Source organism: Tardiphaga robiniae (assembly GCF_013359755.1).
GTDB lineage: Bacteria > Pseudomonadota > Alphaproteobacteria > Rhizobiales > Xanthobacteraceae > Tardiphaga > Tardiphaga robiniae.
Map to the genome: position 1 here is coordinate 283,373 of NZ_JABMCJ010000083.1, position 44,078 is coordinate 327,450.

Genomic DNA, 44,078 nt, shown 5'->3' on the forward strand with positions numbered 1-44,078 from the left:
GCGCTGGATCGCAGCCGCAGTGTCCGAGCCGACATTGCCGGTCGGCTTGAGCTGACCATAGCCGTATTCGGTGAGCGCACGCTGAACAGCGGCGACGCGGCGGGTATTGGTGATGAGATCGCCAAGCGGATCGGTGCGGGTTGCATTCGGGATCGCCGCAGGCGGGCGCGCCACAGCGCCCGTGGTCGCCGGTGACGCCGGTGGTGCCGGCGCCTTCAGGAGATTGCCGACCGGATCAGCCGCGCGCTGCTCGACGGGCTTGGCGGCGAGCGACGGCTTCGGCTCGTTGGCGCTGTTGACCGGCTTGGAATCCAGCATGCGGGAATCGAGTTTGGTGTCCGACGACGCAGCATCCAGTGGACGCGGCTTGGGCAGCGGATTGGCGACCTGCGCCGGTGCCGGAAACGCAACGACGGTGCTGGATCCGAACATCGGCGACGGATGATGCCCCTTCTGCAGGAAAATGGCATTGGCGATGATGGCGCTGACCGCGGCGAACGCGATCAGGCCGGCGACCATGTCCTTCGGGCTGTGCAGCAGCACGCGCAGGACGATACCGCGCTCCGCGGGCTCGTCGACGATGGCGACGGCGCGGCCGCGTTTGGACTTGGTCGCTTTGGAACTGGCTTTAGGCACTCTTCTTCACCTGATGGGCTTGGTCGGACGGCGCGGTGCGCGCCGCGGGATTCAAGATCGCGATATTGCTGACGTGTTCAGCCTGCGGCGTAAACTCCAGCGGCAGCGCGATTGTGATGGTGGTGCCTTCGTCGATCCGGCTCTGCACCTGCATCTCGCCACCATGCATGCCGACGAGGCTCTTCACAATGGACAGGCCGAGGCCGGTGCCCTCGTGGCGCCGCTGATAGGTCTTGCCGGCCTGGAAGAACGGATCGCCGATGCGTGCGAGATCGTCCGATGCAATGCCGACGCCGGTATCACTGACGCGCAGCATCAAGCGCGATCCTTCGACGCCCGCTGCCACGGTGACGCTGCCGCCGCGCTCGGTGAACTTGATGGCATTGGACACGAGGTTGAGCAGTATCTGGCGGAATGCGCGCGGATCGCCGTTGACCTCAGGCAGATCCTTCGGCGCATCGGTGATGAGATCGATGCCGTTCTCGCGCGCCTTCAGCGCCAGCAGATTGCAGCAATTGATCAGCGCGGGACGTGGGGCGAACGGCTCCGGCGAAATCTCGAAGTGGCCGGATTCCAGCTTCGACATATCGAGGATGCCATTGACGACTGACAGCAGGTGCTGGCCGGAATCGTTAATGAGCTGGGCATATTCCTTGCGCTTGGTCGCATCGAGCATCATCAGCTCTTCCTGCACCAGCATGTCGGAGAAGCCGATAATGGCATTCAGCGGCGTACGCAGCTCGTGGCTCATGGTGGCGAGGAAGCGCGTCTTCGACGCATCGGCGCGCTCGGCTTCGATGCGGGCCTGCGCCAATGCCTCTTCCTGCAGCTTGCGGTCGGTGACATCGCGCAGCACCGCGACGACTTCCGCATCGGCATTGGGCGACGAGATATCAGCGCCCTGCTCCAGCGGCCGGCAGCGCATCTCGACCCAGATGAATTCGGCGCCAGACGGACGCATGCGATCATTGCCGCGCACAACATCGCGGCGCAGGCGGAATTCGACGGAGCGGGCTTCGCCGCCGCGTGCGGCGTCGGACAGAGCCGTGAGATAGGCCGGGCGATCCGCAACATGGACGCGATCGAACAGGCCATGGCCGAGCAATCGCTGCACGGGCGCACCGATCAGTGCTTCAGCTGCCGGCGAAATGAACTGCACGGCGCCATTGTGACGATGACGCGAGATCACGTCGCTCATATTGCGCGCCAGCAGGCGATAGCGGTCTTCCTCGACATAGAGCAGCGAGACGCTGGTGCGCGCCAGCGACTCCGCGCCGAAGGCCAGACCTGCTGCATAGATGGTGGCGGAGGCAATACCAAAGCCCATGAAGACGCCGTGGCCGGCGACACCGGCTTCGGATACGGGCAACCAATCAAGGCTGGTCAGTACGATGAGAATGCTGACGCAAGACAGCGCCAGCGCCGATGCAAAGGCAACGATACGGCGCGACGCCGAGAGTGCCGCCTCGATCGGTACCACGACAAGCCAGATCGCAGCGAACGAATTGATGCCACCGGTGGAGATCGCCATCATCATCACGAGGCTGGCGAGTGCGATGGACGACAACACCTGTGCGCTTTCATAGCGACCGGTACGCGACAGAAAATATGAGCAGAGGATCGGCGCCATCAGCCAGGCGAAAGCTGCGACCTCGATCGCGTTCGGCGCGCCGCGCAGCGCGAGATAGACAGGAAAAGCCGCAAGGGCCGCAAGACTGCCGAGCAGACGCGGGGCCATGAATGCGCGATGACGCGCGCTCGTCAGCGCATCGTAGCGCACTGAAGGGTGCAGCATGGCATCAAGGCAGTCGCGGATGATGGTCGATACTGTCACTGGTCTCGCTTCGGCTTGATCGTCAATTCAGACGCGCCGAAACGCCTCCTTTTATCGTTGCGCCAACGTGTCAGAGCGACATTAAGCGAACACTAAAGTGACCGCCGCGTTCGCCATGCCTGACGTGTAAGTGCTGATTTAAGAGGAGTTTTCGCGTTTCCATTCGACAACGATGGTGAACGAGTAGTTTCCATCGCCACATCCATATGGTTTCGAAAGTGTGCATCCCCAACATCGTGTCGGAAAACGCACGAACAGCTCATCAATGGAAAATTTACGCCAAACCGAATGAAGCGAATTTTCGTCGATTTAACCGCATCGCAAATACTTGCAATTTATCGACTGCTGCTAACTTCGATCCCAATTGCGACAAATCGCAACGGTTCGAAGAGACTAACGGGGTTCGCGATGTTCTTCCTGCTTCGCATGGCATTCTGGCTCGGGCTCGTGCTCGTGCTGCTGCCGAGGGACAAGACGCCGGAATCGGACAAGCTGCCGCAGATCGGCGCGTCCGATGCGGTATCGGCTGCGAGTGCGGCGATGTCCGACATGGCTCAATTCTGCAAGCGCCAGCCGGCAACCTGCGAAGTCGGCGGCCATGCGGCCACCGTGATCGGCGAACGAGCCAAGGACGGCGCGAAGAAAATCTACCAGATCATCACCGAGAAGAAGCCCGATACCACCGGCTCAATCGGTGGCGAAGGCGAAGATCAGGGCGCGGTCGCCATGGCCCGGCCCGACACGCTCACCCAGGACGACCTCGCCGCCGAATGGCAGCCCCCCACCGCTGCTCCCTAAACGGCTGATTGCGGCGGATAATTACCGCAAACGGCGGTCGCTTTCGGCGCTGTTCGTCCCTATATAGGGCCTGACATTGCTTGCAGGCCCCGATGACCACGATTGACGATATCCGCGATAATTTCGAGCTACTCGAGGACTGGGACGACCGCTACCGGTACGTCATCGAACTCGGGCGCAGCCTCACGCCGATGCCGGATGAGGAACATTCCTCCGCCAACAAGGTCAACGGCTGCGCGAGCCAGGTCTGGCTGTCGCGCCAGGTCGCCCGCGACCACGGCACGCCGGTGCTCAGCTATCTCGGCGACAGCGACGCACATATCGTCCGCGGGCTGATCGCGATCCTGCTGACGCTGTATTCGGGCCGCAAGGCCGAGGATATTCTGGCCACCGACGCCATCAAGGTATTCGACGAGCTCGGCTTCAAGGAACACCTCACGCCGCAGCGCTCCAACGGCCTGCGCGCCATGGTCGAGCGCATCCGCCGGGACGCCACCGAGACCCTGGCAGATGCAACCAGGGCGTGACCCCATAGGCTCGAGCGGCTGCGGGTGCTGCACCAACGCCCGCCAGTATCCACTGATCGGAGCGCAGCTGAGGCCCGTTTACCGGGCTTCAGCCCCAAGCGCGCCCGACCGAGCTCTCGCCTGCAGCCGGGACACCGCCTCGGCCAAAGGAACGTCGGCCTGTGAGCCGTCGCGCTCGCGCAGGCTCACCCGGCCGTCCCTCATCTCGCGCCCGCCGACGATCGCCATCACCGGCACCGCCATGTCGTGCGCTGCCACGATGCGCCGTGAAAGCGTATCGGCGCCGTCATAGGCAATGGCCCTAATCCCTGCATCCTCGAACGCCGCCACGACGTCAGCGCCGTATCCGGCCTGGTCTTTCGAAATCGGCGCAACGGCGACCTGATCCGGCGACAACCAGAAAGGAAGCACGCCGCCGTGGTGCTCGAGCAGGATCGCGATCATGCGGCCAAGCGATCCGAAGATGGCATGGTGGATCATCAGGGGCCTCGCGCGGCTGCCGTCGGCCGCGATGTAGGACGCGTCGAGCCGCTGCGGGAGAACGCTGTCGAGCTGCACCGTGCCGCACTGCCAGGATCGTCCCAGCCGGTCGCGCAACGCGAATTCCAGCTTCGGTCCGTAGAACGCGCCTTCGCCAGGATTGATGTGAGGCGCGAGGCCGCATTGCCGCGCGGCATCGCCGAGCTTCGCCTCCGACCAATCCCACGTCGCGTCGTCGCCAGCGCGCACCGGTGGCCGCGTCGACAGCGCCACTTCGTAGTCGGGAAAGCCGAGGTCGCGATACACCTCGCCCAGCAAAGCGATGAAGCGCGCGACTTCGTCCTCCACGTCCTGCTCGCGGCAGAACACATGCGCGTCGTCCTGCTCGAAGGCGCGCGTTCGCATGATGCCGTGGAGCGCACCGGATGGCTCGTTGCGGTGACAAGCGCCAAACTCGGCATAGCGGATTGGAAGCTCTCGCCACGAGCGCAGACCCTTGTTGAAGATCTGCACGTGGCAAGGGCACGACATCGGCTTCAGCGCCATCGCCAATTCGCCGTCATCGACCCGGAACATGTGCTCGCGGAATTTGTCCCAGTGGCCGCTGCGGCTCCAGAAGTCCTTTGGCAGCAGCTGTGGCGTTTGGACCTCGACATAGCCGGCTCTGCGCATCTTGCGCCGGAGATAGTCCTCCAGCACGCGGTAGATCGCATAGCCGCGCGGATGCCAGAACACCATGCCCGGCGCATCGTCCTGCAGGTGCCAGAGTTTGAGTTGTACGCCGAGATTTCTGTGGTCGAGATCGTCCATGGCTGTGTTCCTTACGAGGGGAAAAAGCGCGGACGGGGATCATCAAAAACAGAAAAGGCCCCGTCCGTCGCCGGCGGGGCCTTTTCTGGGTGAAGTACGCTTGTCTCTAGCGCGCGCGACCAGAAGGCGATCCGCCGTGAGCGGTCGCCGTGGTGGTCAATGCAGCTGATCGAAGCTTGTTCATGCGCTGTATATGGCGGCAAAACGCGCAGGCGTCAACGAAAGCTGCTTGGCGTCGCGGCATCGATGATGCGCCTATGAGCGCCGCCACGACCTGGCCGTCGTCAAGCTCGCATCCATCCTCATCTGGCTGCGCGCTATCGACTCCGCAGCCTAGCTCTCGAACGTTGCATCATCTGCGAGCCAGGTTCGCACTTTCGATGGCTGTCCCCTGACCTCACTGGCGAAGCCGTAATGCCGCGCGAGGCGATCCAGCGCGAGTTGCAGCACGACCTTGGCGGAGCGCGCCGGCCAGTTGCGTTCGCGCTCGATGTCTTCGAGGCCGCGCAGAAAACAGCACACGTCCATCAGAACCCCTGAAAACTCGGGCCCGCAAGCATCCAGCGCCTGACTGACGCGCTGGCGCGCTGTCATCATGATATCCGTCATCTCGCCGGGACTGCTGCCGGCCCCGCGTGGTCGGCCGCCGGTCGGCGCGGCCCAGTTCGCCGTCATGCGCGGCGCCATGTTGCCGCGCGTGAAATCGGCGCGCAGCTTTTCGCCGGCGATGAACTGATGCGGGCTGATCATGCTGCGGCCATCGCGGCCCTTGCGCCGGGCCAGCCAGCCGAGCGGGCTTTCACTGTCATTGACGAGAACGCTGGCGACGCCGTCCTCGGTGAGGATCTGTCGCGTCTCCAGCGACAGATGCTGCGCGCGATGGTGATCGACGCGGTCGGGATGCCTGGTGGTGCTGCGGGACGTTTTCATCGTGAGCGACTCCATTTAGGATAATAAGCTCACATCCCGAATGGCCCGGCAAGCAGAATTTTAGACTTTATTCCTTCCTGGGCTTTTATTCAAAAGAACCAATGCCTTCGCACGATCGCTCAAAGCCGCGGCGTTGAGAAAGCAGGTTTCCGGCGGCGACTGCGATTGATCCGCGGCCGGCGCGCGCGAAGAGTTCATCGCAGTCCTCGACAACGACCTGCGGGCAAAGCCCTCCCCCATCGTCCGACAGATCACGTCCAGAATTCGCGGCACGGCATCGATGCGCGGGATGGCCTCAACGTCCGCTTGAAAGTCTCCCGTCATACCCGCCAAGTTCACGTATCGCCTGCCTGTGGCGTCACACACCAATTGCGCGTGGCGGGAGATGTATCCCGCATCCAGACGTAGAACTTTCTTCGTCTCCGATTTGTTCTATATTGGTTCCGGCGGATGGAACCTGACTTTATTGCTTAGCTTTACTTGTGCGGATTACTTGCGGGATCACTCGCCCAGATCGCTTGCTCAGGTCACCTGTTCAGGTCACTTGCGCCGGCGGCGCTGCTGACCCAGCCCCATTTTCTTGGCGAGCTGCGAACGCGCCACCGCATAGTTCGGCGCGACCATCGGATAGTCGGCCGGCAGGCCCCATTTCTCGCGATACTGTTCCGGCGTCATCGCGTACTGCGTGCGCAGATGGCGCTTCAACGACTTGAAGCGCTTGCCGTCCTCGAGACAGACCAGATATTCGGCGGTCATCGATTTCTTGACGGACACCGCCGGTTTGGCCGGCTCCGCCGCGACCTCCGGCCGGCCGTTCGACACCCGCACCAAGGCGGCGTGAACCTGACCGATCAGCGCCGGCAGCTCGGACGCCGGTGTTGGATTGTGACCGACATAGGCCGACACGATCGTCGCAGTGAGATCGATGAAGCTCTTGCCGGCGATGTCGTTCATGGTCCGTCGTCTTTCAAGGATTGGAGCCGCACTTTACTTGACAATCATGCGGGCATTACAGCCACGAGGGCAATAACAACGTATAGCGCGCCGGTTTCATTCTGCGTGCAAGATTAGTCGAGATCAGCTGAAAGTGACCGCCAACGGAAATGGCTGAACGGCATCAGCCCCTGTTGTCGAGATGCTCACGCAACTCGTCGATCGAGGCGAAGCGCATCATGCCTTCGGGCATCTGCGCCTCGATGGAGCCGTCGGAATACAGCGAATAGGCCATGCCATCGACGACCCCCGATTTCAGCACGGTGACGTCCGATGCCTGCGGCGGCTCTTCAGCCGGCGTCGGCGGAACGTAGCGATCCGGGATCAGCGCGGCGTCCGGCAGCTTGTCGCTTGGCGAGGACGAGGTACGGGCGGCGCGGCGGATCGCGTCGGAGCGCGACCGATCCGGCTGCGGCCAGGCATCCTCGAAACTCTTCGGCTGCTCGGCGGGCGCCTCCGGCGTTGGCATGGCCGCCTCGAATGCGGCTTCGGCCTCGGCCCTCTCCCGCTCCCGGCGCGATGACTGGAACAGCAGATTGCGACGCTTCGGCTCCTCAGGCACCGGTGCCTCGGCGGCAGCGGACGCAAGCCGCTCGCGGTCGCGCAGCACTTCGTCCTGCCACGGGGGAACACCTGGCTCCGGAACGATAGGTCGCGCGGCCGGCTGGTCACGGCTGAACAGCGGGGCCGGCGCGGGCGCGTCATCGGCCTCCTCTGCGTCCTCCCCCGGAACTGGCGGCAACTTCAGTTCCCGGCGCGGCAGCCGGGGCGACGGAACCGGTTCATCGATCTCGCCCTGCGGCCCAAACTTCTTCAGTTCGCCGACGGCGAGCGCCATGCTCACCATGATCAGGCCGGTGCAGGCGCCGACCGTTCCAGTCAGGATCAGGGTATTGCCGAAGCCGAATTCCTTGACCGGAATGCCGAAGCCGATCGCGGCAAGGCCCGCCAGAATGACCCCGATCCCGGCAATCAGCAGCAATTTCATAGTCTTCGAACTCCTCGACGGACCACTCGCGAGTCTCGTCATGGGTGCCACGATAGCGTCATATTGCGTGCACCGCCAAACGGCATTTTGCGTTCATCCCTTGTACATCGGCCTGGTGGTACGTTTTGCGAGAGTTTTCTTCCACCGGAGACAACAGGTTTGGGAAGCCATGCCGATCTATCCCTAAACGGTAAAGCTTTTACCTTGTCCTGTTTATTGCAACGCATTAAGAAACTTCAGCCACAATTCTCAATTACTTCAAAAGAGAAGTGCGCTATATCGATGCCGGGGAAACGAGGCTCAAAGAGCGCTAAAGCCGAGCCATTGGGGACACCGGGTTATCCATCGCCATGTCATCGATTACGACTGCGGCCATCGACACGCCAGTAAGGCGCTCGGTGGAACGGACGTGTGACGACCTCGCCATCCTGGCGCTTGTCGTTGTCAGTATCGTCGCAAGCTTCACGTTCCGGGACTACGGTCTCGGATGGGACGACTATACCCACGCTGAATATGCCGATCTTCTATTGAAGATGTACGGGTCGGGCTTCACCGACACCGGCGCTTTGTCGTTTGCAAATCTCTACATGTATGGCGGCGGCTTCGATATGGCCGCGGCGCTGCTGCACAAGATCATCCCGCTGGAGCTGTTCGAGACGCGACGCCTGCTCGGCGCGATCGTCGGCGTCATCGGCCTCGGCGTCACCTGGCGCCTCGGGCGCCGCGTCGCCGGCCCCGTGGGCGGCCTCGCCGCGCTGCTGCTGCTGGCGCTGTGCCCGACCTTCTACGGCCATATGTTCATGAACCCAAAGGATGCGCCTTTCGCTGTGGCGATGGTCATCCTGATGCTCGGGCTGGTGCGCCTGGCGCAGGAATATCCGAATCCGTCGCCGCGCACGGTCCTGATCCTCGGCCTCGGTGCCGGCTGCGCGATCGGCTGCCGCATTCTCGCCGGCCTGACGCTGATCTACGCAGTGATCGGTTTCATGCCTCTGTGGATCGAGGATGTCCGCACCAATGGCGTGCGCGAAAGCGTGCACCGCTTGCTGCATGTGCTCTACGTGCTGCTGCCGGGCCTCGCTTTCGGCTATCTGATCATGGGCCTGATCTGGCCGTGGTCGATTCTCGAGCCCGCCAATCCGCTGCGCGCACTGGGCTACTTCTCTCACTTCTTCGAGAAGCCGTGGAAGGAGATGTTCGACGGCGCGATGATCTCGGTGCCGGACATGCCGTGGTCCTATCTGCCGACGCTGTTCGCGCTGCAGCTTCCGGAAGTGCTGCTCAGCCTCACCTTCGGCGGCATCGCGCTGACCATCATGTCGCTGTCGCGCGGCACCGTGCCGGCACGTCGCAAGACCATCCTGTTGATGCTGACCTTTGCGGCCACATTGCCGCTGGTAATCGCCATGGTGAAGCGCCCAGCGCTGTATAACGGCATCCGGCATTTCATCTTCGTGCTCCCACCGATGGCTGTGCTCGGCGGCGCGGCTTTCGCGGCGCTGATGGATTGGCTGCGCGTCAATCATCGCGGCGCGCAAGCGGCTGCCGTCGCCGTGTTCTCCTTCGGCCTGATGCTGCCGACGGCCGAGATGATCCGGCTGCATCCGTATCAGTACACCCACTTCAACTACATCGCCGGCACCGTTCGCCAGGCCGATGCGCTGTACATGCTGGACTATTGGGGCCTTGCGCTGAAGCAGGCCTCCGATGCGCTGCGCGAGCAGATCATTGAGCGCCAGGAAAGCCCGCCGGTCGGCCGCAAGTGGAAGGTCGCCGTGTGCGGCCCGCAGCGTCCGGCACAGGTCGCGCTCGGTCCCGACTTCACCATCGGCTGGGACAGCCAGTCGGCCGACTTTGCGATGACGCTTGGCGAGTTCTACTGCAAGGGCCTCACCGCCCCCGTGATTGCCGAGATCAAGCGCGACGACGTCGTCTTCGCCAAAGTCTACGACATCCGCGGCAGCAGCATTTCGAGCCTGCTCGCGATCCCCGCGCCGTAAAATTCTGCGTTAGTACTAAGTTCCAAGTTTTCGTCATGCCCGGCCTTGTGCCGGCCATGACGACTCTTGTTGTTCATGGCCTGTGTCGGCCCGCGTCGTTGACTAACGCGCCGCCTGAAACCTGATGTCGCCGTTGTTCAGAAAACACGTCTTGCTGAACAGGCCGAGATCGACAGGATTCGGCAACCGGACGTCGTCCAGATCAGGACATGGCTTCACAGCCGGATCGTAGGACCGGTGGATCTGCGAGATGAAGACGAAGATCAGCCCGCGTTCCCTCGCGAATGACTGCAGCGCGCGCACCTGCACCATCAATGCCGGGTTCTCGCGTTTCTGATCGAGCAGTTGCAGATAGTCGATCACCACAAGCGTGCCGCGCGGCGCGTCCGCTAGTTTCCGGGCGACGTAGTCCGCGCAGATGTCGTCGGAATTATCGAATGCGAACAGCGTATCGAAACGCCCCCGCTCCACGCCGATGGCACTGAAACGGTCCAGCACGTCCTTTTCGCCGTATTCCAGCGAAAAGAACACGCTGCGATGGCCGGATTGCATCGCCTCCACGGCGAGCTTCAGGCTCATCAGCGTCTTGCCATGGCCCGGGCGCGCGCCGACCAGCACGAGATCACCAGGAGACAGTTGCTCGAACAGTTTCGCGGCAGGTGTCACCGAAGACATCCGCGCCACCAGCAGGCTCCAGGCAGCAAAGCCTTCTCGCACGGCGATCCGGTCGAGTGCCTCGTGCAGCGGAATGTTATCGGCGCGGGAGAGAAGCCTGGCCTTGCGCTTCAATTGATAAACAGGCGCAGAAAGACGCATTGTGAGAACCTCCTGGTGCGAGCGTTGTCACAACCCCTCCTTATGCTTGATGCTCGAACAGTTGGTTCGGTGATCAGAGAGCCCGGTATGATCGATACTTTCCCGCTGGAGGGGGGAGGCGTGGGCCGCGCCAGAATCAGAGTGTAGCGCAATCCCCTTCCCCGCGAAATTGCGGACTTCCAATCGCCCGCCATCAATTCTCCCTCTTCGCCCGCGAATGACACGCCATGATGATCAATCGACGAACATTGCTGGCGGCTGCGCCGGCGCTCATGGCGTGGCCGGCCTTTGCCAAGGAAACGGCAAAGGACGCGCCGGCAGCGTTGCAAGCCTATGAACGCGACACCGGCGGGCGGATCGGCGTCTATGCCGAAAACCTCAAGACGGGCGCAAAGATCGCGTGGCGCGCCCATGAGCGCTTCGTGATGTGCAGCACGTTCAAGGCCTCGCTCGCCGCCTGCGTTCTCGCCCGCATCGACCGCGGCGAAGACAAGCCCGATCAGATGATTGCCTATGCCGCTGCAGACCTTCTGCAATATGCACCGGTCGCGCGCGACAATCTTGCCAAGGGCGCGCTCTCGGTCGCCGACATGTGCAAGGCCATCGTCGAACTCAGCGACAACACCTGCGCCAACATGCTGCTGGCGCGCGTCGGCGGTCCGGCCGCCCTCACCGCCTTCTGGACCAAGACCGGCGACGGCGTCTCGCGCCTCGATCACAACGAGCCGCTATTGAACCGGTCGCGTCCCGGCAATCCGCAGGACACGACCACGCCTGCCGCGATGGCCGGCAACGTCAAACGCTTCGTCACCGGCAATGTGCTGACGCCCACGTCGCGCGATCAGCTCACCGACTGGATGGTGAACTGCAAGACCGGCGACAAGCGCCTGCGCGCCGGGTTGCCGAAGACATGGAAGATCGGGGACAAGACCGGCAATAACGGCAAGGACGCCGCCGGCGACATCGCCGTGACTTGGCCGAAGCCGGACCAGCCCGTCGTCATCGCCGCCTATACGCAGGGCGGCACGCCGACGACTCCGCAATTGGAGACGGTGTTCACGGCGATTGGCGAGATGGTCGGGCGGCAACTGGGATAGGCTGCGTCGTCGGCACAACATCTGGCTTCCGGCGCGACATCGTTCCGATGACGATCCCGCCAAGGATCATGGCCATCGCTGCGATCAGCGACAGCTCGATCGCCTCGCCCAGCACCAGCGCGGAAATCGCAACGCCCATTACCGGCGTTGCCAGCAGACCGAGCGACGTAATGGTCGCCGGCAGGCTGCGGTTGATGATCACCATCGCCCAATGCGCCAGCGCCGTGCCGAAGATCCCGCCGAACAGCAATGCGCCGACGAGTTCGCGCGTCCAGGCGATATCGGGGACGCCTTCGCGGATCAGCGCCAGCGATGTCAGCAGCACGCTCGCGAGCAGCGCCTGCCAGAACACGAGTTGAAACGGCTCGGAGATCCAGCGGTGGCCGCGGACATAGACGATATTCGCCGCCCAGCACAAAGCCGCGAGCAACAGCAGCCCGCTGCCGATCAGCGCGTTGCCGTTGCTCCAGTCGAACGCCGACGGGTTGAACATGACCGCGATGCCGGCAAGCCCGAGCACGATGCCCGCGAGACGTTCTCGCGGAACGGGTTCGCGCAGCAGCAACCACGCGGCGGGCGCGACCCAGAGCGGCGTGGTGTAGCCGAGGACGATGGAGCGCCCGACCGGCACGAATTGCAGGCCGAAGGCAACGAGCACCGAGAATAGGCCCATATGCAGCACCGCGACACTGACGATCACAGGCATGTCGCCGCGCCGCGGCACGATGAATTGCCGGCGCGCCAGCGTAATCGCCGCAAGAGCGAGCGTGGCAACGATCGCGCGGATCGCCACCGACCACAGCGGCGAAATGTGCTGCACCAGAAATTTCGTCAGCGTCCAGTTCAGCCCCCACATGGTCACGACGACGGCAAACAAAAGCAGCGCCGTGCGGCGCGACAGGGGATATTCGGACATGGCTTCATCTCACGGCTTCGGTGCATGGCGCACTCGACAGACCGAGGACACTAGGTTTTACTGGCCCCAATCAAAGATCCATTCCAGTAAAAATGACTGAGCCAGTTTAATGGGCGACATTCTCGCAGGGCTGATCGATATCGCTCGCGGATCCGCGAGCGGCGAGACGTTGACGCGGCAGCTCTATGATCAGCTCCGTGCGGCGATCCTGAGCGGCGCGCTGCCGCCGGGCCATCGCCTGCCGTCGAGCCGCGACTGCGCGCAGCAGCTCGGCCTCGCCCGCAACACCGTCTCGTCCGTCATCGATCAGTTGGCCATGGAAGGCTATCTCGACGTCGCGCAGGGACGACGCCCGACGGTCGCCGCCGCTGAGCGCAAGGCGTTGCTGACCGGGCCCAACATTGCCGGCAAGACGCCGAAGCCGCTCGGCCTGTCGCGCTGGGCCGAGCGCGTGCAGAAGTCGGATTGGCCGTTCATCAACAAAGGGCGGCCACTGCTGTTGGCCCCGGCGCTGGCAGATGCGCGGCTGTTTCCCCACGACATCTGGGCGCGCTGCCTGCGCCGCGCGGCGCGACGCGGATCGACCGGCGATCCCGCCATCAATCGCGCCTCGTTGCGCAACGCCCTGCTCCGCCATCTCATCGCCTATCGCGGCGTGCGGGCCGAGGCACGACAGATCATCCTGATGCCATCGGCGCAGTCTGCGCTTGAACTCATCGCGCGCGTGTTACTCGATGCCGGCGATCTCGCCTGGGTCGAAAGCCCCGGCTATGGCGGCGCATATGCGGCGCTCAATGCGGCCGGCGCGACCATGCGCGGCATTTCGCTGGATGGCAGCGGCCTCTCCATCAAAGGCCGGCGCGATCGCCCGCGGCTGATCTTCGTGACCCCGTCGCATCAGCACCCCACCGGACGGCTGATGCCTGTGAGCCGGCGGCAGCAATTGCTTGCATTTGCCAATGACATCGGGGCTGCCATCGTCGAGGACGACTATGACAGCGAATTCCACTATGACGGCCGCCCCGTCGCCGCCCTGCAAGGCCTCGATGACAGCGGCCGCGTGTTCTATGTGGGCACGTTCTCGAAACCGATGTTCGCGGATGTGCGCAGCGGCTACGCCATCGTGCCGCCGGATCTTGCCGACCTGTTCGAAAAGGCGCAGCGCCACGGCAGCCATATCGTGCCGGCGCCGGTGCAGGATGCGCTGGCCGAATTCATCGACGACGGTCACTTCGCGGCGCATATCCGCAAGATGACGCGTGTCTATCGCAGCAGGCGCGATCACCTGCTGCAGGCACTGCAAGTTCATGCCGGCGATCACCTGACGATCGAACCGCCGGCCGGCGGCATGCAGTTGCTCGCCCATCTCGATCTCGATCGCGACGACCGCGCCATTTCGGCACGACTTGCCGAGCTCGGCGTGACCGGCCGCCCGCTATCGATGTATTTCACCGGACCTGTGGCCGGCCAGGGATTGTTCATGGGCTTTTCCGCCTGGAACGAACAGGAGATCGACAAGGCCGCCGCCATCGTCGGACAGGTGCTGCGCGCCACAGCTCCGCCACGCGGCCGCTCCGGCAAGGCACCGAAGCGGCCGAAGGGCTGACGCGTTCCTATGCAGCCGCGAGCTTCTTCTCGACGGCCAGCGCCGCCGGCAGCGGTCGCCACAGCACCGTCATTTCCTCTATGAGGCCGGCATCGTTCAGACGCCAGTAGTCGACGCCATCGAGTCGTTCACTACCGACGGTGATGCCGAAGAATGCCGAAACATGTTCCAGCCCCTGCAGGATCTCACGGAAGTCGAATGCGTCGACGACACCCAGCAGCGCTGTCACCACCGGCCGGATCGCAGCCTTGCCTCTGAAGGGCTCGGCAGCGAGTGGTGTCTTCAGCACGATGTCGTCGGCCATATGCGAGAGCATGGCATCGAGGTCTTTGCGCTGCATCGCTTGGGTAAATGCATGGATGTGCGTGAGGTTCATGATCATGATCCTTTCGATCATATTAGAAGCGGCTTGCGCAACTCACTCCGCCGCTGTCGGCACGATGATGCCAAGCTTCGTCGCGATTCGTTGTGCGGTGGCCTCGCGTTGCGCGGTGATCTTCGCCACCGACTGACGGGTCTGCGCCAGCACCGTCGCCGGTGCGGTTTCGGGCGTGCCGCTGTTGAACGGCGGCTGTGGCGCATATTCCATGAACAGCTGAATTCCCTGCGCCACCTCGTCGCCGCGCAGTTCTGCAGCCAGACGCAGCGCGCCATCGATGCCCGACGTCACGCCGGCGGCGAAGATCCAGTCGCCGTCGATCACCACGCGCTCGTTGACCGGCGTTGCGCCAAAATAGCGCAGCAGATGAAACGACGCCCAATGCGTGGTCGCGCGGCGGCCCATCAGCAATCCCGCAGCGCCGCAGATCAGCGCGCCGGTGCAGACCGAGAAGACGCGCGCATGTCCGGCCTGTGCGCGGATCCAGTCGAGCACGACCGTATCGTCCATCAGCGCCTCCTGACCGAAGCCGCCGGGCACATGCAGCACGTCGAGCTGGGGCGCGTCGCCAATGGCGGCATCCGGCGTAATACGGAGCCCCCTGTAGTCGCGCACGGGATCGGTGGTCTTGCCATAGATTCGATAGGTCGAATTCGGGATCCGCGACAGCACTTCGAACGGGCCGGTGAGATCGATCTGGTCAAGCCCCTCAAACAACAGCGAGCCGATCTGGAGATGTTGGTCTGGCGGGATCATGGAATGCTCCAAGCATTTGTGAATGGACAAGCCGAACCTAGCCCGGCACAGTCTGGCGAATATGCCAAAGACCCCTCGTTCTCCGCCAAACTCTGTTGCGACGGTTCCGCGCGTTATCGACGTGCTGGCGTTCCCGTCGGTGCAACTGCTCGACGTGTCCGGCCCGCTGCAGGTCTTCGCCACGGTCAATGAGATCGTGCAACGCAAGGGACAACCTGCGCCCTATAGGCTGCGCGTGATCGCGCGCGGCGGCCATAGTGTGACCGCCTCTGCCGGACTTGGCCTCGCCGTGAGCGATCTGCCGCGCCAGGCCGAACCGATCGACACGCTGTTGATTGCCGGCGGTCCTGGCGTCCATGCCGCCGCTTCCGATCCCGCTATGGTCGCCTGGGTGCGCAAGCGCGCGGCCAAGGCGCGGCGCACCGCCTCGGTCTGCACCGGCGCCTTCCTGCTCGCCTCAACCGGCCTACTGGACGGCCGCCGTGCCGCGACCCACTGGTCCTGGTGTTCCGAACTGGCGCAGCGCTTCCCCGACGTGCATGTGGAGTCCGATCCGATCTTCGTGCGCGACGGCGCGTTCTGGACGTCAGCTGGCGTGACCGCTGGGATCGATCTCACGCTGGCATTGGTGGAGGAAGACCTCGGGCGCAGCGTCGCGCTCATGGTGGCGCGTCACCTCGTGGTGTTTCTCAAGCGCCCCGGCGGCCAGTCGCAATTCAGCGCGGCATTGTCGCTGCAGACCGCGGACGACAAGTTCGGCGCGCTGCATGACTGGATCGGCAAGCATCTCGCCGACGATATCTCGCTGCCCATGCTGGCCGAACAGGCCGGCATGAGCGAACGCAGCTTCAGCCGGCACTATGCGGACGCCACCGGCATCACGCCCGCCCGCGCCGTCGAGCAGTTGCGCGTCGAAGCCGCACGGCGGCTGCTCTCGGAAACGAAACTGCCGGTGAAACGCATTTCGCAACGCTGCGGCTTCGGTTCCGAAGAAACCATGCGACGCAGCTTCCTGCGATTGCTTTCTACCACGCCGCAGGACTATCGCGCGCGTTTCAGTTCCTGAATGTCGCGATCGGGCCTTCTGCCACCCTGGTAAGCATGTCTGCCGCGCAAACCGTCCGGCTTGCTGCCGCAACAGGGCGGGATTAGGCTGGCATCAGCCAAACGCCAAAACACTGCCAGTCAATCCGGGAGCACTCACCATGTCACCAGCCGAAGCCCGCCTCAAGGAAGTGCCATCGCATATGAGCGAGGGTGAATGGGCCCAGCGCGTCAATCTCGCCGCTGCCTATCGCCTCGTTGCGCTCTACGGCTGGGACGATCTCATCGACACCCACATCTCCGCCCGCGTGCCCGGCCCCGACCATCACTTCCTGATCAATCCCTATGGCCTGATCTTCGAAGAGATCACGGCATCGTCGCTGGTCAAGGTCGATCTCGACGGCAACCAGCTGTCCGAAAGCGAATACAGCATCAACCCGGCCGGCTTCACCATCCATTCGGCAATCCACGAAGTCCGCGAAGACGCCGGCTGCGTGATGCATCTGCACACGCCGGACGGCACCGCAGTGGCCTCCTGCATGGAGGGCCTGCAGCCCCTGAACCAGACTGCTCAGCTCGTGATCCCCGAACTCGCCTATCACGACTATGAAGGCGTCGCGCTCGATCACGACGAACGCCCCCGCCTGCAGAAGGATCTCGGCACCAAGAACGCCATGCTGCTGCGCAATCACGGCACGCTGACCGTCGGCCGCTCGGTCGCCTCGGCGTTCGAGCGCATGTATTATCTGGAACGTGCCTGCACCATGCAGGTCCGCACCCGGATGCTCGGCCCGACCGCCTATCCGGTCGACCAGATCGTCATCGACAAGAACGCCGCGTTGGTGGGCAACCCCGACAAGGCCGAATTGCGCTCGACCAAGCTGGTCTGGCCGCCGATGCTGCGCAAGCTCGACCGCCGCGATCCGTCTTACAAAACCTGAGATTTGGTGCTATAGAGAGGTTACATACCTCTACACAGTGATTCAAAACGCCGTCCAATTCCGGGCGGCGTTTTTTTACGCGTCAACCACACTCGTCATTCCGGGGCGTGTGCGGCGGCAGCCGCACGCGAACCCGGAATCTCGGCATGAGAGTCTCCGATAGAGAGCCAGGCCACATCGGGATTCCGGGTTCAGCCCCGTCGCCTGCGGCGTCGGTTCTGCCCCGGAATGACGGGATTAATCACGGCCGCATAAACGCAAAGTCCGTGTCGGGATCGCAATTGTCCGCAACGAAACGCAGCTCCGACTGTACGTCAGCCGTGGTCCTTGTCTCCAGATACTTCGAGACCACGAGATTCACGAGGGAGCGACAGACGCTATCCTGATCGACCCCGGCGGCTTGTGCGGCGGCCATGGCCGCAGAAAAATGAGACTGCGCAATTTCGGATGCGGACACGGCGTTCTCTCCCTTTTTTGTCTTGTCGTTGGATCAAGAAACATCTGCGCTGCCCTTGATGTACCTCAACCCCGGCAACGGACAGCCGCATCCTCACTTGTCGTCACCCGGCTTGACCGGGTGACCCAGTATACATTGTAGCTGCAGTGTTTACTGGATCGCCCGGTCCTCGCGCGCAAGTGCGCGCCAGGCCAGGCGATGACAGTGAGAGCGTTTAACGCGGCACATCCGCCAGCGCCGCAATGATCCGCGCCCACGACCGGATGCCCTTGTGGAAGCTCTTGAGGTCGTACTTCTCGTTCGGCGAATGGATATTGTCGTCATCGAGGCCGAAGCCGATCAGGAGCGAGTCCAGACCGAGCGTGCGCTTGAAATCCGCGACGATGGGAATCGACGCACCTGAGCCGATCAGCAGCGCCTGCTTGCCCCATTCGTCGGTCAGCGCATCGCGCGCCGCCGCCAGCGGCTTCATATTCCAGTCGAGCGCGATCGCCGGCGCATTGGAATGATCGAGAAACTCCGCGGTGCAATCGCCGGGCAATTGCGACGTGACGAAAGCACGGAACGCATCGCGGATCTTGCCGGGGTTCTGGCCCTCGACGATGCGGAACGAAACCTTGGCGGAGGCATGCGAGGCGATCACCGTCTTGGAGCCCTCGCCCGTATAACCGCCGACGATGCCGTTGATGTCACATGTGGGGCGCGACGTGATCTGTTCGATCAGTTCGCGGCCTGTCTCGCCTGCCGGAATGGAGAGACCGATCGGCTTGAGGAAGCTCTCCGCGGTGAGACCGAGGCCCTTCCACTGCGCCAGAATATCGGCAGGCAAATCCTTCACGCCATCATAGAAGCCGGGAATGGTGATGCGGCCATTGTCGTCATGCAGCTTGCCGAGAATATTGGTCAGCACGCGGATCGGATTGCGCGCACCGCCGCCATAGATGCCGGAATGCAGATCGCGGTTGGCTGCAGTGATCTTCACCTCTTCATAGACGAGACCGCGCAGCGACGTGGTGATCGCCGGGGTCGACGGGTCCCACATGCCGGTGTCGCAGACCACCGCGAAATCGGCGGCGAGATCCTTCTTGTTGGCTTCGAGGAACGGCACGAAATTCTTCGAGCCGACCTCCTCTTCGCCTTCGATGCAGATGGTGAGATCGATCGGCAGCGAGCCCGTGACATTCACCCAGGCGCGGCAGGCTTCCACGAAGGTCGAGAGCTGGCCCTTGTCGTCCTGCGCGCCGCGCGCAACGATGATGTCGCGGCCATCGGCATGTTTGGTGACGACCGGCTCAAACGGCGGACGATGCCACAGGTTCAGCGGATCAACCGGCTGAACGTCATAATGACCATAGAACAGAACATGCGGCCGCTTGCCGGTGTTGCCCTTGGCGGTCGCGACGATGGCGGGATGGCCCGCCGTCGGCCGTACCTCGGCGTTGAAGCCCAGGCTCTCGATCTCGCCGGCCAGATGCTTTGCCGCCGCCTTGCAGTCCTCGGCGTAAGCCGGATCGGCGGAAATCGACTGGATCCGCAACAGCGCGAACAACCGCTCCAGGGCCTTGTCGAAATCGGCATCGACGCGATCGAGAACGGATGCAAGCTGCGTATTGGACATGAGCGAATTTCCTTAAGCGTGGTGGTCCGGAATTTCGGTGGAATCTAGCAGCACCGGCGGGTGGTGCATATGCCAGATCAATCCGCCAGCGAGGATGGCCGTTGCCAGCAGATTATTGCCCCAGGCCTGCAGCATGGCCGGGAATACCGGGATCGACAGCGCCATCAGCATGCCAATGATGCCAAGCAGCCACCATGTCCCGGTCCGTACATTCGGCCTGGGATCATCGGCGGCGCGATGCATCAACACAGTGAGCGGCAGGAACAGCCACATGAAGTAATATTGCCGCGCCAGCGGCGATGCCACCGTCATCAGGCAGAACAGGATGCCGAGTTCTTCGGCACGTGAGCGCGGCGTGAGTTTCGATCGCGGCAAAAGCGACCAGATGAAGCCGAGGCCGATCAGACCTGACACCGCGAGCACGATCAGGTTCGCGGTTTTGTAGCTGACATCGATCACGTTCATCGTGGCCGATCCACGCTTGCGATCATCCTGGAAATAATCGATCGGCCGCACCAGGCGATGCGTCATCGCGATGATCGACTGATTGACCCAGGACCAGTTCTGTTCGTCGCGCTGGCCGAACCCCTTCTCGGAGCTGGAGCCGACCATTTCCGTGTACCAGGTCTTCACCTCGGCCGCATTGCGCTCGAAGCCGCGAAACGGCGCCGGCACCACATAGAGCAACAGCAGCGTGCAGATGATCATGCTGGCCGAGGCCGCCCAGTGCCGCCGCCAGATCAGATAGGGTAGCACCGCCACCGGAAACACCTTGATAGCGGTTGCCAGCGCGAACATGCTGCCGCCGAGCCACGGCCGATCCTTCTGCATCCACCAGAAGCCGAGCAGCATCATCGCCAGCAGCACGAGATTGGGCTGGCCGAGATCGTACATGTCGAACACGAAGGTGATGGTCGCAAAGCCCGGCAGCGCCGCGAGCCAGGCCGCCGGAATCTTCTTCGAGCCGGTCATGGCATTGGACAGCTGGCTGGTGATCGCCCAGGCCGCCGAATTCAGGATCGAGAGCAAGAGATAAAGCGGGATCTTGCCGAACCAGCTCGGCAGCGCCAGCAAAACCGCGGACAGCGGCGGATAGATGAAGTCCAGCGCACCATTGGTCTTGGCCTCATAGAGCGGCGCACCATGCAGCACCTGCCGCCCCGCCCAGAACCACAGCGCGTAGTCCTTGGTCTTGCCGTTGCCGAAGATTTCCGGAACGAGCACATCCGCCGTCAGCAGGACGCAGGTGATCAGGAACAGCACGTCGAGCGGCTGCCGCAAGGACGGCCACCGCAAAACCGGCATTTCGCCGTCACTTTTCGTCACTTCGCAGTCCCGCTTCAAAGACGCGCCAAGGCAGCGCGTTCAGACCGCGGTGGGTAGCAGATGGCGCCGGGACCTGCAAAGCCGCGGGCGGGTGCATAATGGACAGTCTGGACGGTCCTTACCGCTTCAAAATCCCGCCAAGCGTCCCGCGCACGATCTCGCGGCCGATCGAGCTTCCCAGCGAGCCGCCCACCTGCTTGCCGATATTGGCGACGATGCCACCGACGACCTTGTTGGTCACGCTGCGGGTGACGCTCCGCGCAATCACCTGGCCGGTGGAGAGCCGGTTACGGCCGGTATTGGTGCCGAAGATGGTGCCGACGATCGCACCGAGCTGGCCCAAAAATCCACCACCACCGCCGCCACCGCCCGCCGCGTCGCCAGCCTCAGCCGGCGTCGCCGCCGTGCCGGCGATGCGCTTCTGCAGCGTCTCGTAGGCGGATTCGGAATCGATCGCGGTGTCGTATTTGCCCTTCACCGGGCTCGCCGCGAGGATCGCCTTGCGCTCCTCAGGCGTGATCGGCCCGATACGTGCGGTCGGCGGACGCACCATGATGCGTTCGACCATCGCAGGCGTGCCGTTGCCTTCGAGGAACGAGACCAGTGCCTCGCCCTTGCCGAGTTCGGTGATGACCGTGGCCGTGTCGAGTTTCGGATTGGCACGGAAGGTCTGTGCTGCCGCCTGCACCGCCTTCTGGTCCCGCGGCGTGAAGGCGCGCAGAGCGTGCTGAACGCGGTTACCAAGCTGGGCGAGTACGCGATCGGGCACATCGATCGGGTTCTGGGTGACGAAATAGACGCCGACACCCTTGGAGCGGATCAGGCGCACCACCTGTTCGATCTTGTCGAGCAGCGCCTTCGGCGCATCGTTGAACAAGAGATGCGCTTCGTCGAAGAAGAACACCAGTTTGGGCTTCGGCAGATCGCCGACTTCGGGCAATTCCTCAAACAATTCCGAGAGCAGCCACAGCAGGAAGGTTGCGTAAAGCCGCGGGCTCGACATCAGCTTGTCGGCGACCAGGATATTGACCATGCCGCGGCCGTCGCGGTCGGTCTTGAGAAAATCTTTCAGCTCCAGTGCCGGCTCGCCGAAGAATTTATCGGCGCCCTGGTTCTCCAGCACGAGCAATTGGCGCTGGATGGTGCCGATTGTCGCCTTGGTGACGTTTCCGAAGCTCAAGGCCGACTTGCGGACATCGGCAAGCGGATCGACCTCGTCCTTCTTGGCGGTCATCGGCACGATGGCATCGAGCAGCGCGCGCAGATCCTTCATGTCGAGCAGCGTCAGGCCGTTCTCGTCGGCGACGCGGAAGGCGACGTTGAGCACGCCTTCCTGCACATCGTTGAGATCGAGCAGCCGCGCCAGCAGCAGTGGCCCCATCTCCGAAATGGTCGCGCGCACCGGATGGCCCTGCTCGCCGAACACGTCCCAGAACACGGTCGAGAACTGATCGGGCTGGAACGTCAGCGCCATCTCCTTGGCGCGCTGCAAAATGAAGTCCTTGCCTTCGCCGACTTCGGCGATACCCGAGAGGTCGCCCTTGATGTCCGCAGCGAAGACAGGCACACCGGCACGTGCAAAGCCCTCCGCCATCACCTGCAGCGATACGGTTTTACCTGTTCCCGTCGCGCCCGTGACGAGACCGTGGCGATTGCCGAGGGCCAACGTCAGCCATGCCGGTTGGTCGCCCTTGCCGATGAAGATCTTGCCGTCGGTATCGCCTGACTTCAGTTCGGTGGTCGCCATCGGATCGCCTCTGTCGCGCGCATCAAGAAAAAGATTTCAAAAAAATTTGCGGCTCACCATGATCTTACCGCATCTTGGCGAGCGATTGAAACGCAAAGCGTTCCCGCCACACCTGAAACCCGTCCGTCGTTCCCACGGACGAAACACAAGCCGTATCTTTTTGCTCTTTCCAAAGTACGGCGCTGTCGCATCTGCGAACAATTGACCAAAATTTCACGTTTGCTCTTGCATTGGTGCAACACTCGATACGCGATCACACTGAATCGCACGTCGGGCGAGTTGGCGCGCTTGTAATTCGAATCACAGCGGCTCAAGATCACTTTTCAACATAAGGGCATCGGCACTCAACCGATGTGAGGCGGGGCATCATGGACGAATTGATCAAAGCGCTGACCGCAAAGGTCGGCATCGACGAAGCTGTGGCTGAAAAGGCTGTCGGCATTATCTTGGGGTTCCTGCGCAAGGAAGCACCGGCCGCGCCGGTCAATGCGCTCATCGAAAAAATTCCGGGTGCGGATGCGGCCATCGCATCGTCAGAGGGCGGTGGTGGATTGAGCAGCCTGATGGGCGGCGGCATCATGGCCCTGGGCAGCAAGCTGATGGGTCTCGGCCTCGGCATGGGCGAGATCCAGAGCGTCGCGCGCGAGCTGTTCAAGTTCGGCCGCGAGAAGATCGGCGCGGATGCCATGGACGAGATCGTTGCCGGCACACCTGGCCTGAGCCAGTTCTCCTGACCGTCTGTTACGTCAGCAGCCGCGCGTAAGCGTCCAGCATCTTCATACGTCCGATCTTCATACGTCTGAGTACCATGACATATCCCATCTCCAAGATTGACGGTTTGACGGCCTTCGCCGCGACCAAACTGAAAAAGGCAGGCATCCGCACCATGGAAGGGCTGCTGGACGCCGCTCACTCCGCGAAGTGCCGCAAGGAACTCGCTGCCAAGACCGGGTTCAGCGAACAGCAGCTGCTCGAATGGGCGAACCTCGCCGACTACCTGCGCATCCCCGGCATGGGCAAGGCCAAGGCTGAACTGCTCCGCGCCTCCGGCGTCAACACGGTACGCGAATTGACCCACCGCAACCCGTCCCGCCTTGCTCAGGCGATGCGCGACGCCAACGACAAGCGCAAGCTGGTCCGGGTGATGCCCTCGGAGAAGTCCGTCGGCGACCTGATCGAAAGGGCCCGCCAGCTGCCGCTGAAGATTTCGTATTGAGGCCGGACCCGGTCTCTCAGCTGTCGTCCCCGCGCAGGCGGGGACCCATAGCCACCGAAGATTTGATAAAAGCGCTGTGGGCACGTCTCTGTTCTAACTTTGACGTCCGTGGTTATGGATCCCCGCTTTCGCGGGGATGACAGCCGAGATGGCCGGCAACCACCTCGATCTTGACTCCCTCCCCCCGACCGCGCAAAGCGACCTCATGATCGCGCGTCCGACCACGTCTGCTCCGACCGCCCACCCGGTGCTGGCCGCGCTGCTGGCATCGCCGGTGCCTGCCGTGATGGGCATCCTGAATGTCACCCCGGATTCCTTCTCCGATGGCGGCCAGTTCGATGCCCCGGAGCTCGCGCTGGCGCAGGCGCGGCGGATGATCGCCGAGGGCGCCGGGATCATCGACATCGGCGCCGAGTCCACACGGCCCTATGGGTCCCGGCCGGTCACTGCCGATGAAGAGTGGGCGCGGCTCTTGCCGGTGCTGGCTGACGTCGTCGCGCTCGGCACGCCGGTGTCGATCGACAGCATGAAGGCGTCCGTCGTCGCCAAAGCGCTCGCCGCCGGCGTCGCCATCGCCAATGACATCTGGGGCCTGCAGCGCGATCCCGACATGGCGCGCGTCATCGCCGAGCACAGCGCGCCTGTCGTCGTCATGCATAACCGCGACGACGTCGATGGCAGCATCGATATCGTCGCCGACATGAAAAGCTTCTTCGCACGCTCGCTGGAGATCGCCGCCAGGGCCGGCATCCCTGCGGGCCACATCGTACTCGACCCCGGTATCGGCTTCGGCAAGACGCCTGAGCAGAGCATGATTGCGCTGGCGCGGTTCGACGCGCTGACCAGTTTCGGCCTGCCTGTACTGATCGCCGCCTCGCGCAAGAAATTCATATCGACCGTCGTACCGTCGGAGCCACAGCAGCGCATTGGCGGATCGCTCGCCGCGCATCTGCTCGCGGTGCGGCACGGCGCCAAGATCGTCCGCGCCCATGACGTCGCGGAAACCGTTCAGGCGCTGCGCGTCACCGCAGCCATCGAGGAACTAAGATGACCGACATGATCTTCATCAAGGGCGTATCCGTGCATGCCCATCACGGCGTGCTCGATTACGAAGGCGTCGTCGGGCAGCGCTTCGTCATCGATCTCGAACTCGACGCCGATATCGACCTTGCCTCGCGCACCGACCGCCTTGCCGATACCGTGTCCTATGCCAATGTCGTCGCCACCGCTATCGCCGCTTTCAAGGACACCAATTACAAGCTGCTGGAACGCGCCGCCGGTGCGGTGGCCGATGCGGTGCTCGCGGATTTTCCGCGCATCAGCTCGGTCAAGGTCACCGTGCACAAGCCGCACGCGCCGATCGCCGCGATCTTCGACGATGTCGGCGTGGTGCTGCGCAGATCGCGGGCGTAACCGATGGCCAGCGTCCTCATCGCGCTCGGCGGCAATGTCGGCGATGTCCGCATGACCTTCCGCAAGGCGATCGGCAATATCTGCGGCATGACGCAGGCCGCGTTGATCGAACGCTCGGCAGACTACAGCACGCCGCCGGTGGGAGATGTGCCGCAGGACCACTTCGTCAATGCGGCAATCGAGATCGAGACCGAACTCGATCCGCACGCGCTGTTGTTCACGCTGCACAGGATCGAACACAAGTTCGGCCGCAACCGCGTTGCCGAGGGGCACTGGGGTCCGCGGCCGCTCGATCTCGACATGATCGCCTATGACGACGTGGTCATCGCCAAGCCGGAACTGCACCTCCCCCACCCGCGCGCCACTACCCGCGCCTTCGTCCTGGTGCCGCTGGCCGAGATCGCCCCGGACCGGATGATATCAGGCAAGACCGTTGCCGAGCATCTGAAGGCCCTCTCAACCGACGGCATCGAGAAGCTGCCGGATCTGGATTGATCTCTTTCACCTCTCCCGTTTGCGACAGGAGTGGTTGTCTAATTCTCCAATAGCCAGCATGCCGCTGAGAATTTGACGGATCGCTTAACCTTGGCGCCATCGCGCGTGCACGTTGAGTGCGGTCAGCAACTTTCGCCTTTAAATCCGCATATGAGCAGTTCTCCAGCCCTTCACCGTGGTTTAAGAGAGGGCACAAATGAAGATATCCTCCTCTGCTGGAGGTTAGGTACGTAGAATATGGCCGAGCGGCGTCCGTCAGTCCTTCTCGTCGAAGACGAAGTCTTTGTGCAGACGCTTCTCGCTGCGTATCTGGAGAAGGAGGGCATCTCGGTGACCGTCGTATCGACTGCAGCCGAAATGCGTGCAGCGTTGCGATTGCCTGGGCAACCGATCGATGCAATCGCTCTCGATCTTGGTCTTCCCGATGAAGAGGGGCTCGCTCTCCTCCGACAGCTCCGGACACGGCTGAATATACCGATCTGCATCACCACGCGGGACAGCTCTGCCGCCAGCCGTAACGTCGCGGCTGAGCTGGGGGTCGACGACTATCTGGTGAAGCCGTTCCACCCACGACAACTCATCGCCAGCCTGATGAGACTGCTGGGCAGAAATAGTGGGAAGAGCGCGCCAATTCGATTTGAAGGATGGTCGCTCGATAACGGTGCCCGCATCTTGACGAACCCACAAGGGCACCCCCTTCCCTTGACACCCGCTGAATTCGATGTGCTGGCAGCGCTGCTGATCGCCGAAGGGCGTACGATATCGCGTGCGCGTCTGCTGGATGCGATCGGGTCCGACAGCAGCAGTGAGTCGTCGCGCATGGTGGACGTGGTTGTCAGCAGCCTGCGGCGCAAACTAGGCGATCCTTCGCGTATGCCCCGTTTGATCGTCACCGTACCCGGCGTCGGCTATCGCTTGTGCAGCAGTCCGGATTGAAGGCCTCGGAGATTTGCGACAGCGCGTTCCGCCAAGGCAAGCGTAGCATGGATGTCCGCGTCCTCTACTGTCGACGATTGAGCTAGCCGATTTTCCAGCGTCGCAGCGGCCGCGCTCAATGGTATCAGTCCGGCAAGCCCCGCCGCCCCAGCCAACTGATGTGCAGCACGGCGGGTGGCCCGCCGGTCACCGCTTTGTATGGAAGCCTCGATCGTTGCCGTGCTCCGTTCCACGGCCGCCAGGGCTTGCCCGATGAGTTGTTCAACGGTTGCTGCTCCGAGTTCTCCCTGCAAGGATGCCAGGAAATCGTCCCGGTGCATTTGCGAGCCGGACTGAACAAGCGGCCGTCCCGCACAGACCGCCTCGATCGTCCGCTGCAGGTCCTCGGGCATGATCGGCTTGGACAGGTAGCCATCCATCCCCGCCTGCACGCAACGCTCGACCACGCCCGCCGTGACATTGGCGGTAATGGCAACGATCGGAACAGTCGCACCTTTTCCGCCCAGGGTACGAATGTATCGAACCAGTTCTATTCCGCTCAGGCCAGGCATTTCGAGATCGACGAGTACCACGTCCACCGGCTGCTCGGTTAATAGCGCCAGCGCCTGTACACCGTCCGCGGCTTCCCTGACACGATGCCCCTTCACGTCGAGCAAGCCGGAGAGGACGAACCGATTGTTCTCGTCGTCGTCGACGACAAGAACGCTGAGAGTTTTGCGTATGGCATCGTCCCGTTGGGGAGCAGCCTGGATGTCGATCTCGCCTGCATCCGTCGGTGGCAATGGCAATCGGACCTGAAACCTGCTGCCCTGCCCCGGCTGGCTATCCGCCGTGATGCAGCCTCCCATTGCTTCGGTCAGCCGCCAACAGATCGCCAGACCGAGGCCGGTACCGCCGAATCGTCGGGCGATCGAGGAATCGGCTTGTACGAAGGGCTCGAACAACCGGCCCAGCCTGTCCCGGGGAATACCGATGCCAGTGTCTGCGACCTCTAATCGGATCCAGTCCACATGGATCGCATCCGGCGCAGCGGACAAGCGAATCTCGCCAGTCTCGGTGAATTTGACAGCGTTGCCGACGAGGTTGAGCAGAATCTGCCGAAGAAGATCAGCATCTCCCATCACGGTTGCGGGCAAAACCTGATCGACGACAAGTTTGAGCGATATAGTCTTCTGCTCCGCGCGCAGGCTCATGATCGCCAGAACATCAGCAAGCAGCGCGCGAAGATCGAAAGCTGCGTAGCTGGTTTCCAGCTTGCTGTCGGAGATTTTCGCGAAGTCGAGAATGCCGCCGATGATCGCGAGCATTGCGGCGCCGGTGCGTTCCGCGACGTTCACGGCGGTACGCACCTTGCCTTGCAGCGGCATCGATTTGAGCAGATGGATGGCGCCGAGCATTCCGTTCATCGGCGTGCGGATTTCGTGACTCATAACTGCAAGAAAATCCGACTTGGCGCGATTGGCCTCGCCTGCTGCAACGAGCGCAGTCTGAAGTTCACGCGTACGTTCATCGACCGCGCGCTGCAGACGCTCTCGTTCTTGTTCCTGGAAGGCCACCAGATCCTGCTGTGCCTTGTCTCTGGCGCTTTCTATTTCGCGGAGGCGTCCGATCGCAATGAGAATGAGCAAAAGCATGATGGATAGATTGTTCCAGGTGATCTCCGATCCCACGGACCAGGATGCTGGCCAGATGCCGAGAAGATGTCCCAGATACAGAAAGAACCTGACGGCTGCGGGGCCGCTTGCAAGCAGAACCAGCCGGGAATTGCCGAAGCCGCGGCGCCAGCTGTCCAGCACGGCGATGATCCATAAGGCTTCATAAGCGATGTGTAGCACCGTCGTGATAGGAACTGTGGTTCTGTAGTCGCCAAACGCAGCGAACAAGGAGCCTGCCAGCAGGATGGCACTGAAGGTGCAGAGCGTTCTCCACCAAATGGCGATGCGATCGATTCCGATGAACATCGATGCCATCGTGCAAAGAAGCACGTGTGCAATCGGGCCGAGGACGCCCGGCGCACGCAAGACGATGTCCCCGCCATCTGTCAGGATGAAACGATATAGGAAGCCCTGAAAGGCCATATCGTAAGTGATTTCGGCGATGGCACCGGCGGCAAGCGCCAGGAACACGCGATCGCGCCGGGCCAGGCCCAGCACTAGGCTAAAGAGCGCCATGGTGCCCATCGATCCTACGAGCAGCATCTCGATGAGCAGATCGGATGCGTCCGCCTCCTGATAGCTGGCCGGGCTCCACAGGCTGGCCTCGATGCTGACAGAAGAGCGGCTTTGCACGCGCAGCGCGACGATCATCCGTTCGCCAGGCGCGAGCGTGACGGGAAATACGGACCGCGCCGCTCTGACCGGACGGCCGTCGAGAGGCGTTCGAGTGCCGGCAAGCAGTATTTCGGAGGGCTTCTCCTCACCGGGGGCGAAGCGGAAATAGCGCACATCCTCCAGCCGCACGACGCCCACGGACAGCCACCGCGTAACCGGTTGATCGCTGCTGTTATAAAATGTGTCGCGCAGCCAGAAGGCAGAGCTTGTGAAACCCTGGGTCAGCGTTCGCAGTGACGCTGCAACCCATCCCGAATGCCTGAGCGCTTCTCCAGCGGAGAGATATCCGTCGCGATCTTCGAGAAATGACAGCGACTGCTCCAGCGACAGATGATCTGTGACGCGCGCCAGATCGACGCCGTCTTCGACAGCGGCTGCGAAACTGCAAGACGACGATCCTGCGATGAGTGCGACGGACACCAGCACATAAATAGCGGCGCAGCGCATATGCGCGGCCAAAACGGATAGCAGGCCGGTCACCATACGCGCTTGCAAGGGCTGCGAGCGTTCAGGCCGGAGAGAATACGAATCCTGCTTCTCTCCTGCGGGAACGTATTCCGAAATGATCGACATCGCATGAAGGTCAGACAGGGCTTTGCCACGAGCGGCCTTTGACATGCGCACTATGTTCGAGAAGCAGACGCAAGTCGCTGTGAAACACGCAGCCGCCAGCGGCACAAGTACCGGCATGCAATCGCATTCACAATGATGGGGATGACGAGCAGAGACGACCGGCGTCTTTACATGCATTTACAACGCGCGATCACAACGCCGGACAAATTTTCCATGACGGAGGGTAAGCAGACTTCAGTCGAGTCGGAATCGAAAATTCCGATTCAAGGGGACGCTCGCGGATGCGGAGCGCGTCAACACGATTGAGGTAAGGCATGGGGATTTCGACATTTCGAGTAATGGTTCTGGACGCTGACAAAGCCATTCACCAGACCCTTCGCATCAGCGGCTTTGCGGCCGCTCTCCTTTTCAGCACGGCGCTCACCGCGCCCGCATTCGCTGGAGGCGGCGCATCGGGACGCTGGGACAGAAACGGAGACGGAGTTTTTCTGGATGGCGCTCACGGAGGCAGCGACCAGACAGCCCCCGGAGCGAGCGGTGACGACGGCGAAGACGCTCCGGATTGCTGCGGCGCCGGCGGCGGCGGCGCTGGAGCGACCGGCGGGCGAGGCGGCTGGGGCATGGACAACGCACCGGGGGGCGCAGGAGGTTCTACTCCTGGAGCAAATGGCGGTGATGGCTCGACAGGCCCCAACGGTTCTGGAAGCGGTGGCGGCGGCGGCGCGCATGGCTTTGTCGGGAGCGCTTTGCCGACATCGGTTGTCAAAGGCGGCGATGGCGGCAACGGAGGCCTAGCCAATGCAGGTCCATCCTGGGTTAACCCGACTGCCGGGGGCGGCGGCGCCGGTGGTTATGGCGCTGTCGTCACCAGATACAGCTCCTATGTGACGGACGTGCTGTCGACTAACGTGACGGGCGGCAATGGTGGAGCTGGCGGTGACGGTTACGCCAGCGCCCACTTGAGCGGCGGCAGCGGCGGCAGCGGCGGCATTGGACTGTTCCTCACGAGCAATGCCGCCAGTACGGCGTGGTTCACGATCGGCGCTGCGGTAACGGGCGGTAACGGCGGTGCCGGAGGGGCGTTTTCCGGCAACGGCGGCAACGGCGGTGTCGGACTGTCTTTCTCGAATTACACCTTATACGCTCAGGCAGAGTTGATGATCAGCGGCACAGTCCTCGGCGGCAACGGCGGTGCTGCAGGCTCGAATGGCGGCGTCGCGGGTCTCGGCGGGGCCGGCTTGGAGGGCGCGTCGATGGGCGTCACGATGCTCGCTGGCGGCTTCATCATCGGGGGCATGAATGGCGATTTCGCGACACGCGCGAACGCCATCAACTTTACGGATGGCAGCAATACCTTGCGCTTTACCGGACCGACGTCGCAATTGATCGGCAACATCAACCTCGAATCCACCGCAGAATTGTGGCTGTTAGGTGCATCCGGCCTGCCGGGCGGTACGGTCATCGGTAACGTCATCACCGGAGCCGGAAGTATCACCAAGGGCGGGACAGACACGCTTGTCTTCACCGCCGCCAATACCTATTCCGGGGGCACGACCCTGCGCGACGGCACGCTGATGCTTTCCGGGGCCGGTACGTTGGGCGATGCAACCAGTACGACGACCGTCGATGGCGGCACGCTCGATCTCGGCGGCACCACCCAGACGCAATCCAGCGTGTATCTCTACCGCGGCATGCTTCAGAACGGGAATCTGAATGCGTCCATCTCCTCGTACGGCGGCACCATCAAGGATCTCGGCGGCACCGCCAGCCTGACCACGATGGATGGCACGACGACGCTGCTGGGCACCAACAGCTATAGCGGCGCCACTGTTGTGAATCGCGGCACGCTCGATGTGCGGGGAACGATCACTGGTACCTCGTCAGTGGGCGTGTACGATGGCGCCACACTGACAGGATCCGGCATTATCGATCCGCCTTTCGTCACCATTTACAACGGCGGCACTTTCAAGCCCGGTGATGGCACGGCGGGAAGCTTTACCACCGTCGAGGGCTCGCTCGCCTTCCAGGCCGGCGCCATCTACAGCGTGATGATCGATCCATCGACGGCATCCTTTGCCAAGGTGATCGCTGGACACACGTCGCCCGGCACTGTGACGATCGACAGCGGCGCGACGGTGAATGCCGTATTCGCCAATGGCAGCTATATCAGCAAGACCTACACGATTCTGACCACGACCGACGGTCGATCGGGCACCTTCGACCCGGCGGTGAAGACCACCAACCTGCCGACGAACTTCCATACCTCGCTCGGCTACGACGCCAACAACGTGTATCTCAACCTGGCGCTGAACTATACGCCGACAGGTCCTTCGGCTCCGGTCTTTACGCCGCTGAACCAGAACCAGCGCAACGCGGCCAATGCCGTGATCAACGTCTTCAATGCAGGCGGAGCAATCCCGATCGCGTTCGGCGCGCTGACGCCGGCCGGTCTGTCGCAGGCGTCCGGTGAAACGTCGGTTGGATCGCAACAGACGACCTTCGATGCGATGAACCTGTTCATGGACGTGATGACCGATCCGTTCGCGGCGGGCCGAAACGATGACGTCTCGCCATCGGCGGGGGGCGTCTCGTCCTATGCCGAGGAGCATTCTCCGCGCAGCGCCTATGCGATGTTCACCAAGGCGATGTCGGTCAAGGCCGATCCGTTCGCGCAGCGCTGGAACGTATGGGCGACCGGCTTTGGCGGTTCGCAGACCACGGACGGCAATGCCGCGACGGGATCGAGCACATCCACCAGCCGCATCTACGGCGCGGCGGTCGGCGCTGATTATCGCGTCTCACCGAACACGCTGGCGGGCTTCGCCATGTCCGGCGGCGGCACCACCTTCTCGGTCGCCAATGGCGGCAGCGGCCGGTCGGATCTGTTCCAGGTCGGTGGCTTCGTGCGCCACACCGTCGGGACCAGCTACCTCTCCGCCGCGCTGAGCTATGCGTGGCAGAATGTGACGACGGAGCGCAACGTCGCCGGCATCGACCAGTTGCAGGCGCGCTTCAACGTCAATGCGTTCTCCGGACGCCTCGAAGGCGGCACCCGCTATGTGACACCGTGGATGGGCATGGGCGCCACGCCCTACGCCGCCGTGCAGGTGACGGCGTTCGATCTGCCGGCCTATCGCGAGCAGGCACTGTCCGGTCCTGGCGTGTTCGCGCTGAACTATGCCGCCAGGGACATCACCTCGACGCGCAGCGAACTCGGTGTCCGCACCGACAAATCCTACGCGCTGACGGACACGATCCTGACGCTGCGCAGCCGCTTCGCCTGGGCGCATGAGTTCAATCCCGACCGCAGCGTCGCCGCCACATTCCAGTCGGTGCCCGGCGCATCGTTCACCGTCAACGGCGCACAGCAGTCCAGCGATGCCGCATTGACCACGGCCTCCGCCGAGGTGAAGTGGCGCAGCGGCTTCTCGCTCTCGGCGATCTTCGAAGGCGAGTTCTCCGACGTCACCCGCTCCTATGCCGGCAAGGGCGTCGCGCGCTATCAGTGGTAAATAGCGAGCGCTACAACTGACTGCTTCAAGACAAGCCGCTCCAGCAATTGCTGGGGCGGCTGAAAGTTGAGCCTTGCCGTGCGGTGCTGCTCAGGCCGGCCCGAAACTCCGACGGTCCGTCGTCAGATCACAGACAGAGATCGCCCCGAACCGGGTGATATCCGGCAAGACCGTTGCCGAGCATCTGAAGGCGCTTTCAACCGACGGCATCGAGAAGTTGCCGGATCTGGATTGAGCGCCGGCCCTCTAACCTCTCCCCGCCCCCGTGCGAAGCGAAGCTTCGCTAGGCGGGGAGAGGTCGCCGCGCCTTCGCGGCGGGTGAGGGGCAGCGCGCCGCCCTATCGTCACGACGTCATTCGCGGATCCCACCGTGCGATCCGCTCCGACCAGATTGGTTTAGCTCGGTGCCCCGCCCCTCACCCGTCGTCGCTGCGCGACGCCACCCTCTCCCCGCATTGCGGGGAGAGGGAAGAAAGCGCCAATTCCGCGCAGGGCCATGCCCGAACAGGCATTGGCAACCCCTTCTCGGCATGGCATTTTCCGGCTCAACCACGAAGCAATACCGGGAGTGAAGTTCCTCAATGTCGACTGCGACTGACGACCTGCGGCTGGCCGCCGATTTTGCGCCTGCGAGTTACGATGACTGGCGCAAGCTCGTCGATGGCGTGCTGAAAGGCGCGCCGTTCGAGAAGCTGATCAGCAAGACCTATGACGGCGTCAAGATCCAGCCGATCTATCCGCGCGCCCGGGATGCGGCGCCGATTGCCAGCCGGCCGGCTGCCGCGCCATGGCAGATCATGCAGCGGATCGACCATCCGGATGCCGCGAAATCGAACAAGCAGGCGCTGCACGATCTCGAAAACGGCGCCACTGGTCTCACGCTGGTGTTCGAAGGCGCCAATGGCGCGCGGGGCTTCGGCCTCGTCGCCTCGCCCGACACCATCGAGACGCTGTTCGACGGCATCTATCTCGACGCCGGGATCGGCATCGAACTCCATGCCGGCCCGCAGTCGCGCATGGCCGTGACGCATCTGGCCGATTACATCAAGACGAAGGGCATCGATCCCGCCACATGCGATATCCGCTTTGGCCTCGATCCCATCGGCGCCACCGCCGTATGGGGCACCAGCGCCTATAACTGGTGGGAGATGGCGCCGGCCGTCACCGACACCATCAAGAAGCTCGCCGCGCAAGGCTTCAAGGGCCCGTTCGCCGTCGCCGACGGCCGCATCATCCACGATGCCGGCGGCTCCGAAGTGCAGGAACTGTCCTACGTCCTCGCGGTGATGGTGTCCTATCTGCGCGCGATGGAAGACCACAATATTCCGCTCGAGACGGCCCGCAGCATGGTCTATGCGCGACTTGCCGCCGATGCCGACCAGTTTCTCACCATGGCGAAATTCCGCGCGCTGCGCCTCTTGTGGGCGCGCATCGAGGAAAGCTGTGGCCTCGCGCCGAAGCCGCTGTTCATCGCTGCCGATACCGCATGGCGTATGCTCACGCAGCGCGATCCCTATGTGAACATGTTGCGCGCCACCATGGCGACATTCGCTGCCGGTCTCGGCGGCGCCAACTCCATCTGCGTGCTGCCGCATACGCTGGCGCTCGGCCTGCCCGACGGTTTCGCGCGCCGTGCTGCGCGCAACACCCAACTGGTGCTGCTGGAAGAGTCCAATCTCGCCAAGGTCACCGATCCCGCCGCCGGCGCCGGCGGCATCGAGGCGCTGACGCGCGAACTGTGCGACGCCGCATGGGCGCAGTTCCAGGACATCGAAAAAGCCGGCGGCGCCTTCCCGGCGCTTGGCAACAATGTGATCCAGCCGAAGGTCGCCGCCACCCGCGCTGCACGTCAGGCCAGCGTCGCCAAGCGCCGCGAAGTGCTCACCGGCGCCAGCGAATTCCCGAACCTGCATGAGGCCCGCGCCACCGTGCTGAAGGTCAAGCCGATCCCCGGCAAGCCCTATGGCAAGGACAAGATCAAGTTCAACCCGCTGGAACCGATCCGGCTGGCCTCGCCCTTCGAGGCACTGCGCGACAAGTCGGATCATCTGCTGGCGCGCAAGGGTGCCCGTCCGAAGGTCTTCCTCGCCAATCTCGGCACGCCCGCCGATTTCACGGCACGCGCGACCTTCGCCAAGAGCTTCTTCGAGACCGGCGGCATCGAAGCCCTCGACAGCGACGGTTTCTCCGATCCAGCCGTACTCGCCAAGGCCTGGAAGGCCTCCGGTGCCGCGCTGGTATGTATCTGCTCGTCCGACAAGCTCTATGCCGGCCAGGCCGCGCCCGCAGCAAAAGCGCTTCAGGCCGCCGGCGCGAAGCATATCTATCTGGCAGGCCGGCCCGGCGACCTCGAGGCGCCCTTGCGCGACGCAGGCGTTAGGGATTTTATCATTGTCGGCGGCGATGCGCTGGCGATGCTGGTGCAGGCCCATGATCTACTAAATTCGGCCTGATGGAGTAAGCCATGACGGCAACGGCGAGCAAACCCGCGCTGACCGGCGGCTGCCAATGCGGCGCGATCCGCTTTGCGCTGTCGGCTGCGCCGACCCGGGTCAGCATCTGCCATTGCCGGATGTGCCAGAAGGCCACCGGCGCGCCATTCGCCTCGCTCGCCGATATCCCGAACGAGAACTTTGCGTGGACCCGCGGCAAGCCGGCGGCGTTCAAGTCATCGTCGATTGCGGAACGCGACTTCTGCGCCAAATGCGGCACGCCGCTGAGCTATCGCGCGATCGGCGGCCCCAAGATCGAGATCATGACCGGCGCCTTCGACCGGCCGGACCGCGTGGTGCCGACGCAGCAATTCGGCACGGAGTCACGCCTGGGCTGGGTCGGCAACGTGTCGAACCTGCCGAGCAAGACGACGATGCAGAATTTCGGACCGGAGAAATGCGCGGAAGTGTTCAGCTATCAGCATCCGGATCATGATTGAGATAGCGTGTTTCAACAAGGATCGCGCGCATGGGCAGTTTGCTATTCGACTTGCTGATGTGGCCGATCGCCAAGGTGCTTGAAAAAGTGTTTGACGTGGTACTCTGGCGGAAAACTGAAACGCCCCCGTCAGACGACCCGACCTACAAGAAGAACGTTCAGAGACTCATCGAACGCAATCGAGAATTCGAGAAACGACCATGACCAAGATTCCTGACTTCACCAACATCGCTTTCTCGCCCATCGCCGCCGGTGCGCCATCGCAGGGCGAACCATGGTTGACGCCCGAAGGCATCCTGGTGAAGCCGGGTTACGGCGAGGATGACGTCAAGGGCATCGATTTCCTCGATACCTATCCCGGCATCGCGCCATTCCTGCGCGGCCCCTACCCGACCATGTATGTCAACCAGCCCTGGACGATCCGGCAATATGCCGGGTTCTCCACCGCGGAAGATTCCAACGCCTTCTATCGCCGCAACCTCGCCGCCGGCCAGAAGGGCCTCTCGGTCGCGTTCGATCTCGCCACCCATCGCGGCTATGACTCGGATCATCCGCGCGTGTCGGGCGACGTCGGCATGGCCGGCGTGGCGATCGACTCGATCTATGACATGCGCACGTTGTTCGCCGGTATTCCGCTCGACCAGATGAGCGTGTCGATGACCATGAACGGCGCGGTGCTGCCAATCCTCGCGCTCTATGTCGCCGCCGCCGAAGAACAGGGCGTGCCGCCGGAGAAGCTGACCGGAACGATTCAGAATGACATTCTGAAGGAGTTCATGGTGCGCAACACCTATATCTACCCGCCGACGCCCTCGATGCGGATCATCTCCGACATCTTCGCCTACACCTCACAGAAGATGCCCAAGTACAATTCGATTTCGATCTCCGGCTATCACATGCAGGAAGCCGGCGCGACGCAGGATCTCGAACTCGCCTATACGCTGGCCGACGGCGTCGAATATCTCCGTGCCGGTCTCGCCGCAGGTATCGACGTCGACCGCTTTGCGCCGCGGCTGTCGTTCTTCTGGGCGATCGGCATGAACTTCTTCATGGAAGTCGCCAAGATGCGCGCCGCGCGGCTGCTGTGGGCCAAGCTCCTGACGCAGTTCAATCCGAAGGACCCGAAATCGCTGTCGCTGCGCACCCATTGCCAGACCTCGGGCTGGTCGCTGACCGCGCAGGACGTCTACAACAACGTGATGCGCACCACCATCGAGGCGATGGCGGCGACACAGGGCCACACCCAGTCGCTGCACACCAACGCGCTCGACGAAGCATTGGCGCTGCCGACCGACTTCTCCGCGCGCATCGCCCGCAACACGCAGCTGTTCCTGCAGCAGGAAACCGGCACCAACCGCATCATCGATCCATGGGGCGGCTCCTATTACGTCGAACGTCTCACCCACGATCTCGCCACCAAGGCCTGGGCGCACATCCAGGAAGTGGAAGAACTCGGCGGCATGGCCAAGGCCATCGAGGCCGGCGTGCCGAAGCTGCGCATCGAGGAAGCCTCGGCCAAGACGCAGGCACGCATCGATGCCGGCCGTCAGGCGGTGATCGGCGTCAACAAGTACAAGCCGGAGAATGAAGAAGCGCTCGACGTGCTCAAGGTGGAAAACTCCACCGTGCGCCGGCTGCAGATCGACAAGCTGAAGCGCCTGCGTGGCGAGCGTAGCCAGGCCGACGTCGATGCCGCACTGGCCGCACTGACGCGCTCGGCCAAGGACGGCAACGGCAACCTGCTGGCGCTGGCCATCGATGCCGCACGCGCCAAGGCCACCGTCGGCGAAATTTCCGATGCGATGGAGAAAGTGTTCGGCCGTCACCGCGCCGAGATCAAATCCATCACCGGTGTCTACAAGCGCGAGGCGTCCACCATGAACGACAAGGTCCAGAAGGTTCAGGCGCTGATCGACGCCTTCGAGGACGCCGAGGGCCGCCGCCCGCGTATCCTCGTCGCCAAGATCGGCCAGGACGGCCATGACCGCGGCCAGAAGGTGATCGCTTCGGCCTTTGCCGATGTCGGCTTCGACGTCGATATCGGGCCGCTATTCGCGACCGCCGATGAAGCCGCGCGGCAGGCCGTCGAGAACGACGTGCACATTCTCGGCCTCTCCTCGCTGGCCGCCGCTCATCTCACCGCCGTGCCGGAGCTGAAGGCCGCGCTCAAGAAGCAGGGCCGCGAGGACATCATGATCATCATCGGCGGCGTCGTCCCCCCGCAGGATTATGACGAACTCTACAAGGCCGGCGCCGAGGCGATCTTCCCGCCCGGCACGGTGATCTCCGAGGCCGCCGAAGAGCTGATCCACAAGCTCAATGCACGGCTGGGCCATAGCGAGGCGGCGGCGTAGCTGCAGCGTCACGGCAAACGTGGTAGGATCGCGGGATGACCGACGTGATCGACATCCCGCTGGAGACGATCCTCGCAAAACTGCGAGCGATTGCGCCTGCCATCAAGGCAGAAGGCGTGACGCGGCTGGCCGTGTTCGGCTCTAGGGTTCGCGGTGACGCACGGCCGGACAGCGATCTGGATATTTTGATTGAGACGTTCGACAGAGCGTCTTCAGCGCGACGCTTCGATCTGTTCAAGGTCATGCATCTCATCGAGGATACGATTGGAATTTGGCCGCACGTCATGTTTCCAACCGAATTGACACCTCGCATCAGGGAACGCATGGCCGACGATCTGATCGAGGTGTTTTGATGCCTCCCACGTCCGAAGATCGTCTGAAAGACATTCTTGATCGCGTTCATCTCATCGAGCGCGTCACGAGCGGCATGGCGCCGGATCAGTTCGCCGAAGACGAAGTTGTTCGCGGTGCGGTAGAGCGCTTCCTTGCCATCATCTGCGAAGCGTCATTGCGGTTACCGGATAACGTCAAGATTCTCGCTCCGCATATCAATTGGCGAAGAATGAATGATTTCGGAAATCACCTCCGTCACGCTTATCATCTAACGGATGCGGACGAAGTCTGGCAGATCGTGCAGAATGACCTGCCTCCCCTCAAAGCCTTTGTTGAAAGCGTCATCCGCGAATGACTATACGTGCCTTTCATCAGTCGCTGCTTGCGGCTTTGCTCCTCGCACTGCCATGCATCGCGCCCGCCCTCGCTGCTGAGCTAAAGCCCGACATCCAGCTCAAGGCCAAATACACCGAGGTCGCCGTCTTCTTCGATGCCGCGATCAAGTCGGATGCCCCGCTGCTGAAATATCTCACATCCGCCAGCAATGGCTGGGCTGCGAAGACGCTCAAGGAGCTGGCCGAGCAGCGCAAGGAGATGAATGATCTCCCTGCCGACATCCGCAACCGGCCATGGGAATCCGAACGAACCTATGCGCAAAGCTCATTGGTCGCGGGTCGCTATGTCAGCATCATTCGCGCGGACTACAACTACACCGGCGGCGCGCATCCCAATCGTGCCAATGACACGCTGCTGTGGGACAGGCAGGTCGGCAAGATGATCAGCATTCGTCCTTTCTTCACCGAGCTCGCCGATAGCGGGCCGGCGATGACGGCGATCCGCGATGCGGTCGTCGCCGATCTGAAAATCGAGAAGAAAAAGCGCGACAACGACAATCCCGACATGAGCCTCGTCGATGCGCTGGAGCCAAAGCTGCTCAAGATCGGACCGGTATCGCTGGCGCCGTCGACATCGGCCGGCAAGAGCTCCGGCCTCAGCTTCCATTACGGCCCCTATGCGGTCGGCTCCTATGCCGAAGGCGATTACGACGCCTTCGTGCCGTGGGAGAAACTCAAGCCCTATCTGTCGGCCGAGGGCAGCGCGATCTTCGGCGGCGAGCGGCCGAAGGACGACGACAAGGGGCCGCAGTGACGAAAGCCCCGATCGACATCGACGCGCTCGCCAAAGACCTCCGCGCCGGCAGCCGCGCCGCGCTGGCGCGGGCGATCACGCTGGTGGAAAGCCGCCGCGCCGATCATCAGGCCGCGGCGCGCGAACTCGTCCAGGCGCTGCTGCCGCATACAGGCCAGGCATTCCGTGTCGGCATCACCGGTTCGCCCGGCGTCGGCAAGTCGACCACCATCGATGTGCTCGGCATGTATCTGATCGAGCGCGGCCACAAGGTCGCGGTGCTGGCCGTCGATCCCTCCTCGGCGCGCACCGGCGGTTCGATCCTCGGCGACAAGACACGGATGAACGATCTGTCCGCCCACCCGAATGCCTTCATCCGTCCCTCGCCGTCCTCCGGCACGCTCGGCGGCGTCGCGGCGAAAACGCGGGAGGCGATGTTACTTTGTGAGGCGGCAGGTTTCGACGTGGTGCTGGTGGAGACCGTCGGCATCGGCCAGTCGGAAACCGCGGTCTGCGACATGACCGACTTCTTTCTGGCACTGATGTTGCCCGGCGGCGGCGACGAGTTGCAGGGCATCAAGAAAGGCCTGATCGAACTCGCCGACATGATCGCCATCAACAAGGCCGACGGCGACAATCTGAAGCGCGCCAATATCACCGCTGGGGATTATCGCGGCGCGCTGCATATCCTGGCGCCGCGCTCGGAGCACTGGCATCCGCCAGTCGTCACCTATTCGGCGCTGACCAAAACGGGTATCGCCGAGCTCTGGGACAAGGTCGTCGCGCATCGCACCGCCATGAACGCGTCCGGCGATTTCGCTGGCCGCCGCCGCGAGCAGCAGGTGAAATGGATGTGGACCATGCTGGAGGATCGTTTGAAGGCGCGGCTGCGCAGCGATCCCGGCATTCGCAGCAAGGTCAAACAAGTCGAACGCGACGTCGCCGATGGCACGATGACGCCGGCCGTCGCGGCGGAAGCGATCGTGGAGTTGTTGAGGTAGCGCGCCCTAACCTCTCCCCGCTTGCGGGGAGAGGTCGGCTGGCGGAGCGCAGCGAAGCCAGACGGGTGAGGGGGACTATCCACTCGCTCCTAGTTCGTGGAGAGTCCCCCTCACCCGCCTTCCACATGCTTCGCATGTTACAGGCGACCTCTCCCCGCAAGCGGGGAGAGGTTAGCGCGCCGTCGCGATCATGGAGGCGAATGTTGAACCGTCCCGGTACATCCCCACGCATCCTCATCACCGGCTTCGGCCCGTTCCCCGGCGCGCCGTTCAATCCAACGCAGGCGCTGGTGCGAAAACTCGCAACGCTGCGCCGCCCCGCTTTCGCGGATATCACCCGCATCGCGCATATTTTCGACGTCACCTATGCCACCGTCGATCGCGAACTGCCCGAACTGATCGCCCGCCATCGTCCGGACGCGCTGCTGATGTTCGGCCTCGCCGCACGCACGCCCTATATCCGGATCGAGACGCGCGCCCGCAACGCGGTGTCGATGCTGTGGCCCGATGCCGGCCACACAACGGTGCGCCGCGCCAGCATTGTTCCGGGCGCCGACGCGCAGAAGTTCGGCCCGCACACGGCGCGTCTGTTCCGGGCTGCCCTCGCCAGTGGCGCCGACGTGCGCCCCTCACGCGATGCCGGCCGCTATCTCTGCAATTACCTGTCCTGGCGCAGCATCGAGGCCACCCGCGCGCCGAACGGGCCACGCCTCGCGACCTTCGTCCATGTGCCGCTGCTGGCACAAGACACCACCTCGCACCGCATGACCTCCGACGAACTCACCGATACCGGTGAAGCGATCCTGCTGGAGATGATCCGCCTGACCCGGGTCAAACTGCGTGATCCAGCCCGGAATCCGGGGTGTGAGACCGTCGAGACGACGCCCCCGACTATCCTCTGAACATCAATTCATAAATTGGGGAAATTCAGCCGATTTCCGCGACGCAGCCATGCCGAAAGTCAACTTGTGCATCGCAGCATGAACACCCTAATGGCGGGAATGCTTTCAGGGACAGCTTTGTGACCGACATCAACGCCGACGCCCCCCTCGCGGTGTCATCGACCCATAGCCCAATGAAATTTGGCGAATTCGTCGTCGTGATCGCTTCGATCATGGCGCTGAATCCGCTTGCCATGGACATCATGCTGCCGGCGCTGCCGCATATCGGTGCGGCCTTCAAGGTCCCTGATGCCAACCGCCTTCAGACCGTCCTCTCGGTCTTCCTGCTCGGCTTCGGCGTGGCCCAATTCGCCATGGGCCCGCTGTCGGACCGCTACGGTCGGCGCCCCATCCTGCTCGGCGGAATGGCCGTCTATTGCGCCGCGAGCGTGCTCGCGCTGTTCGCACCGTCATTCGAAATCCTACTGCTTGCCCGCCTGCTGCAGGGCGTCGGCACCGCGGCGACGCGCGTGATCGCGGTGTCGATCGTCCGGGACTGCTATGCCGGCGGTCGCATGGCCAGCGTCATGTCACTGGCCATCATGGTTTTCATTTCGGTGCCGGTCATCGCCCCGTCTTTCGGGCAGGCCCTGATGGTGCTCACGGAATGGCGCGGCATCTTTGTCGTGCTGATGCTATACGGCTTGCTGACGCTGGCCTGGAGTGCCTGGCGAATGCCGGAGACGCTGCCGGTCGCCAAACGCCGCTCGCTCGCCATTCGTGATGTGCTGTATGCCTATCGGCAAACCGTCAGCCATCGGCAGACGCTCGGTTACGGCCTCGCTGCCGGCATCCTGCAGGGCGCACTGTTCGCTTTCGTGTTCACCTCGCAGCAGGTGTTCACCGAGATTTTTCATCTCGGGCCATATTTCCCGCTTGCCTTTGCTTCCATCGCTTTCGGCGTCGCTGCGGCCAGCTTCTTCAACTCGCGCGTAGTCCATCGCCTTGGCATGCGCGCACTCTCCCACGGCGCCCTGCTCGGTTTCGTCACTGCTGGCGCGACGATGTTATTGGCCGTGGCGATGGGCTTCATGCCGCTATGGTTGTTCATCGCGCTGTCGATGCTGATGATGTTTGCCTTCGGCCTGATGTTCTCGAATTTCACCGCACTGGCGATGGAGCCGCAGGGCCACATCGCCGGCACGGCCTCCTCGCTCTACGGGACGCTGACCACGCTGCTGGGTATCGCCATCGGCACGGTTATCGGCCAGCACTATGACGGCACTCTGCTGCCGTTCGCGACCGGCCTTTTTCTTTGCACCCTCACTGCATTCGCAGTGATCCTCGTGGTGGAAAAGGGCCGCCTGTTCAAGTCTCACAAGATGGTGAGCTGAACGCTCTCGCGGCGTAGCCGAATGGCCGTCGCGCAATTTTGAAATGTCTGGGAATACGTCGGGGCGAACCCGGCGCCGCCATGAACGTTATCAATTTTTACCGGAGCAATCCGATGCCCTACGCACTGTTCTGTGACGACGCGAAACTGAGCAAATCCTATCCGACCGAAGCCGACGTGTGGAAACTTGCCGCCGAGAGCGGCCTTGTCACCGATGTCGAAGCCAAGAATTCGAAGCCGACGCCGCGCCGCGTGCTCGACAACGACTATGAGATCCGTCCCTGCCAGGCGGAGCCCGGCGAATGCCCGGAAAAGAACGAACGCGACGCCCAGGCCGAGAAGGATTTCCAGCTCGCGCTGAAGGGACGATAGCGCGGGGCGCCCAGCGAAGCGACGTCCGAAATTATGCGCCTGCACGCTCCCCCGTTGGCCCAAACTCCGGGGGCGCGATCTTAGCAAAGCCGACAGAACGCAAACCTCAGCCACTCCAATTGTGCCGGGGAATGCCGATCCACACTTGTCATTCCGGGGCGCACGCAAGCGGCGACGCTGAAGTGCGAACCCGGAATCTCGATGTGTTTGGCACGATCGGAGACTCCCATGCTGAGATTCCGGGTTCGCGTGCGCGAAGGTGCGCCCGCGCCCTCAGGCAAACCAATTGGTTTGCCGGGGAATGACAAGTGTGGGGCGGCAAGACAGCGCCAAACATTTTTTCCTATCTTCCGTTGACAACATCCCCATAAGGTTTATATTCCCCTCCGTCCTGCCCCACCGAGAGGGGCGATCGCGATCGTCACGTTCGCGGGGTGGGATGCGGTGGACGCCGGAGATGCGGCGTCACGCGGTTTGGGGGTGACGTCTGTCTTCGGGCAGGACGGATCTG

General features: G+C 62.9%; 41 protein-coding genes (1 of these 41 cut by a window edge). 25 read left to right on the top strand and 16 right to left on the bottom strand.

Annotated elements, in window-relative coordinates:
• A protein-coding gene (locus HP556_RS14525) for a peptidoglycan-binding domain-containing protein (RefSeq protein ID WP_338117569.1) crosses the window boundary here: on the bottom strand, positions 1–636 show its 5' portion. Its footprint begins 93 nt before the window's first position; 636 of the gene's 729 nt are visible here — the first part of the coding sequence; its start codon is at positions 634–636; its stop codon lies off the left edge, out of view.
• Positions 629–2,431: a PAS domain-containing sensor histidine kinase gene (locus tag HP556_RS14530; protein WP_175367526.1), complete on the bottom strand. Its 1,803-nt coding sequence runs from the start codon at positions 2,429–2,431 to the stop codon at positions 629–631. Before HP556_RS14530 ends, HP556_RS14525 begins: the two co-directional genes overlap by 8 nt.
• A gap of 447 nt (positions 2,432–2,878) precedes the next feature.
• Here HP556_RS14530 and HP556_RS14535 point away from each other — a divergent pair, with 447 nt between their 5' ends.
• Both HP556_RS14535 and HP556_RS14540 read left to right on the top strand, forming a co-directional pair.
• Positions 2,879–3,268, top strand: coding sequence for a DUF5330 domain-containing protein (locus tag HP556_RS14535; protein WP_175367487.1), 390 nt, complete (start codon positions 2,879–2,881; stop codon positions 3,266–3,268).
• A 92-nt stretch (positions 3,269–3,360) separates the two neighbouring features.
• A complete protein-coding gene (locus HP556_RS14540; RefSeq protein WP_175367488.1) occupies positions 3,361–3,795 on the top strand; it encodes a SufE family protein in 435 nt (144 codons plus the stop codon).
• 78 nt (positions 3,796–3,873) lie between these two features.
• Here HP556_RS14540 and thrS read toward each other — a convergent pair whose 3' ends face one another.
• The 5 genes from thrS to HP556_RS14565 form a co-directional block, all read right to left on the bottom strand.
• Complete coding sequence (gene thrS / locus HP556_RS14545) at positions 3,874–5,085, bottom strand: threonine--tRNA ligase (protein ID WP_175367489.1); 1,212 nt, start codon at positions 5,083–5,085, stop codon at positions 3,874–3,876.
• A gap of 333 nt (positions 5,086–5,418) precedes the next feature.
• Positions 5,419–6,015, bottom strand: a complete 597-nt coding sequence (locus HP556_RS14550) for a DUF6456 domain-containing protein (protein ID WP_246297697.1) — start codon at positions 6,013–6,015, stop codon at positions 5,419–5,421.
• Positions 6,016–6,075: 60 nt separating this feature from the next.
• On the bottom strand, positions 6,076–6,348 hold the full coding sequence (locus HP556_RS14555) for a hypothetical protein (protein ID WP_175367491.1): 273 nt from the start codon (positions 6,346–6,348) through the stop codon (positions 6,076–6,078).
• 207 nt (positions 6,349–6,555) lie between these two features.
• The gene (locus HP556_RS14560; protein ID WP_089267012.1) at positions 6,556–6,969 is read right to left on the bottom strand and encodes a Ros/MucR family transcriptional regulator; all 414 of its coding nucleotides are present in this window, start codon (positions 6,967–6,969) and stop codon (positions 6,556–6,558) included.
• A 163-nt stretch (positions 6,970–7,132) separates the two neighbouring features.
• On the bottom strand, positions 7,133–7,996 hold the full coding sequence (locus HP556_RS14565) for a hypothetical protein (RefSeq protein ID WP_175367492.1): 864 nt from the start codon (positions 7,994–7,996) through the stop codon (positions 7,133–7,135).
• Positions 7,997–8,346: 350 nt separating this feature from the next.
• Here HP556_RS14565 and HP556_RS14570 point away from each other — a divergent pair, with 350 nt between their 5' ends.
• Entirely contained in the window at positions 8,347–9,996 is a 1,650-nt protein-coding gene (locus HP556_RS14570) for a glycosyltransferase family 39 protein (protein ID WP_175367493.1), read from the top strand.
• Positions 9,997–10,098: 102 nt separating this feature from the next.
• Here the strand turns inward: HP556_RS14570 and HP556_RS14575 are convergent, their stop codons facing one another.
• Entirely contained in the window at positions 10,099–10,812 is a 714-nt protein-coding gene (locus HP556_RS14575) for a DNA helicase (protein ID WP_175367494.1), read from the bottom strand.
• Positions 10,813–11,039: 227 nt separating this feature from the next.
• Between HP556_RS14575 and bla the strand changes: the two genes are divergently transcribed.
• Positions 11,040–11,909: a class A beta-lactamase gene (bla, locus tag HP556_RS14580; RefSeq protein ID WP_175367495.1), complete on the top strand. Its 870-nt coding sequence runs from the start codon at positions 11,040–11,042 to the stop codon at positions 11,907–11,909.
• On the opposite strand, the gene HP556_RS14585 is transcribed toward bla, so the two are convergent.
• Positions 11,869–12,825, bottom strand: a complete 957-nt coding sequence (locus HP556_RS14585) for a DMT family transporter (RefSeq protein ID WP_175367496.1) — start codon at positions 12,823–12,825, stop codon at positions 11,869–11,871. The genes bla and HP556_RS14585 overlap by 41 nt on opposite strands.
• Positions 12,826–12,934: 109 nt before the next feature.
• Here HP556_RS14585 and pdxR point away from each other — a divergent pair, with 109 nt between their 5' ends.
• Entirely contained in the window at positions 12,935–14,431 is a 1,497-nt protein-coding gene (gene pdxR / locus HP556_RS14590; protein WP_175367497.1) for a MocR-like pyridoxine biosynthesis transcription factor PdxR, read from the top strand.
• Between the two features lie 7 nt (positions 14,432–14,438).
• Here pdxR and HP556_RS14595 read toward each other — a convergent pair whose 3' ends face one another.
• Positions 14,439–14,807 (bottom strand): nuclear transport factor 2 family protein, encoded by a 369-nt coding sequence (locus HP556_RS14595; protein ID WP_175367498.1) that lies wholly within the window; start codon positions 14,805–14,807, stop codon positions 14,439–14,441.
• A 42-nt stretch (positions 14,808–14,849) separates the two neighbouring features.
• Positions 14,850–15,566, bottom strand: a complete 717-nt coding sequence (locus tag HP556_RS14600) for a DJ-1/PfpI family protein (protein ID WP_175367499.1) — start codon at positions 15,564–15,566, stop codon at positions 14,850–14,852.
• A gap of 61 nt (positions 15,567–15,627) precedes the next feature.
• On the opposite strand from HP556_RS14600, the gene HP556_RS14605 reads away from it, so the two are divergent.
• Complete coding sequence (locus HP556_RS14605; protein ID WP_175367528.1) at positions 15,628–16,632, top strand: GlxA family transcriptional regulator; 1,005 nt, start codon at positions 15,628–15,630, stop codon at positions 16,630–16,632.
• A gap of 139 nt (positions 16,633–16,771) precedes the next feature.
• Positions 16,772–17,551: a class II aldolase/adducin family protein gene (locus HP556_RS14610; RefSeq protein WP_089267004.1), complete on the top strand. Its 780-nt coding sequence runs from the start codon at positions 16,772–16,774 to the stop codon at positions 17,549–17,551.
• A gap of 241 nt (positions 17,552–17,792) precedes the next feature.
• Here the strand turns inward: HP556_RS14610 and HP556_RS14615 are convergent, their stop codons facing one another.
• From HP556_RS14615 to HP556_RS14630, 4 genes are all read right to left on the bottom strand, one after another.
• On the bottom strand, positions 17,793–18,008 hold the full coding sequence (locus HP556_RS14615; protein WP_175367500.1) for a hypothetical protein: 216 nt from the start codon (positions 18,006–18,008) through the stop codon (positions 17,793–17,795).
• A 214-nt stretch (positions 18,009–18,222) separates the two neighbouring features.
• On the bottom strand, positions 18,223–19,626 hold the full coding sequence (locus tag HP556_RS14620; protein WP_175367501.1) for a M20/M25/M40 family metallo-hydrolase: 1,404 nt from the start codon (positions 19,624–19,626) through the stop codon (positions 18,223–18,225).
• A 12-nt stretch (positions 19,627–19,638) separates the two neighbouring features.
• Positions 19,639–20,931: a glycosyltransferase family 87 protein gene (locus HP556_RS14625; RefSeq protein ID WP_175367529.1), complete on the bottom strand. Its 1,293-nt coding sequence runs from the start codon at positions 20,929–20,931 to the stop codon at positions 19,639–19,641.
• Positions 20,932–21,070: 139 nt separating this feature from the next.
• Positions 21,071–22,699 (bottom strand): helicase HerA-like domain-containing protein, encoded by a 1,629-nt coding sequence (locus HP556_RS14630; protein WP_175367502.1) that lies wholly within the window; start codon positions 22,697–22,699, stop codon positions 21,071–21,073.
• 368 nt (positions 22,700–23,067) lie between these two features.
• Between HP556_RS14630 and HP556_RS14635 the strand changes: the two genes are divergently transcribed.
• From HP556_RS14635 to HP556_RS14660, 6 genes are all read left to right on the top strand, one after another.
• Positions 23,068–23,433: a hypothetical protein gene (locus HP556_RS14635; protein ID WP_068734292.1), complete on the top strand. Its 366-nt coding sequence runs from the start codon at positions 23,068–23,070 to the stop codon at positions 23,431–23,433.
• 74 nt (positions 23,434–23,507) lie between these two features.
• A complete protein-coding gene (locus tag HP556_RS14640) occupies positions 23,508–23,915 on the top strand; it encodes a DUF4332 domain-containing protein (protein ID WP_175367503.1) in 408 nt (135 codons plus the stop codon).
• A gap of 205 nt (positions 23,916–24,120) precedes the next feature.
• A complete protein-coding gene (gene folP, locus HP556_RS14645; RefSeq protein WP_175367530.1) occupies positions 24,121–24,966 on the top strand; it encodes a dihydropteroate synthase in 846 nt (281 codons plus the stop codon).
• Entirely contained in the window at positions 24,963–25,328 is a 366-nt protein-coding gene (folB, locus tag HP556_RS14650) for a dihydroneopterin aldolase (RefSeq protein WP_089266999.1), read from the top strand. The genes folP and folB overlap by 4 nt, the downstream gene beginning before the upstream one ends.
• A gap of 3 nt (positions 25,329–25,331) precedes the next feature.
• Entirely contained in the window at positions 25,332–25,823 is a 492-nt protein-coding gene (gene folK / locus HP556_RS14655; RefSeq protein WP_175367504.1) for a 2-amino-4-hydroxy-6-hydroxymethyldihydropteridine diphosphokinase, read from the top strand.
• A 237-nt stretch (positions 25,824–26,060) separates the two neighbouring features.
• Entirely contained in the window at positions 26,061–26,759 is a 699-nt protein-coding gene (locus HP556_RS14660; protein ID WP_175367505.1) for a response regulator transcription factor, read from the top strand.
• Here the strand turns inward: HP556_RS14660 and HP556_RS14665 are convergent.
• Positions 26,732–29,707 carry a hybrid sensor histidine kinase/response regulator gene (locus HP556_RS14665; RefSeq protein ID WP_175367506.1) on the bottom strand — a complete coding sequence of 992 codons (2,976 nt, stop codon included), beginning with the start codon at positions 29,705–29,707 and terminating at the stop codon, positions 26,732–26,734. The two genes, HP556_RS14660 and HP556_RS14665, sit on opposite strands and share 28 nt — an antisense overlap.
• A 701-nt stretch (positions 29,708–30,408) precedes the next feature.
• On the opposite strand from HP556_RS14665, the gene HP556_RS14670 reads away from it, so the two are divergent.
• The 12 genes from HP556_RS14670 to HP556_RS14725 all read left to right on the top strand — a co-directional run bounded on the left by HP556_RS14670 (position 30,409) and on the right by HP556_RS14725 (position 43,567).
• Positions 30,409–33,174 (top strand): autotransporter domain-containing protein, encoded by a 2,766-nt coding sequence (locus tag HP556_RS14670; protein WP_175367507.1) that lies wholly within the window; start codon positions 30,409–30,411, stop codon positions 33,172–33,174.
• 581 nt (positions 33,175–33,755) lie between these two features.
• Complete coding sequence (locus HP556_RS14675) at positions 33,756–35,627, top strand: methylmalonyl-CoA mutase subunit beta (RefSeq protein WP_175367508.1); 1,872 nt, start codon at positions 33,756–33,758, stop codon at positions 35,625–35,627.
• 11 nt (positions 35,628–35,638) lie between these two features.
• On the top strand, positions 35,639–36,106 hold the full coding sequence (locus tag HP556_RS14680) for a GFA family protein (protein WP_093759041.1): 468 nt from the start codon (positions 35,639–35,641) through the stop codon (positions 36,104–36,106).
• 29 nt (positions 36,107–36,135) lie between these two features.
• Complete coding sequence (locus HP556_RS14685; protein ID WP_170849709.1) at positions 36,136–36,309, top strand: hypothetical protein; 174 nt, start codon at positions 36,136–36,138, stop codon at positions 36,307–36,309.
• Positions 36,306–38,459, top strand: a complete 2,154-nt coding sequence (gene scpA / locus HP556_RS14690; RefSeq protein WP_175367509.1) for a methylmalonyl-CoA mutase — start codon at positions 36,306–36,308, stop codon at positions 38,457–38,459. Before HP556_RS14685 ends, scpA begins: the two co-directional genes overlap by 4 nt.
• A 35-nt stretch (positions 38,460–38,494) precedes the next feature.
• A complete protein-coding gene (locus tag HP556_RS14695) occupies positions 38,495–38,812 on the top strand; it encodes a nucleotidyltransferase family protein (RefSeq protein ID WP_093759043.1) in 318 nt (105 codons plus the stop codon).
• Positions 38,731–39,147 carry a HepT-like ribonuclease domain-containing protein gene (locus HP556_RS14700; RefSeq protein WP_244628478.1) on the top strand — a complete coding sequence of 139 codons (417 nt, stop codon included), beginning with the start codon at positions 38,731–38,733 and terminating at the stop codon, positions 39,145–39,147. The genes HP556_RS14695 and HP556_RS14700 overlap by 82 nt, the downstream gene beginning before the upstream one ends.
• Complete coding sequence (locus HP556_RS14705; RefSeq protein ID WP_175367510.1) at positions 39,144–39,941, top strand: DUF3298 and DUF4163 domain-containing protein; 798 nt, start codon at positions 39,144–39,146, stop codon at positions 39,939–39,941. Before HP556_RS14700 ends, HP556_RS14705 begins: the two co-directional genes overlap by 4 nt.
• Positions 39,938–40,921, top strand: a complete 984-nt coding sequence (gene meaB / locus HP556_RS14710; RefSeq protein ID WP_175367511.1) for a methylmalonyl Co-A mutase-associated GTPase MeaB — start codon at positions 39,938–39,940, stop codon at positions 40,919–40,921. The genes HP556_RS14705 and meaB overlap by 4 nt, the downstream gene beginning before the upstream one ends.
• A 200-nt stretch (positions 40,922–41,121) precedes the next feature.
• Positions 41,122–41,823, top strand: a complete 702-nt coding sequence (locus HP556_RS14715) for a pyroglutamyl-peptidase I (RefSeq protein ID WP_175367512.1) — start codon at positions 41,122–41,124, stop codon at positions 41,821–41,823.
• 119 nt (positions 41,824–41,942) lie between these two features.
• Positions 41,943–43,196, top strand: coding sequence for a multidrug effflux MFS transporter (locus HP556_RS14720; protein WP_338117570.1), 1,254 nt, complete (start codon positions 41,943–41,945; stop codon positions 43,194–43,196).
• A 113-nt stretch (positions 43,197–43,309) separates the two neighbouring features.
• Entirely contained in the window at positions 43,310–43,567 is a 258-nt protein-coding gene (locus tag HP556_RS14725) for a hypothetical protein (protein ID WP_093759161.1), read from the top strand.
• Positions 43,568–44,078: the final 511 nt, after the last annotated feature.

What these genes read in the sequence shown, in the direction of transcription:
- HP556_RS14530 (WP_175367526.1), bottom strand. Translation starts at nt 2,431, where the DNA reads ATGCTGCACCCTTCAGTGCGCTACGATGCGCTGACGAGCGCGCGTCAT.
- HP556_RS14535 (WP_175367487.1), top strand. Translation starts at nt 2,879, where the DNA reads ATGTTCTTCCTGCTTCGCATGGCATTCTGGCTCGGGCTCGTGCTCGTG.
- HP556_RS14540 (WP_175367488.1), top strand. Translation starts at nt 3,361, where the DNA reads ATGACCACGATTGACGATATCCGCGATAATTTCGAGCTACTCGAGGAC.
- thrS (WP_175367489.1), bottom strand. Translation starts at nt 5,085, where the DNA reads ATGGACGATCTCGACCACAGAAATCTCGGCGTACAACTCAAACTCTGG.
- HP556_RS14550 (WP_246297697.1), bottom strand. Translation starts at nt 6,015, where the DNA reads ATGAAAACGTCCCGCAGCACCACCAGGCATCCCGACCGCGTCGATCAC.
- HP556_RS14560 (WP_089267012.1), bottom strand. Translation starts at nt 6,969, where the DNA reads ATGAACGACATCGCCGGCAAGAGCTTCATCGATCTCACTGCGACGATC.
- HP556_RS14565 (WP_175367492.1), bottom strand. Translation starts at nt 7,996, where the DNA reads ATGAAATTGCTGCTGATTGCCGGGATCGGGGTCATTCTGGCGGGCCTT.
- HP556_RS14570 (WP_175367493.1), top strand. Translation starts at nt 8,347, where the DNA reads ATGTCATCGATTACGACTGCGGCCATCGACACGCCAGTAAGGCGCTCG.
- HP556_RS14575 (WP_175367494.1), bottom strand. Translation starts at nt 10,812, where the DNA reads ATGCGTCTTTCTGCGCCTGTTTATCAATTGAAGCGCAAGGCCAGGCTT.
- bla (WP_175367495.1), top strand. Translation starts at nt 11,040, where the DNA reads ATGATGATCAATCGACGAACATTGCTGGCGGCTGCGCCGGCGCTCATG.
- HP556_RS14585 (WP_175367496.1), bottom strand. Translation starts at nt 12,825, where the DNA reads ATGTCCGAATATCCCCTGTCGCGCCGCACGGCGCTGCTTTTGTTTGCC.
- pdxR (WP_175367497.1), top strand. Translation starts at nt 12,935, where the DNA reads ATGGGCGACATTCTCGCAGGGCTGATCGATATCGCTCGCGGATCCGCG.
- HP556_RS14595 (WP_175367498.1), bottom strand. Translation starts at nt 14,807, where the DNA reads ATGAACCTCACGCACATCCATGCATTTACCCAAGCGATGCAGCGCAAA.
- HP556_RS14600 (WP_175367499.1), bottom strand. Translation starts at nt 15,566, where the DNA reads ATGATCCCGCCAGACCAACATCTCCAGATCGGCTCGCTGTTGTTTGAG.
- HP556_RS14605 (WP_175367528.1), top strand. Translation starts at nt 15,628, where the DNA reads ATGCCAAAGACCCCTCGTTCTCCGCCAAACTCTGTTGCGACGGTTCCG.
- HP556_RS14610 (WP_089267004.1), top strand. Translation starts at nt 16,772, where the DNA reads ATGTCACCAGCCGAAGCCCGCCTCAAGGAAGTGCCATCGCATATGAGC.
- HP556_RS14620 (WP_175367501.1), bottom strand. Translation starts at nt 19,626, where the DNA reads ATGTCCAATACGCAGCTTGCATCCGTTCTCGATCGCGTCGATGCCGAT.
- HP556_RS14625 (WP_175367529.1), bottom strand. Translation starts at nt 20,931, where the DNA reads ATGCCGGTTTTGCGGTGGCCGTCCTTGCGGCAGCCGCTCGACGTGCTG.
- HP556_RS14630 (WP_175367502.1), bottom strand. Translation starts at nt 22,699, where the DNA reads ATGGCGACCACCGAACTGAAGTCAGGCGATACCGACGGCAAGATCTTC.
- HP556_RS14635 (WP_068734292.1), top strand. Translation starts at nt 23,068, where the DNA reads ATGGACGAATTGATCAAAGCGCTGACCGCAAAGGTCGGCATCGACGAA.
- HP556_RS14640 (WP_175367503.1), top strand. Translation starts at nt 23,508, where the DNA reads ATGACATATCCCATCTCCAAGATTGACGGTTTGACGGCCTTCGCCGCG.
- folP (WP_175367530.1), top strand. Translation starts at nt 24,121, where the DNA reads ATGATCGCGCGTCCGACCACGTCTGCTCCGACCGCCCACCCGGTGCTG.
- folB (WP_089266999.1), top strand. Translation starts at nt 24,963, where the DNA reads ATGACCGACATGATCTTCATCAAGGGCGTATCCGTGCATGCCCATCAC.
- folK (WP_175367504.1), top strand. Translation starts at nt 25,332, where the DNA reads ATGGCCAGCGTCCTCATCGCGCTCGGCGGCAATGTCGGCGATGTCCGC.
- HP556_RS14660 (WP_175367505.1), top strand. Translation starts at nt 26,061, where the DNA reads ATGGCCGAGCGGCGTCCGTCAGTCCTTCTCGTCGAAGACGAAGTCTTT.
- HP556_RS14665 (WP_175367506.1), bottom strand. Translation starts at nt 29,707, where the DNA reads ATGTCAAAGGCCGCTCGTGGCAAAGCCCTGTCTGACCTTCATGCGATG.
- HP556_RS14675 (WP_175367508.1), top strand. Translation starts at nt 33,756, where the DNA reads ATGTCGACTGCGACTGACGACCTGCGGCTGGCCGCCGATTTTGCGCCT.
- HP556_RS14680 (WP_093759041.1), top strand. Translation starts at nt 35,639, where the DNA reads ATGACGGCAACGGCGAGCAAACCCGCGCTGACCGGCGGCTGCCAATGC.
- HP556_RS14685 (WP_170849709.1), top strand. Translation starts at nt 36,136, where the DNA reads ATGGGCAGTTTGCTATTCGACTTGCTGATGTGGCCGATCGCCAAGGTG.
- scpA (WP_175367509.1), top strand. Translation starts at nt 36,306, where the DNA reads ATGACCAAGATTCCTGACTTCACCAACATCGCTTTCTCGCCCATCGCC.
- HP556_RS14695 (WP_093759043.1), top strand. Translation starts at nt 38,495, where the DNA reads ATGACCGACGTGATCGACATCCCGCTGGAGACGATCCTCGCAAAACTG.
- HP556_RS14705 (WP_175367510.1), top strand. Translation starts at nt 39,144, where the DNA reads ATGACTATACGTGCCTTTCATCAGTCGCTGCTTGCGGCTTTGCTCCTC.
- HP556_RS14715 (WP_175367512.1), top strand. Translation starts at nt 41,122, where the DNA reads ATGTTGAACCGTCCCGGTACATCCCCACGCATCCTCATCACCGGCTTC.
- HP556_RS14725 (WP_093759161.1), top strand. Translation starts at nt 43,310, where the DNA reads ATGCCCTACGCACTGTTCTGTGACGACGCGAAACTGAGCAAATCCTAT.